The following is a 57106-nucleotide window of genomic DNA, read 5'->3' as shown; positions in this document are numbered from 1 at the left end:
AAGTGATGCTATAAATAGCACCACCGACACCGTTTCGACTTGAACAGAATCACACTATTTTGTGCAATATTATTTGTTCGTTGCAGATATCGCGGTGTTGAAGGAAAACGGGAGCTGGCTTATGTAACAATGCGGCGAAAAAAGTTAAAAAAAAAGCCCATCGTAGGAGACGGGCAAAGACTACACACAGCAATTCGTTGTTTCACTCAGGGGATTTCCATGCTTATAAATCAATGTGTTGATTTATAACCGTGTGCTAATAGTAGGCATGAGCACTTTTTGCGTCGATCAGATTCGTCTCAATAGTTTAAAAACTGTAACGGATTTGCGACAGAAATGAGATGCGGCGGGGAACAGACGGGCGAATCAAAATGGGGTGTGCGTTGAATTGATAAACGTCGCTAAAGCATCGGGCGGCAATGCCGCCCGACGGGATTATGACTGCTTGTTGGCTTCCTCGATGTCATCCAGCTCTTCAAGGATCTCCTCTGGTTCATTCGTCGGCGCCGGAACTTCATGTACCCATGCGGAGAACAAACGCCAGGTCACGGCCAGAAGCACCGGTCCAATAAACAGACCAATCATACCGAATGCAATCAGGCCGCCGATTACCCCGGAAAGGATCAGAAGCAGCGGTAAATCGGCGCCCATGCGGATGAGTACCGGGCGAATCACGTTATCCAGAGTGCCGACGACGGCGCTCCAAACCAGCAGCACGGTGCCCCAGGTGGTGTCGCCTGTCCAGTAAAGCCAGATAATGGCTGGAATCAATACCGGCAACGGCCCCAACTGAACCAGGCACGAAAGGATCATCACTACCGTCAACAGGGTAGCGTAAGGCACGCCGGAAATCGCCAGCCCGACGCCGCCAAGTACCGCCTGTACCAGCGCGGTGACCACCACGCCAAGCGCCACGGCGCGGATCGCCTGGGCAGCCAGCAGAACCGCCGCATCGCCGCGTTTAGCCGCGAGACGACAGGCAAAATGACGTATTCCCATCGCCACTTGTTCGCCGCGCCAGTAAAGCAGGGCGCTAAACAACAGCATCAGGGCGCAGTGCATCATAAAGCGTCCGATATGCGCCGCCTGACCGACAAACCAGGTCGTGGTTGTGCCGATATAAGGCCGCACTTTCGCCATAATAGCGCTACCGCCCATATCCAGCAGGCTATGCCATCCGGCATACAGTTTGGCGCCAACCAACGGAATATTATTTAACCATGCCAGATCGGGTAGCGTCATATCGCCGCCGGTCACTGCATGGATGAGCGGGCCGCTACCATCGACAATGCTGTTCACCAGCAAGGCGACGGGAATAACGAAGAGCAGCACTAACAGCAGCGTCATGACCAGTACGGCAAGCGAGCGGCGGCCCCACAATATTTTTTGTAATTTCAGCAAAACGGGCCAGGTCGCGATAACAATCGTACCTGCCCATGCAAACCCCAAAATAAAAGGCTGTACTATCCACAAACAGGCCACAATCATGATGGCTAAAAACAGCACCGATAGCAGCACTTGCGCAATATCCCTGGGCTGACGAACATTTACCATAAATACTTTTCACCTTTGTCTTTGCGCCAGAACGTTGGCGCGACGTGAACATGCAAACCACACCCTATAATGATGAGCAATTTCAGCGGTTTTTAACAGGCCGATTCTGCATGTAATTCTGTTGGGCGCACAGGAAAAAAATGTGATACAACAAATAACGCAACACGCAAACGATTAAGCATCCCTTCCTGTGCGTAGACCGCTCGCGCTCGCCGGGTTGGGCGCCACCGTTCACAACATAGACCGCAGGAAAAGGTCAATATAATGATTCCACAAATTTCTCAGGCACCCGGCGTCGTTCAGCTGGTGCTCAATTTTTTGCAGGCGCTGGAGCAGCAAGGGTTTACGGGCGATACGGCAACCAGCTATGCCGACCGTCTGACAATGTCGACCGATAACAGTATCTACCAGCTTCTTCCCGATGCTGTTGTGTTTCCCCGTTCTACGGCGGATGTCGCGCTTCTTGCCCGTCTGGCGGCGGAGCCGCGCTTTACGTCGCTGATATTTACCCCGCGAGGCGGCGGTACTGGCACGAATGGCCAGGCGCTAAACCAGGGCATTATTGTTGATATGTCCCGCTATATGAACCGCATTATTGAAATTAATCCTGAAGAGGGATGGGTGCGGGTAGAGGCGGGGGTGATAAAAGATCAGCTTAATCAGGCGTTAAAGCCGTATGGCTATTTTTTTGCGCCGGAACTTTCCACCAGTAATCGCGCCACGCTTGGCGGTATGATTAATACCGATGCCTCTGGTCAGGGTTCGCTGGTCTATGGAAAAACGTCAGATCACGTCTTAGGCATACGGGCCGTATTGTTGGGGGGCGATATCCTTGACACGCAATCGATGCCCGTAGAGCTTGCCCGGACGTTGGGTGAAAACACGACGATGCCAGGCCGCATCTATCAGACCGTCTATCAGTCCTGCCTGGAAAACCGTCAACTTATCCTCGATAGCTTTCCAAAGCTCAATCGTTTCCTGACAGGCTACGATTTACGCCACGTCTTTAACGATGACATGACCCGCTTCGATCTTACCCGCATCTTAACGGGGTCGGAAGGGACGCTGGCGTTTATTACTGAAGCCCGGCTGGATATTACCCCGATACCCAAAGTCCGCCGTCTGGTGAATGTAAAATACGACTCCTTTGATTCCGCGCTGCGTAACGCCCCTTTTATGGTTGATGCGCGCGCCTTATCCGTCGAGACGGTCGATTCCAAAGTCCTTAACCTCGCGCGGGAAGATATTGTCTGGCACTCCGTTAGCGAATTGATTACCGATGTGCCGGATAAAGAAATGCTTGGCCTGAATATCGTGGAATTTGCGGGTGACGATGAAGCGCTTATTGACGGACAGGTCGAGGCGCTGTGCCACCGGCTGGATGGCCTGATGGCACGTGCGGAAGCGGGCGTGATCGGCTGGCAACTTTGTACCGATTTGACGGGTATTGAGCGTATTTACGCGATGCGTAAAAAAGCGGTAGGGCTGCTGGGTAATGCGAAAGGCGCAGCCAAACCGATTCCTTTCGCGGAAGATACCTGCGTGCCGCCTGAACATCTGGCCGATTACATCGCCGAATTTCGCGCCCTGCTGGATGGTCATGGCTTAAGTTACGGCATGTTCGGCCACGTGGATGCCGGGGTGCTGCATGTGCGTCCGGCGCTGGATATGTGCGATCCGCAGCAGGAACTGTTGATGAAACAGATCTCCGATGAGGTCGTCGCGCTGACCGCCAGATACGGCGGGCTGTTGTGGGGCGAGCATGGAAAAGGTTTTCGTGCGGAATACAGCCCGGCCTTTTTCGGCGAAGTCCTGTATGGCGAGCTGCGCAAAATAAAAGCGGCTTTTGATCCGCATAATCGACTTAACCCGGGTAAAATCTGTCCGCCGCAAGGGATAGAGGCGCCGATGATGAAGGTGGATGCGGTAAAACGCGGCACCTGGGATCGGCAAATCCCGCTGGCGGTACGGCAGACCTGGCGCGGCGCTATGGAGTGTAATGGTAACGGCCTGTGCTTTAATTTCGATGCGAAAAGCCCGATGTGCCCATCGATGAAAATTAGCCTTAACCGGATCCACTCGCCGAAAGGGCGGGCGACGCTGGTGCGGGAATGGCTCCGTCTATTGGCCGATCGCGGCGTCGATCCGTTGAAGCTGGAAAAGGAGCTGCCAGAAAAACGCGCCAGCTTACGCACGCTGATTGCCCGCACCCGGAATAGTTGGCACAAACGCAAAGGCGAGTATGACTTTTCCCATGAAGTTAAAGAGGCCATGTCCGGCTGTCTGGCGTGTAAAGCCTGTACGACCCAGTGTCCGATTAAAATCGATGTTCCGGAGTTTCGTTCACGTTTCTTACAGCTTTACCATACGCGTTATCTGCGTCCGGTACGCGATCATCTGGTGGCGACGGTCGAGACCTACGCGCCGCTGATGGCGCGTGCGCCAAAGACCTTTAACTTTTTTATTAACCAACCGGTAGTTCGTAATCTGGCGAAAAAACATATCGGTATGGTGGATTTACCTCTGCTTTCTGCCCCTTCATTGCAACAGCAACTGGTGGGCCATCCGTCCGCTAATATGACGCTTGAGCAACTGGAGCGCATGAGCGCCGAGCAAAAAGCGAAAACGGTACTGGTGGTTCAGGATCCGTTTACCAGCTACTACGACGCCCGGGTCGTGGCGGACTTTATCCGCCTGGCGGAAAAACTGGGCAGGAGGCCGGTATTGTTACCGTTCTCGCCGAATGGTAAGGCGCAGCATATTAAAGGTTTTCTTAATCGCTTTGCGAAAACGGCGAAAAAAACCTCTGAGTTCCTTAATCGGATCGCTGCGTTGGGGATGCCGATGGTGGGCGTCGATCCGGCGCTGGTTCTGTGTTATCGCGACGAATACAAACTGGCGCTGGGCGAACAGCGCGGCGATTTTCATGTGTTGCTGGTGAATGAATGGTTGGCGCAGGAAATAAATGCAAGACTGTCCGTCGAGGTGAGCGGCGAACCGTGGTACTTTTTTGGTCATTGTACGGAAGTCACGGCTTTACCCGGCGCGCCTGCGCAGTGGGCCGCCATCTTTGCCCATTTTGGCGCGAAGCTGGAAAATGTCAGCGTAGGCTGCTGTGGTATGGCGGGCACTTATGGACATGAACTCACCAATCATAAAAATTCGCTGGGAATTTATGAGCTATCCTGGCATCAGGCGATGCAAGGTCTACCGCGAAACCGTTGCCTGGCAACCGGCTATTCCTGCCGAAGCCAGGTTAAACGCATTGAAGGTACGGGCGTGCGTCACCCGTTGCAGGCATTACTGGAGATTATAGGTTGATCTGGAAACGTGAAGTGACCCTCGATGCGCTTAATGCGATGGGGGAAGGGAATATGGTTGGCCTGCTTGATATCCGCTTTGAGCGTATTGGGGACGATACGCTGGAAGCGACAATGCCCGTCGATCATCGCACCAAACAGCCGTTCGGCTTGCTGCATGGCGGAGCGTCTGTGGTGCTGGCGGAAAGTATCGGCTCGGTCGCAGGCTATCTGTGTACGCAGGGGGAGCAAAAGGTGGTGGGGCTGGAGGTGAATGCCAACCATGTACGGTCGGCGCGTCAGGGGCGTGTACGGGGCGTCTGTAAAGCGTTGCATACCGGGGCTCGCCATCAGGTCTGGCAGATAGAGATCTTTGATGAACAGGGACGTCTGTGCTGTTCTTCGCGCCTTACTACGGCGATTGTGTGACGTTGTCACCATAAAAGTGTGATGCATATTGCTTTTGGTCAAAATGTGCGCAGAAAAAGGTGATATACTGTGCACGTTTACACATAAGCGAGGATGATATGTCTACTGATTTAGACCCAACCCAACTGGCGATTGAATTTTTACGCCGTGATAAAACCGAACTTTCTCCCGCGCAGTATTTGAAGCGTTTAAAACAGCTGGAGTTAGAGTTTGCCGATCTCCTCACCCTCTCTGCAACCGAACTGAAAGAAGAGATCTATTTCGCCTGGCGGTTGGGCGTGCATTAATAAAGTCTGTGTAGGCCGGATAAGGCGTTAGCCGCCATCCGGCTATGTTACCAGGCAATCTCACCAGACACTGTCCCCAGATAATAGATAACCCCCTTGATTTTGTTTAAAAAAAATACAGATCGCCATTTGTGCTAAAAAGGCGCGCGTTCTTTATGAGATTATTCTTATGCCCCTTCAAGAGCTAAGCCATTAAGAGTGCCGGAGATAAGCGCCGGATGGGGCCGGAACCCTTAAGCCTGTATTGAACAGACTTAAGGGTTTTTCTTTTCCGGGCGCGTAAAAAACTAAGGTCTGTCAATAACCGCCGGCATGTCGTCAGCCGTATGATTATTCAAAATACGGTTAGCCAGCACACCTGACATCATCGATCCGTTAACGTTCAGTGCCGTGCGGGCCATATCAACGATAGGTTCGATGGCAATAAAAATACCGACCAGCGCAACGGGAAAATTCAACGTCGACAGGACAATCAGCGCCGCGAACGTACCACCGCCGCCGACGCCGGCTACGCCAATAGACCCTAGCGCAATGGCAGGCAACATCGCGGCCAGAAAATGCAGCGAGAGCGGATCGATGCCGATGGTGGGTGCAATCATCGCTACCATAATAGCCGGATAAATCCCGGCGCAGCCATTTTGCCCCATACTGGAGCCAAACGAGGCGGAAATATTGGCAATGGTGCTTTGTACGCCAAATTTTTCCTGGGCGGAAATGGCCAGCGGAATAGAGGCTGCGCTGCTGCGGGAAACAAACGCAAAGGTTAAGACGGGCCACACCATTCTGAAATAACGCGCTGGATTATTACCGCTGAGGATCAGCAAGATGGCGTGCACGATAAACATCATGAAAATCGCGATGTAACAGGCGCCGATAAAACCAAGTAAGCTGGCGAATTGTTCAAGGCGGTATGATGAAAATACGGTGGTCATTAATGCCATGACGCCATAGGGCGTTAATGCAATAACGATACGTACCATCTTCATGACCCAGATCTGAATAGCGTTAATGCCTGCGCTTAATTTCTGACCTTCTTCCGGCGCCTCTTTTTTGACCTTTAACAGGGCGATCCCCGCTATTAGCGTGAAGATAACGATGCCGATAACGGAAACACTTCTGGCTCCCGTAAGATCAAGAAAAATATTAGTCGGGATCAGAGATGTCACTAACTGGGGAATCGACACCGCGGCAGTCTTATTGACTTCTTCTGTAGTTAACATTGACGGCATGTGCACAAAAGCGCTGGCGTCAAGCCCCAGCACATGAGCGGTCAGTAATCCGATAAAACCGGCAACCATCACCAGGCATAACATGCATCCGACGATCGTCAGCGACATTTTTCCGATGCCGGCACTATTTTCCAGTTTATTGATGGCGGAAAGAATAGAAATAAAAATTAGCGGTATAGCGACCAGTTTTAGCAGGTGGACGTAACCATTGCCGACGATGCTGTACCATTCGATAATAGTTTTAGTGTGATTTGCTGAAATAAAATGTAGGGATAAACCAATAACAGCCCCTAAAAAGATAGCGATAAAAACGCTTTTCGACAGGGAATCGCTTTTTTGATTAATTCTCAAGATGACCCACGAGAAAACCAAAAAAAGTACGATATACGCGAGCGTAACAACCATATTTTAAGCCTCTTGCCTCATTCAGCACCTGAAATGCCGGAAAGAGTTTACATAAACCTATAGCTCAAACTGAGTTATAGAACCGCAGCGGATTATAAAGAGCGCAACGCCAGGTATCCATACAAAAAATGGGGTTCTGACCTCGCCGCCCGGCAATGTCGACAGCCTATTAATTAAATAGTCATTTTCTATACATCTTTTCGTTTTTGACCTGTCAGAACGGTTAATATCTTATAAACCATTACTTATCAAAAAGTTAAGTTGTTTTTTGTCTGTCGTATGACCTGGCGGACAGGGTCTATGCTTAATAAAAGGCGCTCAATATGACCATTTGTTGGAAAGCCCCTGCGGTTAAGGGGTTGAAGTGATAATCATTATCACTAACATGCTGTTATATCCTGGTGATTTAGAACGCGAGGTAACTCTATGGAATTGCATTCAGACACGTTTAACCCGGAGGACTTCCCCTGGCAAGGGCTGACGCTAACGCCAGCGGCGGCAGCGCACATACGTGAGCTGGCAGAAAAGCAGCCGGGCATGTTGGGCGTGCGGTTAAGCGTAAAACAGACGGGATGTGCCGGATTTGGCTATGTTCTGGATACCGTTCGGGAGCCGGATAAAGACGATCTGGTTTTTGAAGCCGAAGGCGCAAAGCTTTTCGCACCGTTACAGGCGATGCCTTTTATTGACGGAACAGAAGTGGATTACGTACAGGAAGGGCTGAACCAGTTATTTAAATTTCATAACCCCAAAGCCCAGAATGAATGCGGCTGCGGCGAAAGTTTTGGGGTATAGGCGGTACTATGTCTCGTAACACTGAAGCAACGGAAGAGGTCGGCATCTGGACAGGCGGACGCCTTAATTACAAAGAAGGATTTTTCACGCAACTACCCACTGATGAACTGGCAAAAGGCATTAGCGAAGAGGTGGTGCGTGCGATTTCCGCAAAGCGTAACGAACCTGAGTGGATGCTGGAATTTCGTCTCAATGCCTATAGAGCCTGGCTGGACATGGATGAACCGCACTGGCTGAAAGCGCACTACGATAAACTGAACTATCAGGACTACAGCTATTACTCTGCGCCATCATGCGGAAACTGCGACGATAACTGCGTTTCCCAGCCGGGAGCCGTACAGCAAACGGGCGCGAATACCTTTTTGAGTAAAGAGGTTGAAGACGCCTTCGAGCAACTTGGCGTTCCAGTTCGCGAAGGGAAAAAGGTCGCCGTCGATGCGATTTTTGACTCGGTCTCCGTAGCGACCACATACCGTGAAAAACTGGCGGAACAGGGCATTATTTTCTGTTCTTTTGGCGAGGCGATACACGATCACCCTGACCTGGTCAGGAAATATCTTGGCACCGTCGTGCCGGGGAACGATAACTTTTTTGCCGCGCTGAATGCGGCAGTCGCTTCCGATGGGACATTTATCTATGTTCCCAAAGGCGTGCGTTGCCCAATGGAGTTATCCACCTATTTTCGCATTAACGCCGAAAAAACCGGTCAGTTTGAGCGCACGATTCTGGTGGCGGATGAAGGCAGCTATGTGAGTTATATCGAAGGCTGCTCCGCGCCCGTACGCGACAGTTATCAGCTCCACGCCGCGGTAGTGGAAGTCATCATCCATAAAGATGCTGAAGTAAAATATTCCACCGTACAAAACTGGTTCCCGGGCGACAACAACACGGGCGGCATTCTGAACTTTGTGACCAAGCGGGCGTTGTGCGAAGGGGAAAACAGCAAGATGTCGTGGACCCAGTCGGAAACCGGTTCGGCGATTACCTGGAAATACCCGAGCTGTATCCTGCGCGGTGATAATTCTATCGGCGAGTTCTATTCCGTTGCGCTGACCAGTGGACATCAGCAGGCTGACACCGGCACCAAAATGATCCATATCGGTAAAAACACGCGCTCAACCATTATCTCAAAAGGCATTTCTGCCGGCCACAGCCAGAACAGCTACCGTGGGCTGGTAAAAATTATGCCGACGGCAACCAACGCCCGAAATTTCACCCAATGCGACTCCATGTTGATTGGCGCGGACTGCGGCGCGCATACGTTCCCGTATGTTGAATGCCGCAATAACAGCGCGCAGCTGGAGCACGAGGCGACAACATCACGCATCGGTGAAGATCAGCTTTTCTATTGTCTGCAACGCGGCATCAGCGAAGAAGACGCTATTTCGATGATCGTCAACGGTTTCTGCAAAGACGTTTTCTCGGAACTACCGCTGGAGTTCGCCGTTGAAGCGCAAAAACTGCTGGCGATTAGCCTTGAGCACAGCGTTGGTTAATGATGAAGGAAAAACCATGTTAAGCATTAAAGATTTACAGGTCAGTGTGGAAGAAAAAGCGATTTTGCGTGGCCTGAATCTGGAGATTCGCCCCGGCGAAGTTCATGCCATTATGGGGCCGAACGGTTCCGGGAAAAGCACGCTCTCCGCCACTCTGGCGGGACGTGAAGATTATGAGGTCACCGGCGGCTCGGTTACGTTCAAAGGTAAAGATCTGCTTGAACTGTCGCCGGAGGAACGGGCGGGCGAAGGGATTTTTATGGCCTTCCAGTACCCGGTAGAAATCCCCGGCGTCAGTAACCAGTTTTTCCTGCAAACCGCGCTGAATGCCGTGCGCGCCTACCGCGGGCAGGCGTCGTTGGATCGCTTTGATTTTCAGGATCTGATGGAAGAGAAGATCGCATTGCTGAAAATGCCGGAAGATTTGCTGACCCGTTCGGTAAACGTCGGTTTTTCCGGCGGGGAGAAAAAGCGCAATGATATTTTGCAAATGGCGGTGCTGGAGCCGGAACTGTGCATCCTTGATGAGTCGGACTCCGGACTGGATATCGATGCGTTGAAAATTGTGGCGGAAGGCGTCAACGCGTTACGCGACGATAAACGCGCTTTTATTATCGTGACCCACTATCAGCGCATACTGGACTACATCAAGCCCGATTACGTCCACGTCCTCTATCAGGGGCGAATTGTCCGTTCCGGCGATTTTACTCTGGTCAAACAACTGGAGGAGCAGGGTTATGGCTGGCTTACCGAACAGCAGTAAAGCGCTACAGCAATGGCAACATCTCTTTGAAGAAAAAGGAGAAAGTCGAACTGAGCAGGCAAGACAACATTTACAACAGATGTTACGTCTGGGATTGCCGACGCGTAAACATGAAGACTGGAAATACACGCCGCTGGAGGGCTTAACCCATAGCCAGTTTATCCAGCAGTGTGCGACTATCAGCGCCGCACAGCGTGATGCGTTGGCGCTGCAAATCGATGCCGTGCGGCTGGTGTTTGTCGATGGTCGGTTTATGCCAGAGCTCAGTGATAGCACGCAAAACAGCGGATTTGACGTAAGCGTCAGGGATGAGCGCCAGACGCTTGCCGCGCCGGTACATCCCGAGGTTTTTCTGCATCTGACGGAAAGCCTGGCACAATGTGTCACGTATATACAGGTACGGCGAAATCAGCGTCCGACCAGGCCGCTACTGTTAATGCATATCACGCAGGGCGTGGATGGCGACGAGCTGAACACCGCGCATTATCGCCACCATCTGGCGCTGGCGGAAGGCGCGGAAGCGACGGTTATTGAGCATTATGTCAGCCTTACAGCGGCAAAACATTTTACCGGCGCGCGTCTGACGATGAACGTTGCAGACAATGCGCAACTGCGTCATATCAAACTGGCGTTTGAAAATGCGTCCAGCTATCACTTTGCGCATAACGATCTTCTGCTGGCGACAGACGCCTCGGCGTTTAGCCACAGTTTTCTGCTGGGCGCCGCAGTACTACGTCACCACAGCAGCTCACAACTGAATGGTGAAAACGCGACGCTTCGACTGAATAGTCTGGCGATGCCGGTGAAAAATGAAGTCTGCGATACGCGGACATGGCTGGAACATAACAAAGGCTACTGTAACAGCCGCCAGTTGCACAAGACCATCGTCAGCGACAAAGGACGCGCGGTCTTTAATGGCCTGATTAACGTGGCGCAACACGCCATTAAAACCGACGGTCAGATGACCAATAATAACCTGTTGTTGGGGAAACTGGCCGAAGTCGATACCAAACCGCAATTAGAGATCTATGCCGATGACGTGAAGTGCAGCCACGGCGCGACGATCGGGCGTATTGACGATGAGCAGATGTTTTATCTGCAATCACGCGGCATCAGGCAGCAGGAGGCGCGGCACATGATTCTTTACGCGTTTGCCGCAGAGTTAACGGAAGCTATCCATGATAGCGCCCTTAAACAGCAGGTGCTGGCGCGAATCGGCCAGCGACTGCCCGGAGGCCTGGTATGACATTTCCTGTAGAAAAAGTACGGGCGGATTTTCCCATACTGCAGCGTGAAGTTAACGGCCTGCCGCTGGCTTACCTGGACAGCGCAGCCAGCGCTCAAAAACCTAATCAGGTGATTGATGCTGAATCTGCCTTCTACCGTCACGGCTATGCTGCGGTACATCGGGGTATCCATACGTTAAGCGCGCAGGCGACCGAAAGCATGGAGAATGTGCGTAAGCAGGCGTCGCGGTTTATTAACGCCCGCTCCGCAGAAGAACTGGTGTTCGTGCGCGGTACGACGGAGGGCATTAACCTTGTCGCCAACAGTTGGGGAACGGAAAATATTCGCGCCGGGGATAACATTATCATCAGCGAGATGGAGCATCATGCCAACATCGTTCCCTGGCAGATGCTGTGCGAGCGCAAAGGCGCTGAACTGCGCGTGATCCCATTGCATCCTGACGGTACGCTGCGGCTGGAGACCTTAGCTGCGCTGTTCGATGACCGGACCCGACTGCTGGCCATTACCCATGTTTCCAATGTGCTGGGGACGGAAAACCCACTGCCGGACATGATTGCGCTGGCGCGCCAGCATGGGGCGAAAGTGCTGGTGGATGGCGCCCAGGCCGTGATGCACCATGCTGTTGACGTCCAGGCGCTGGACTGCGATTTTTACGTTTTCTCCGGCCATAAACTTTACGGGCCGACCGGCATCGGCATTCTGTATGTTAAAGAGGCGTTGCTGCAAGAAATGCCGCCGTGGGAAGGGGGCGGGTCGATGATCTCGACCGTCAGCCTGACGCAGGGAACGACATGGGCGAAAGCGCCCTGGCGTTTTGAGGCGGGAACGCCGAATACTGGCGGCATCATCGGTCTCGGCGCGGCGATTGATTATGTGACGTCGCTGGGACTGGATAAGATTGGCGATTATGAGCAGATGCTGATGCGCTATGCGCTGGAGCAACTGGCGCAGGTGCCTGATATCACGCTATATGGCCTGGCGCAGCGGTTGGGCGTCATCGCGTTTAATCTGGGTAAACACCACGCTTACGACGTCGGCAGCTTTCTTGATAATTACGGTATCGCGGTACGAACGGGGCATCACTGCGCAATGCCGCTCATGGCCTGGTATGGCGTGCCGGCAATGTGCCGGGCTTCGCTGGCGATGTATAATACCCATGAAGAAGTGGACCGACTGGTGGCAGGATTAACGCGTATCCACCGCTTATTGGGATAACAGTGAGGTTTTATGGCTGCGCTACCGGATAAAGAAAAATTGCTGCGTAACTTTACGCGTTGCACTAATTGGGAAGAGAAATATTTATATATTATTGAGTTGGGGCAGCGCCTGGCGGAGTTAAATCCGCAGGATCGCAATCCGCAAAATACGATTCATGGCTGTCAGAGCCAGGTGTGGATCGTGATGCGGCGAAACGCCAACGGCATTATCGAATTGCAGGGCGACAGCGACGCGGCGATCGTTAAAGGCCTTATGGCGGTGGTATTTATTTTGTACCACCAGATGACGGCGCAGGATATTGTGCATTTTGATGTCCGGCCATGGTTCGAAAAAATGGCGCTTACGCAGCACCTCACGCCTTCTCGTTCTCAGGGGCTGGAAGCAATGATTCGCGCAATTCGCGCTAAGGCCGCCACTCTTAGCTAAACTGTACAGACAGCGTTCTACCTGATGTCAAATCCTTTGTCGGACGGCGACGTCGCTTTATCCAGAGTGGACAGAGCGTATATTTTGTTGTTCTGATAAGCGAAGCGCTACCAGTCGTCGCAGAGGGCATCACCAGGAATACAGGAGGTTTGGTATGAAACGTGCGTCTTTCATTACGCTAACTATTATCGGCGCGTATAGCGCGTTACAGGCAGCCTGGGCGGTTGATTATCCATTACCGCCCGAAGGCAGCCGTCTTATTGGTCAGAATCAAACCTATACCGTACAGGAAGGTGATAAAAACCTGCAGGCTATCGCCCGGCGTTTTGATACGGCGGCGATGCTCATCCTTGAAGCGAACAATACGATTGCGCCGGTGCCTAAGCCCGGTACGCTAATTACCATTCCCTCGCAGATGCTATTGCCGGATGCGCCCAGGGAAGGCGTTATCGTCAACCTCGCGGAGCTACGGTTGTATTATTACCCGCCGGGAGAAAACCGCGTTCAGGTGTATCCCATCGGCATCGGTTTGCAGGGACTGGAAACTCCCGTCATGGACACCCGGATAGGGCAAAAGATCCCCAACCCGACGTGGACGCCGACGGCGGGCATACGCCAACGTTCGCTTGAGCGAGGGATCACGCTGCCGCCGGTGATCCCTGCCGGGCCAAATAACCCGCTGGGACGCTATGCGCTGCGTCTGGCGCACGGTAATGGGGAATATCTCATTCATGGCACCAGCGCGCCGGATAGCGTGGGTCTGCGCGTGAGTTCCGGTTGCATTCGCATGAACGCGCCGGACATCAAAGCGTTATTTGCGCAGGTCAGAACGGGGACGCCGGTAAAAGTGATTAACCAGCCGGTGAAATTCTCTGTCGAGCCGAATGGCATTCGTTATGTAGAGGTACACAGGCCGCTATCGCCGGAAGAAGAGCAAAACGTGCAGACGATGTCCTACGTGTTGCCTGCGGAATTTACCGCGTTCAGAAACGCGCAAGGGGTGGATAGTCGCCTGGTCGATAAGGCGCTATACCGGCGAGCCGGGTATCCTGTCAGCGTGAGCGCCGGGCAGACGCCGGCGGTAAATACGACCGCAGTCGAATCCGCTCAGAACGGTTTTGTCGGGGAAGAGGGGCAAACGCGCGCGACGCAGTAGCCTTCGCAGCAAACGACGGACAAAAAAATGGCGCACGATGTGCGCCATTTTATATTGTGCGTCAAATTATTTACAGATGCGGAATACTTTGTTGTCCAGACGTTGGTTCGCGCGAGCAGCATCGTCTTTAGCAGCCTGAACGTCGGAACGCATTGCATTTACGTCATTACTCAGTTGCTCAACTTTAGCGCTCAGCGTCTGTACATCGGAAGACAACTGATCGATTCCAGCGTTGCTGGAACAACCTGTCAGTAACGTGGAACCCAGAACTGCTGCACCTAAGATCAGCTTGTTAGTACGGGTCATAATAATATCCTTATATTATGAATGGTTATTCGGGTAAAGAAATGGCGCACGATGTGCGCCATTTTATATCGTGCGTCAAATTACTTACGGACGTGGGATACTACTTTGTTGTCCAGACGCTGGTTCGCGCGAGCTGCGTCGTCTTTAGCAGCCTGAACGTCGGAACGCATTGCATTTACGTCATTACTCAGTTGCTCAACTTTAGCGCTCAGCGTCTGTACATCGGAAGACAACTGATCGATTTTAGCGTTGCTTGAACAACCTGCCAGTAACGTGGAACCCAGAACTACTGCACCTAAGATCAGCTGGTTAGTACGGTTCATAACAATAACATTATACTTTGTGTGGTTATGTGGGTAAAAAAAATGGCGCACGATGTGCGCCATTTTTATTACGCAGGTACTATTACTTACGGTATTTAGTAGCCTGGTTGTCCAGACGCTGGTTAGCGCGAGCTGCGTCGTCTTTAGCAGCCTGAACGTCGGAACGCATTGCGTTCACGTCGTTGCTCAGCTGGTCAACTTTAGCGTTCAGAGTCTGAACGTCAGAAGACAGCTGATCGATTTTAGCGTTGCTGGAGCAACCAGCCAGCAGAGTAGAACCCAGGATTACCGCGCCCAGTACCAGTTTAGTACGATTCATTATTAATACCCTCTAGATTGAGTTAATCTCCATGTAGCGTTACAAGTATTACACAAACTTTTTTATGTTGAGAATATTTTTTTGATGGGAATGCACTTATTTTTGATCGTTCGCTCAAAGAAGCATCGAAATGCATGAAAGTCCCTAAAAAACCGAAAGAAAACAGGGGGCTTCCATCGGATTCTTCTTAGATAATCCGCAATTAGATAGTAAAATCCGATTTGATTTTTTTATTAATAGTGGCTATCGATTAAATAAAAAAAGCGCCGGAAGGGCGCTTTTTTAAACAAATTAATTCACACAACAATTATTACAGTACGTGAACAGAGGCGGTGTTAGTGGTGCCGCTTGGAACCAGCGCGCCGGAGACCATCACTACGACGTCGCCTTTCTGGGCGAGGCCGCTTTGCAGGGCGACATCTTTGCCCAGACGGTAGAAATCATCAGTAGAATTGATTTCTTTCACCAGCTGCGATACCACGCCTTTGCTCAGTACTAACTGACGGGCGGTCACTTCATTGGTGGTCAATGCCAGGATGGTGGCGTCCGGGAAGTATTTACGCACGGCGCGAGCGGATTTACCGCCCTGGGTCGCTACCACGATCAGCGGCGCTTCCAGTTTTTCGGCGGTTTCTACCGCACCGCGGCATACCGCTTCCGTAATGCGCAGTTTACGGCTGTCGTTGTTGTAGTCCAGACGGCTGTTCATGACACGGTCGGTACGTTCGCAGATGGTCGCCATGATAGAAACGGCTTCCAGCGGGTATTTCCCTTTTGCGGATTCGCCGGACAGCATAACCGCATCCGTACCGTCGAGGATGGCGTTCGCAACGTCGCCTGCTTCTGCGCGGGTCGGACGCGGGTTTTTGATCATAGAATCCAGCATCTGAGTCGCGGTGATCACGACTTTACGTGCGCGGATACATTTTTCGATCATCATTTTCTGCGCAAAAATCACTTCTTCAACCGGGATTTCTACGCCCAGGTCGCCACGCGCAACCATGATGCCGTCGGAAGCTTCGAGAATTTCATCGAAGTTGTTCAGGCCTTCCTGGTTTTCGATCTTAGAGATAATCTGGATGTTTTCGCCGCCGTGGGCTTTCAGATGCTCGCGAATTTCGACAACGTCAGAACGTTTACGGATAAAGGACGCCGCAACAAAGTCAACGCCCTGTTCGCAACCGAAGATCAGGTCCTGTTTGTCTTTTTCAGCCAGCGCCGGCAGAGCAATAGAAACGCCCGGCAGGTTAACGCCTTTGTTCTCGCCCAGATCGCCGTTGTTCAGCACCTTACAAATGACTTTATTGCCTTCGATGGCGGTCACTTCCATACCGATCAGACCATCGTCAACCAGGACGGTGTTGCCAACGCTCAGGTCGCTGGTGAAGCCTTCATAGGTGACGGCAACGATTTCATTATTACCGACCACGGATTTGTCGGTGGTAAAAGTAAAGGTTTGGCCCGCTTTCAGCGAAACGTCGTTACCGCCTTCCAGTTTAATGGTGCGGATTTCTGGTCCTTTAGTATCAAGCAGAATAGCGGCTTTTTTACCAGTTTTGCTCATCACGTTGCGCAAGTTCTGGATACGCTGACCGTGTTCTGCATAATCGCCATGAGAGAAGTTCAGACGCATCACGTTCATGCCCGCGTCCAGCATTTTGCTTAACATCTCTTCGGATTCGGTTTTCGGACCGATAGTACAAACAATTTTCGTCTTTTTCATGACAGTCTTAGTCTTTAAGTTGAGGAGGATATGGAAATCTGGCTTCGGGCGCGCACGGCCCGGAAGCTAAGCCTGTGTTGCTAAAGTGATGATGCCTCGCTCTAAGGATAGGTGACATCGAAAGAGCGTGCAGAGGAATGTGTGCTCGCGTTTCAGCCCAACGGGAAGGGGATAATTTTAGTCGTTGAGTTTTACAGTCCAATGCGCTGAAACCATTCAAGAGACAATTGGCGCGCATTATACGCTGAAATTTACAAAAAAGGAAAATGAAAACCCTGTTTCAAAAGACATCTGTGCAGATCCACAACGGTTTGTTATTACGCTGTTTACGATGTCGCTGGCGATGACGCCGCCCGAATAGGGGCGGCGTTGCGCAACAGCTGGTGTTGTTGCGCATAATGTCAATCGAGCAACTTTTTGCCTTCCAGGTCGATGGCGATGTTTTGGTTGTGTGCTTTTCGGTAGCACAGTATCGCTATCCCGATCGCCGCCCAGCTAATTCCGAGTATCAGAGCGTGAATGTTCATGTTTAAACAGACGTAGCCGATGACGATCATCCCCATGATCGGCGAAATGACATGGGCGAAAATGCGCCGCTGGGCTTTCATCCGGAAATTGAACAGGATAAACACACACAGGTTCACGACAAAAAAAGCGAAAAGCGCGCCAAAGTTCACCAGCGTGGAGATAGATTCAATCTTGCCGGAAAACAGGTAGCTGAGCAGCAGGGTGACGCCGCCGGTAAACAGAATGGCATAATCCGGCGTTTTACGCGTGGTATGGACGTGAGCGAGGAAGGCGGGCAACATTCGGTCGCGCCCCATTGAAAATAACACTCTGGACACCGCCGTTTGCGCGGTAATAATGTTGCCGACGGCGCACACAAACGCCACAATGATGGAAAACGCCACTTTGAGCCAGATACCGCCAACGTTGCCGGCAATGGTGAAAAATGCTTCATTCGTCGCATTACCTTCCGCGAAGCGGTCGACGTTACCGGTGGCGAACGCCGCAAACGCCACAACGATAATAAACAGTACCGTCGCCAAAACTAACGCCAACAGTGTTGCTTTACTGACGGCGCGTCCCCCGCCTTCGCTTTCTTCACTTAATGTACTGATAGCGTCAAAGCCGAGAAAATTCAGCGCAGCCACCGAAATCGCCGTCGCGATGAGCCCAGGAGTGAACCACTGTGAATCGAAAAAAGGCCGGAAGGAAAGCGTTATCTGACTACTGTCCTGCATCATTAGACGGACAATGAGTAGCACGAAAATCGCCAGAATACCGAGTTGAATAAAGACCAGTAACTTATCAAATTTCGCCGTTTGCTGTATCCCGAGATAGTTGACTCCGGTGCCAATAGCCACATAAATCAACGGCCAGACCCAGACCGGGATTTGCGGTAAAATAGCGTGGACCGCGACGCCGCCCAGCACCGCTACGAGCGTAGGGAACAAAAGATAATCCAGCAGTAATATCCATCCGGTCAGAAACCCTACGGCGGGATTAATGCATACGCCAGCATACGCATAGGCCGAACCCGACGAGGAGATATGCTGCGATAAGGTAGAGTAGCTGTACGCGGTAAAAAACATCGCGATCGCGCCAATAATATAAACCAGCGCAACCATACCGTGCGAAAGATTATAAACGACGCCATAAAGAGAGACTGGCGCGATAGGCACCATAAACACCAGACCATAAAGCACTAAATCGGTAAGAGACAATTTTTTGACTTTTTTCATGATAAATACCTTAATGGCTTTTTATGCCAGATCGCGTAAAAACGCGCTTACCGCTGCGAGGCAGGGCGCGATATTTTCTTCATGCGGGTTATGGCTGCTGCCGGGAATAGTGACCGCGCGGCAGTCTGAAATGTGAGAGAGCAGCGGAGAGACGACGCGCTCGGTTGCCTGATCGTTTTCGCCGCGCAGTACCAGAACAGGACAGCGTATCTGGCACAAATGGGGCGTAATATCCCAGTCGGCAAGTTTGCCATTTGCCGCCAGTTCATTGGTTCCCCATAAAATGTGATAACCCGTAGGGTCGGCGGCGAACTGCGCATTAGATCGCTGAACATGAACGGCTTCTTCCGCGAGGGTATAAACGTGCCTGGCATAATAAGCGACCAGCTGTTCCGGTGGGTTTTGATAAATGACGGCGGGCATAATGACGTTTTTGATATCGTCATCGGACATTGGCGTCAGAGCGTTAAAGAGCCGTATGGCTTCCTGTTGCCACAGGGCGATACTGGCCGGCGAACTGGCCAGTATCGTCCCGCGAAGCCCGGCAGGCTGTAAGCAGGCGTGCTCTGCGGCAAGCATTCCGCCCCAGGAATGTCCCAGTATCGAATACCCGTGTCCAATACCCAGGTGATGAATTAATTGGGTTAATTGACGGAGATAACGCGCAATAGTCCAGAAAGACGCGTCAGCATGAGGAAAATGCGTTGAACGACCGCAGCCATATTGATCGTAAAATATTACCATGCGCCCGTCATCAGCCAGACGGCGATAATTTAATAAATAATCAAAGCCGCCAGAAGGGCCGCCGTGAAGGATAATGAGCGGCGTGAGTAATGATTTTCTGTCTCCATAAATCCGATAGCTTGTCAATATGTTTTCAGAAAACATTTCGCCATAGAGATAAGTATCATTCATATTCTTAATGACTCAGTGTGTGGCAGGGCAGGCGAAATTTATATTCGCCTGGGTAATATTATTTTTTTATTGTGTGTAAAACATTACACCAGAAGGTGGCGTAATGTTCCCATTGCAGAAACTGCGGGCTTCCCCAGTGCGGCGAACAATCACTGGCAAAGCAACATACTTTCCCTTTATGGTAAGTACCCATAACTAACAGTGGATCGCCATTAATTTCAGCAAGGACCTGACTATTTTCTTTGGCGATAAGCTTGTTATAGCCCAACAGCGGCGGCCATTCGCTAAATGGCTGGGTAATAATATGCTCTACCGCAGTATTTACTGCTTTACATCCTTGCGGTAGTTCTACGCGGTCATCTACATCCAGCATATCAACCGGCAATACTTCCGCCAGAACCGTATTTTTATAATTGGCTTTTGCTTCTATTCCCGTAAAGGATAAATACCCGCCGATCATTAACAGACCGCCGCCCTCAGCAACATAATCGGCGATAAGTTGTAATGCATCAGGAATAATGTCCATATTATAAAACGTTCTGTTTTGTAGCAGGAACGTATTGCTACCGATATCACTGATGACGATCGCATCATAGCAGGCTAATGCTTCGGCGGTTTGTGGAAAACGAGTTTGCACAATATGGGCAGGCATGTAGTCCACATCGATATTACCCTGGCGTAAGCAGGATAATAAATAGTCTGCGCCTTCTTCATATTTGCTCGATGTAAAGCTATCAAAACCTTTAGAGTGAATCATATGAATGTGCCATGATTCGCCAATAAATAAAATTTTCATTATGTCACCTGTTAATTAATGTTAATGACTTTATTAGATTGGGTACGCATTCGATGTAAAACCTGCAAGTGCTGAGGCATACTCGACGCACCGACTTGTTCCACCGCCAGAGAAGCGAAAGCGGAGGCATATTGAATGGCTGCGACCATATCTGCTTGTCGCGCCAGCGCGGCGGCTAAGGCGCCATTAAAAGCGTCACCGGCCCCGGCGGCATCTTTTACCACGGCGCTCCATGCAGGAATATACAACGTGCGGGCGTGCTCACAGAGCAGAGAACCACGGGCGCCAAGGGTAATGATGACTTTTTTCACCCCGGATTGCAGAATAATATTTCCGGCTTTTTTCGCATCATTAATATCAGTAATGGTTACGCCGGATAAAAAAGAGGCTTCAGTTTCATTCGGCGTGATGATGTCAATATCAGATAATAAATGCGTCACCTGTTTCGTATAGGGGGCAGGATTCAGCATGATCATTTTATTTTCTTGTTTGCCCAGACGAATAAATTCAGTCAACGCTTCAATGTTCGTTTCGAGCTGCATTAACATAACGTCAGACTCGGCGATATAACGGTGTTGCTCGTTAATCTCTTGCGTGGTGAGCATCATATTGGCGCCAGGGTAGATGGCGATAATATTATCGCCATCCACGGCGGAGACATAGATCAATGCGCTACCGGTGGGCGCTTTATCTGTTTGATACGCGCTGTATGAGGTGATGCCTGATTGAATAATATGATTCATAGCAAATGCGCTGAACTGATCTTTGCCCACTTTAAAAATAAAATGTGCCGCAGCGCCGGCATTGTTTGCCGCTAAAGCCTGGTTGGCTCCTTTACCTCCAGGATAGAATCCAAATTGACTGGCCAGAATGGATTCTCCGCTTTGTGGAAACCACGGCACGGTTGCTGAAACATCAATATTGAATGAGCCTAAAACACACACCTTGCCTGCTTTTTTTGGGTTTTCCCGGCGCAGTTTTGCATCCTGATGGATTGGCGTGGCGATAGTGCTGGAGATATCAATCTTATTTTCAGTGATAAGCTTACTCAGCGCGTCACGGTTTAAAATCCCTCCGCCATAGCAACGCTGAAGCATACCTGATTTCTGGAAATAGCGTAGATCGGAACGAATAGTCTCCTGGCTAACCTTATAAAGGTCTGAAAGTTTACTGACGCTAACACTATTATCCTTTATCAGTAAATTAATGATGGCATGACGTCTTTCTTCTTTAAACATATTGCCTCCGGGTAGTGAGTTGAATTGTATTTATGGCAATGTTGTCATGCGGTGAATTCAATCACAGATTATGCGGTCAACCGGAAGTAACCCCAAATGAATGTCAATAATCAGAAGCGCAGCCAATGTGTTAAATATTAATTGCTTACAGAAGGGGGAAATAGTTTTGTGAGTGTTGTCATATATTTTCTATGTAATATGACGGGGTGAACGTAAAATAGTTGGGCTTGCACGATTCAGTGAGTATATGCAGCCGGACAGCGTTCGCTTATCAGTCGCTACCCTCGACGAAATAAGACGATATCGCTCTCCGGCCCGGGGGTTATATACGCTCGATTTTTGCCGGCAGCCCCTGACGTACTGCCGCGCCAGAAACCCAGTCGAGCCAGGTGTTGGTAATGGTTCTTGTCGGATCGGCAAAGCCCAGATCGTTAAGATTTATGCCTGCCCTGATTTGTGGATCATACGGCATAGGCACGCCATCCAGAGAGTGCTGCGTTGCGCCCATCTCGCGGTGGCCATATCCGTGTTCGATGGCGATGACGCCTGGCATCACGCCATTTAACAAACTGATTTGCGCCACGACCTGACCGCCCGGCGTAATGATCCGTACCCGATCGCCATGTTGCAGTCCATAACGCTCGCCGTCTTGCGGATTCAGCGCCACCAGGTTTGCTGGCTTCACATGGTGTAAGCGCGGGATGACGGCTGTTGAGCTGGACATGGTATTTGATTTAAATGAAATCAGTTTCAGCGGCCATTGCCCAATGGGAAACTGGTCGTCAATCGCACGACCATCTGACAAACGCGCCGGATACCAGACCGGGCAACCGCTGAAACGCTCCCCGGTGATGGCGTGACGGTGGGCGGCGACATCTGCATTCCAGATCTGTAAGGGTTTTTTCCACGCGTTACCTAACCGTTGCTCCGTATAGCCGCTATCCTCGGGCGCAAACCGGCCGCCACGCGAGTAGATAAACGCCACGCGACCGACCTCATCAGCTTTAAGCGTGTGCTGAATTGCTGGCAGAATGCGGCTGACGCCGGTAAGCGAAATATCTTCCTGATTTGCCGGCGCGACCGGCGTCTTGCCCATAAAGGCGATATTAGCGGCTACGCGCAGATAGAAATCTTCCGCCCGGTTCAGTGGAAAAGCATTGCCCTGCGGATCGGTTATCGCCCGGTCGCCGAAGCCGGGCAGACGGAGCCGTTTTGCTACCGCAATACAAAATGCTTCCATTGAGACAGGTTGCCCGTCCGCCGTTCGGTGAGTGGCGGGGGCGACAACCGGCCAGCGGGCGGTAGTGGCTTTACTGGCTACGCCGCCCCAGGGTGCCGTAAAGCCCCAGCTCTCAAAATTGTGCGTATCCGGCACAATGTAATCCGCCAGCGCCGTCGTTTCATTCATAAAGGCGTCAATCGCGATAAAGAGCGGCAGTCGGCGGGGGTCTTTTAGCTTTTCTTCCGCCACGGCGCGTAGACCGGGAACACCGTAAAACGGGTTGCTCATATTGGAAATCCAGGCTTTAAGCGGATAAGGATAGCCTTCGAGCGCGGAGGTCAACAGTTCGGTAAGCTGGCCTGCCACAAAGGGATACCACGGCGCTTTGGCTGGATAAGGGGATTGCCCGCCGGCAATTTTGTCGCGGTATTCTTCCGATGCTTCATAAGCGGTTTTGCTACGGGCAATACTTAACCCGGACGGTTTCACTTTTCCGGCAAAACTGTTCATGTTGTAGCGGGGGCCGTCGCTAACGCCGTTGAATTTGCCGCCGCCGACAAAGACGCCGCCGGACAAGCTGAGGTTGCCGATCAGCGCGTTAAGCATCATGACCGACCAGGCGTTATAAAACCCATTGCCGGCCATCATGCCGCCGTGACTGATGACCGCAGCTTTACGTCCGTGACTGGTAAAGGTTTCCGCCAGCGCGATAATTTGCGCTTCCGGCACGCCGCACTGTTCGCTGTATTGCGCCAACGAGAGCTTTTCTGCCGCCTCTTTCAAGCGTTGCAACCCGCTCTTCACCGTGACCCGCTGGCCGTCGGCGAGCGTAACGTACTGCGTCACGAAAAGCCGTGCCTGTCGGCAAGCGGATGCATCGACCAACTCGCCGTCGGTATTCAGTACGACAGGGGTCTCTTCGCCATCGGGCGTAAGATGGCGCAGCGTCAGGTGTTGTCCGGCAAGCGTCGGCAGTTCATCCGCAATGACCAGGTGCGTGGCGTTGGTCCAACTTTGCTCGCCGGCCTGCTGCATCGCCTGTACGCCGGGAATCGCCAGATAATCAGCATTATAACGTTGATTATCCATGATCCAGCGGATCATCCCCATTGCCAGCGCCGAATCGCTGCCGGGCATGACCGGTTGCCAGCGACCGCGAGGATCGGCGAGCACCGTTGATAAGGGGAGGGCGGGGGCGACCACGACGTATTGAAAATTCTCACGCAGCCGGGCGCTCGCCAACTGACGCGCCTGGCGTTTAAAGGGATTACCGGACTGTGCCGGGGAGGTGCCCATAAAGAGCGCAAACTCCACGTTTTCCCAGTCGGGTTTGACATGCGGGTTTTTATCCAGATCGCCCATCAGCGCCCCGGAGCCGGCCCGGTAAGCTAGTCCACAGTAGGCGCCATGCGCGCCGAAATTCTTGCTGCCGAAGCTATTTAGCGCAAAACGACGCAGAAACGCATCGCGGCCTTCGTCGCTGGTATTCGTGACCAATAACTGATTGGTTTTGGGCCCGAAACTGGGATGCTTTGCGTCAATTGGCGTATCCGGCGCATGAATAGCGCGCAGTCCGTCCACATGACCTTCGCCAAACAGATCGCCGCCTTCCACGACTTCTTCAATAAGCTGCTCAAAGCTGATGCGCTGCCATTTCCCTTCGCCGCGTTTACCCACGCGTTTCATTGGTTCAAGCAGTCGCAGCGGACTGTACAGGCTTTCCAGCAGCGTGGCGCCGCGCGCGCAGGCGGTTGAGCGGGCGTCAAGACCGCTTTCTCCCGCCAGTTGCTCCATGGCTTCGCTAAAAGGGACGGACGAGTCAATCGGGTGTTCCTGCGACAAGGGGTGATAGGGATTGCCGGCGATGCGTATCACTTTGCCATCGGCATTAACCCGGGCGCGGATACCGCACTGTGTCCAACAGCCGAAGCATTGCGTCATGGCGATGGTTTGTTGTGGATTTTGCTGCCAGTGCGTTTGCGCCTGCGCCTCCGGAATTAACGCATTGCCAAAGATGCGGTCGCGCGTTACCTTGCCGGACGTCCCGTTTAACAGGCCATCAATTGCGCGTTTCGCCACATCACGGTAGCTCAGACCAAAAGTGACCATCCCACCGACGGCGAGACCGACTTTTAGCCACTGACGACGGGTTAAATTAGCCATGTTGTAATCTCCTGGTGAGTCCGTTCAGCGTTTCACGAATAATAATCAGTAGCGCTATCCACAGGCCGAAGGTGCCGAGAATAGCCAGCCAGCCATCCGTTCCGCCTGGTAACGAGTAAGGGTTAAATTGCGCGTTGAACTTGGGTACGGTTTGTACCTGAATCAACAATGTCCAGCGCATCAGCCAACATAGCGCCAGCGCGCTCAGAACCAGCAGGACGCGTCTTAGCTGCGATAACGGATGACGTAGCGCCAGGCTACAGAACAGCAGCGTGAATACCCACAGAGCTAGCCAGCCGACAGCGTAATATTTGGCTGACAGGGCGACGGTAATCCACTGACGGATTGCCGTGCCGGAAAGCGTATCGCCGCTGACCCACATGGCCACCACCAGCCCCAGCGCCGCCAGCGTCCAGATTTGTCCCCACAATATTTTTGGCAGCCTTACCGAGTCGCGTCGGGCGGCGACAATCATCAGCGCGAAGAACGCCTGTAAGGCGCTAAGAAACATCGCCACGGGGAAGGCGTAGCTAAACCAGATTGGGCGCGCCAGCACAACGGAGACTTCGCGGCCGGTATAAATCAACAGGCCCACCGCGCAAAGCGCGCTGGCTAACGCCAACCATTTTGTGACGTTGTAACTTTTATTGAATAATCGTTTTATTTGCTGCGCCAGGAACCACAGAGCGAGAAATCCGGTAAACAGCGGCAGGAATAACGCTCCCCAGGGCATCCACGACCAGGGCGTCGGCCAGGCATAGAAATGCCAGACGCGGGCGGTCTGGTGCAGATCCGCCGTCAGCGCCAGCGGTGCGGTAATCGCACAGGTAATGGCAATCAGTAATGCCCGATTTTCTTCTGTTGCGGCGTCTTTTTTCCGCCAGTGAAGATAACAGGCAAACAGTGCGGCGCAGGCGGCAATGCCAATAAAAAAGAAATATTGTACCGCCCACGGCAGCCAGCTAATGTCCTGCGGGTGAGCCAGCACTTCTTCAATGATGAGTGAATGCGTCATTCAGACCTCCTGCCAAAGCGCGGGCTGCGCACGGCCCATTAATGGGGTGACAAAGGCGTCGTCCAGACCCAGGTAGAAAACATGGGGCGACGTGCCGTTTTCCGGCTTTAATACCTTGATAGCGTCGCGATGCTGATGAAGCATGGTGGCGATGCGGCTATGGGGATCTTTGATATCGCCAATAATACGCGCGCCGCCGACGCAGGACTCTACGCAAGCGGGTAACAGTCCGGCTTCCAGACGATGGACGCAAAACGTGCATTTATCGGCAGTTTGCGTTTCATGATTGATAAATCGGGCGTCGTAAGGACACGCCTGGACACAATAGGCGCAGCCGACGCAGCGTTTGTTATCCACCACCACAATGCCATCTTCCCGCTGAAAGGTGGCTTGTACCGGGCAGACCGGCACACAGGGGGGGTTATCGCAATGGTTGCACAGACGCGGCAACAGCACATTCGTGACTTCCTGACTACCTTCACGCTGGACCTGGTATTGGTTCACCGTCGTACGAAACGCGCCTTGCGGCGTTTGGTTTTCAATAGTGCAACTTACGGTACAGGACTGACAGCCGATACAACGCCGCAGGTCGATAAGCATGGCGTAACGGTGTCGGGGAGAGCCTTCATGCCGCTCCGGCGAAAAAGGAAATTTCGCTTCAGCCAGCGGAACCAGCGAGGCGCCAGCGGTCAGGACGCCGAGCTGCTGGAGAAATTGCCGTTTACTGCTGTCCATATTGACTCCCGTCCACATTGCCAACAATGAAACATTTGTCACGATGTTGGTTCATGTGTAATGAATAAAAAATGTTGATGATTTACAGTGTAAAAATCGAGACGGGGTGTGCTCTATTGTGGTTAACCACATACCCGGCTTGTTGTTGATCTAAAACAACATAATTGACAGGGATATTGGGGTGAGAGGTAAAACCGTAAGGCGCCTGGCGGTGTTGGCGGCAGTAGGGCTACTTTGTCATGGCGCGTGGGCAGGGACGTGGAATATCGGTATTTTGGCCATGCGCGGCGAGGCGTCTACGCGTAGCCACTGGCAACCGTTGGCAAAGACATTAAGCCAACAGCTTCCAGGCGAAACCTTTCATATCCAGCCGCTGGATCTGCATCAAATGCAGGAAGCCGTTAACCAGGGAACCGTGCAGTTTGTGATAACCAACCCGGCGCAATTTGTCCAACTGAACAGCCATGCGCCGCTGCGCTGGTTAGCTTCCCTGCGTTCCACGCGCGATGGGAAAGCGGTGAGTAATGTTATTGGCAGCGTGATTTTGACCCGGCGCGATAGCGGCATCACCACGGCGCATGATCTCATCGGTAAGACAGTCGGCGCGATTGATGCTCAGGCGTTTGGCGGCTATTTATTAGGCTATAAAGCGCTCAGCGACGCGGGCTTACGCCCGGAGCGCGATTTTCATCTTCGTTTTACCGGATTTCCTGGCGATGCCTTAGTCTATATGCTGCGCGAAAAAGCGGTGCAGGCGGCAATTGTGCCAGTGTGCCTGTTAGAAAATATGGATCAGGAAGGATTGATTAATAAAAAGGACTTTATCGCGCTGCTTTCCCGACCGACGCCACTGCCTTGCTTAACCAGTACGCCGTTATATCCTGACTGGTCGTTCGCGGCGCTACCTGCGGTAAGCGATGCGCTGGCGGATCGCGTAACGCGAGCGCTATTCAACGCGCCCGCCGCCGCGTCATTTCACTGGGGCGCGCCAGCGTCGACCAGTCAGGTGGAAGCTTTGCTGCGTGATGTTCGTCAGCACCCTCAGCAGCGTCGACTGTGGCTGGATGTCAAAAGTTGGTTAATCCAGCACCAGCTAATGGTTGGCGGCGTGATTCTGGCGTTCCTGTTGCTCACGCTCAATTATATTTGGGTCATGCTGCTGGTGCGTCGACGTGGAAAGCAACTGGAACGTAATAGCGTAGTTCTTCATCAGCATGAGCGGGCGCTGGAAACCGCCCGGCAAATGAGCGTGTTGGGTGAAATGACCTCCGGGTTTGCCCATGAGCTTAATCAGCCGCTTTCCGCGATTCGACATTATGCCCAGGGGTGCCTGATTCGACTGCGCGCTGCAGATGAACAGCATCCCTTGCTGCCGGCGCTGGAGCAGATTGACCAGCAGGCGCAACGCGGTGCGGATACTCTGCGTAACCTGCGTCACTGGGTCAGCCAGGCGCAGGGCAACCCGGTGCTAACCGAAGCGTGGAAGGCCATAGCCATTCGCGAGGCGATTGATCATGTCTGGCAATTGTTGCGTATGGCGCAACAGTTTCCGACAGTGACTCTGCATACCGAGGTTAGCGCTGCGCTGCGCGTAACGCTGCCGTCAGTGCTGCTGGAACAGGTGCTGGCGAATATCATTCTTAATGCGGCTCAGGCGGGCGCCACCCATTTATGGGTCGTTGCTGAACGCACTGAACACGGCATCAGTATCGCTTTACAGGATAACGCCGGGGGAATCGATGAGGCGCTATTACGTCAGGCGTTTCAGCCGTTTATGACCACCCGCAAAGAGGGGATGGGCTTAGGGCTGGCGATTTGCCAGCGGCTGGTGCGGTATGGGCGGGGCGATATCAGCATCAGGAACCAGACCGCGCCGGACGGTCTGTCGGGAACGGTGGTCACGATACATTTCTTACATGAAAATGGGGGCAGGGATGGCGACAATTCATCTACTGGATGATGATACGGCGGTCACTAACGCGTGCGCGTTTTTACTGGAAAGTCTGGGATATGACGTAAAATGCTGGACGCAGGGGGCGGATTTTTTGGCGCAGGCCAGTCTGTATCAGGCCGGGGTCGTATTACTGGATATGCGAATGCCGGTACTGGATGGGCAGGGCGTTCATGATGCGTTGCGCCAGTGCGGAAGTACCCTGGCGGTTGTTTTTCTTACCGGGCATGGCGATGTACCGATGGCCGTGGAGCAGATGAAACGCGGCGCCGTCGATTTTCTGCAAAAACCGGTATCGGTAAAACCGCTACAGGCGGCGCTGGAGCGTGCGCTGACGGTTTCATCGGCAGCGGTGGCGCGTCGTGAGATTATACTGTGTTACCAGCAGTTGACGCCGAAAGAGCGTGAGCTGGCCAGCCTGGTGGCAAAAGGATTTATGAACCGTGAAATTGCGGAAGCGATGAATATCGCGGTGCGTACCGTAGAGGTGCACCGCGCCAGAGTCATGGAAAAAATGCAGGCCGGTAGCCTGGCGGAACTGATTAGGCGTTTCGAAAAAATGGCCTCGCCAGAGACCAGAATACGAACAACGTATGAGCCATGAATAATAAACTGCGTTATTTCTTTGATTTGCATCAAATTTTGTTTAATTGAGAAGACTGTTATATTCTGTTGGTTTGAGCTGGCGACGAGTAAAACGTATGACAAAACCGACAAAAGATGACGAACTGTACCGCGAGATGTGCCGGGTGGTGGGCAAGGTCGTGCTGGAAATGCGCGATCTGGGGCAGGAGCCTAAATATATTGTTATTGCGGGCGTGTTAAGAACCGCGCTGGCGAATCAACGCATCCAACGTAGCGCGTTAGAAAAACAGGCGATGGAAACCGTGATTAACGCTCTGGCGCGGTCATAGCCGCTATCAGGGGGGCAATAACGAAATCGCCTTTGAATCGTCGCGATTGTCACCATGGCGGGCGGGTTGCCCGCCGTTAGCGATGCGCAGGGTTATCAGGTGATGGCTAAGCGCAGCCCTAATGTATCAGGGTACGGCTCAAAATAATTCTGGCTGCGTAGATAGTCATCCGGATGTTCCGCCAGATAGTGCTTCAGCAGCGTTAACGGTGCCAGGATAGGTAGTCGGCCCGCCCGGTAGCCGAGAATCACCTCGCGTAATTCCGCGCGTTGCCTGCTGTTCAACGCGCGGTGAAAATAGCCCTGGATATGCATCAGCACATTGGTGTGATTTTTACGTGAAGCGGGGTGGCGCAGGATAGCCATCAGTTTTTCTCTGTATCGGACAAAGAAGGCATCCAGATCGTCCCACTCATGCAGACGCGCGACGAAAGGGCCAATTTCGCGGTAGCCGGCCTGGTGGTGGGCGAGAAGCTGAAGTTTGTATCGGCTATGAAACGCGAGCAAACTGTGACGACTCAAGCCCTGCGCGCGTAGCGCATTTAATTCATGTAGCGCGAAGATACGTGCGATGAAATTCTCGCGTAGTACCGGATCGTGCAGGCGACCATCTTCCTCTATCGGCAGCCAGGGATATTTGTCCATCATCGCGGCGGTAAACAGCCCCGTGCCAGCTTTGCGGCCCCTGTTACCCTTTTCATCATACAGGCGAACGCGCTCCATTCCGCAACTGGGCGATTTTGCACACGCAATAAACCCCGCCAGTTCGCCTATTGTTGGCAGAAACCGATCAGCAAAGGCATTCATTCGCTCGGTGACGTCATCGTGCGGGGCATGGCTATAGCGCATCCGAATGTCGCCACAGGTCGTCTGGATAAGACGCAGCGCAGGGCGGGGCACGGGCAGGCCGATCGCCACCTCCGGGCAGATCGGTTTGTAGGCCACCCACGGCGCCAGAGAGTTCATGACAAAATCCATACGCTTATGTCCGCCATCAAAGCGTACCGTGGCGCCAGTCAGACATCCGCTAATGCCGACTACGGGTTTGTTATTCATGATTCCCCCTTATTGAAAGTACGACGACTGACGCCAATGGCGCAAAATGTTATCTCACGCTGATTTAAAACTTACACAACTTTGTTTTTTTGTCTAAGTTTTCGCGGAGATTTTTTTTGACGTAATTAAATATCAATAAGATAGAATGAGGGGAATAAATCTATTTCAGCGCCTATAGTGTGATAACCTCCAGCGAAGCGACCACGTTGCGCCACTGGGCAAGCTGTTTTTTCTGCCCGGCAGTGAGCTTTCCGGTGGTCACCAGGAACCATTTTCTCTGGGCGAACAGCTCGGGCGCCAGCACGACTGGGGGAGAGGGAAGCACATTGAGCCGCAGCTCTTGTCCGGTACGAGTCAACGCTTCCAGCCAGATTTCACAGTGATCCGAGAGATGCCATCCGCTAATAAAGGCATTGTTGCCAGGCGCTTTTCTGTCGCCTTCAAGGCAAAAAGAGGTGTAGGCAATAATGATGCCATCCAGTATTTCGCGCAGCGTCATCACGGCGGGAAGGTGCGCGGACACTTTGCTGCGCAACGGACGCAATAAATGGGTCACCAGTTCTGCGCGAGGATATTCCCGGCCACAGTCATAAATCAACTGCCGCAGCGCGTCAATTCGCCCTTCGTGGAGATGTTGGAGCATCGTCTCCTGGATCGTTATCCAGTTATCGCCCAGGCGAATGACCGGACGCGACAGTAAGGGTTTGACCTGGCTTATCGGTACGCCTTTTCTCACCCAGTCGAGGATGCTAAGCGCTTGTCGAATATCGTCATCGCTGTATAAGCGATGCCCGCCATCAGTACGCTGCGGTTTCAATAAACCATAGCGTCGCTGCCATGCCCTTAGCGTGGCGGCATTGATACCGCATAGTCTGGCAAATTCGCCTATAGAATACGACATGGTAAAGCCCGTTAAATAAGGGGATTCTACTATATCATGATCAAATGAAGACTAAGGTAGTGATAAATGGTGCGGCATACCAGGGCATCCGTATGGATTTTGTCGATGATGAGCAATACTGCGTGGCGTAAGGCTCATCAAAATATGACCAATGCTTAATATCATCGGACGCCCCTGGTTAATACTCTATTAACCTCATTCTTCGGGCACAGTTAAGTAACTCTGTCACTTTATGAACCTGTAGCTTTCTCATCATATTCATCCGGTGTGTTTCGACGGTTTTTATACTGATATGTAGCTTTTCGCTGATCCCATGATTGGTATACCCCTCGTCAATAAGTTTAAGAACCTGACGCTCGCGCAAAGTAAGCAGTTGATGATTGGTCGTGTCAGCGTTTAATTCAGCCAGGATAGCTTCCCGATTCAACGTTGGGTCAATGTAACGCTTGTTTACTGCTACTGTTTGCAATGCCGCTAACAGAACTTGCTGACTACTGCTTTTTAAAACATAGCCATTAGCACCTGCGGCTAAAGTTTTAATGGTCATATACTCTTGTTGGTATGCTGTGTAAACCAGAATATTCATTGCTGGCCAACGCTGATGTAATTGAGGAATGATATCCAGGCCATTGATGCCAGGTAAGCTAAGATCAAGGATAAGTATGTCAGGCTCGTATGCGCAACAGGCATTATAAACCTCAAGACCATTTTTAACATGCTCTACAATTTTAAAATGAGGCCAGGGTAATAAGGCATTCATAATGCCGTTAATGATGATTTCATGATCGTCTACTAATAAGATCTTATATTCTTTCATTTTGCTGCCCTCGCGAAAATTAAGATAATATTAAGTAATGGTGTAGTTTTTGAAGATCATACGTATTTTCTGGCGTAAGTCGGTTAGTTCCTCCAGCGCGATGATTTTCCCCATTTTTACGCGATTCTCAATGTCTATGACATAGCATACCAATTCAGTCTGCCCTATTTGACCTAAACAGCCTTTTAATGTGTGAATTAACTGATCGATTTTTTGTCCAGCCGATACGGCATTTTCAATATCAGCCAGCAAGAGGTCCAGTGATTGGAAAATCTTGCTATTAATGACCATATCATCTGTCGCCAGTAGCGCTGAGCAGCGACTTGGATCCTGCTCCTGTAGCTCTATATTTCGTAAAAGTTGGTATTCTGCGGCAATACTGATATAGCGAGCTAAGGTAGCCAATGTCACTGGTTTGGTAATGTAATGATGAATCCCATTTTTTTTACAACGATGAATATCTTCTGTCGCTACGCTAGCGGATAGCGCCACAAACATGCAGTCAGGATCTAAATTATTCGGCTCATCATGCCATAATTGTACACATTCAATACCATCTATTTCTGGCATTCTAATGTCAATCAGTACTAAATCGAATCGCTGCTGTTGTGATAAAGTCAGAGCCTCGTTACTACTGGCGGCAATAGTGACGTGTTGGCCCAGGCTGACAAGCATTTTGCCGATGATATCCCGATTAATATCGGCATCATCAACCAAAAGAATCTGCAACTGCCAGGGTGGTAACAAATTATTTATTACTGGCATATTTGGTGTACACAATATTAACTGTTGCGCCAGGTCGTAGAGTTTTCCGGGGAAATACAAAAGCTCTGCGTTGAGAAGCGCATTTTGCTGGTGGGGTGGTTCACCGCGTATTCCCCAGCAAGCCAGTTGCCGATGCAGGCAGAACGGCGCTGATAGTGTCCCTTTAATTGGTTGAGGCGGCTGGTATTCTTGTAAGGGTAATACTAGCGAGACACAGGTTCCAACCCCGGGGACACTTTTTAGTGTCAGATTACCTCCCATCATTTTAGCCAGGCTTGACGCAATAGTCAGTCCAATTCCTGTACCTTGCGAATTTGTGTCTGCTTGATAAAAAGCAGTAAAGATTTGAGACTGCTGCTGTATTTCAATCCCTTTACCGCTATCGCTAACCAGAAATATTAATTGTTCCTCATGACGCTTGACCGTCAGACGTATCCCTCCGGTTTCGGTAAATTTTACCGCGTTCCCGAGTAAATTAACCAAAATTTGCCGTAAACGGATACTGTCGGTATGAAAATAGAGGGGGACATGTTGACCGACAAAAGTACGTAATGACAGTTTTTTGCTTTGCGCCGGCCCCTGGATGGTTTGCATTGCCTGGTCCAGTAACGGCAGTAACGCTGTTTCTTCCATATGTAATGTGAAATGACCAGACTCGATGCGTGAAAAATCCAGCAGATTATTAATAATAGCTAACAAAGACAGTGTACAATTTCTGGCGGTATCAGCTAATCCTTGCTGCTCTATGTTTAAAGGGGTGGTTTGTAATAATTCAATCGCACCGAGTACGCCATTCATCGGAGTACGTAACTCATGACTTATTACCGTAAGATGAATGCTTTTACGTTTGTTAGCTCGCTCAGCGCGTTTTTTTGCTTCATTTAGCGCCTGGGTGCGCTCTGCGACTTTGTTTTCCAGATTGTCGTATTGGACTTGTAGAGTATCAAGCAGTTGGTTAAAAGCACCGGCAATACTATCTAATTCATCCAGTCGTTGTGCTGGTAAACGTGTGCTCAGCGGTGCAGTTGCGGTTTTATTAATGACATCGACAAAACGCCATAACGGTTTGGCCAGTGAGCGATGTAGTAACCAGCAAAAAGCCGACGTCATCAACACCAATGCTGTTAATGTAAAGGGGATTTGTTGAAGGATAATTTTTAAGATGCGATTATGTAGATTACCGTATGGGTACAGCGTAACCAGACTCCATCCGGGGCCATGCAAGGTTGTGCGTAATATCAGAAATCCGGGAATTTGCTGCCATCCATCATGCAGCGTTACATTTTCTAACTGTGTACGTATTTTTTGCGGGATGTATGAAAACGGCAATAAGTGGTTGTTTTGATCCAGCCATACTCGAATACTATCATCTAATGGCAGGTGGCTCTTAGTAATGAGATCGGGAAGTTTAACCGTCACCCCAAAAAATACGCCTTGCTGATCGGCAACCGCAACGGAAGCGTGCCATCCTTTGCCGTTTATGTATTCTGGTTCACTCCAGTAAAACCCGGCATGGGTTGGGTATAAAGGAAAGCTTTTTCGCGTTAAAGGCTGTAGAGTTGAATAATCTGAAGGGTTATCAGTAGATAATAACGAAATCTCATTTTTATGATTAAGAATAAAACTATCGCGACGAAAGCTATTTTCATCGATATCAGAGGACTGCAGAAAGAGACGGTGCTTCTCTCCGTTTAGCGTCGGCGTGCAATTTGAAGGTCCGACAGATAGATGCCGGCTCACCTCAGGGAAAATATCGTTATGATGAATCTCAGTCGCTAATGAGCATTGATACATTAAATTTTTAGCGTCACGTTCAGCCTCTTCAAACCGTTGATTGCTTAGTACAATATTCATCTCGGATAGAACGGATAAATCCTCTATTATATGCTGCCGTTTCTGAACCATTGATATATAAGCTGCGGTAAGCACAGATAGCAGCCAAATAATTATTGTTGTTAATAAAAATAAAAAAGTTAGCCTGATTACTAAAGATGTTTGCAGCGTATTCTTGAGATTGAGCAAATTCATAATGCTTCCCTCCAGTTGCCTGTTGCAAAATCTTTGGCACTTGATCACTATCGCAGTACATATAGTTTCATCAGAAGATTAATCGATGGTGTTATCATTAGGAAGATAAATTTCTTCATATATAACCCAGTCGATGACTACAATTACTTTTTAATAAGATGGCGATGTAAAAACATCGTAACAGTTTATTTAATAAATAATTTTTCAAATTGTAATTTTTTATGTCAATGCTGAAAGTGTAATTGTGAATTTATCGGAAAATCCGAATGATAGAATCGCCTGTGACAAGGTATATGTAGACAGCATCCTGATATTGTACAAGAAGAGTATAGTCGAAATAAATGTGAATCAGGCTTTTTACGGATGTGGTTGTGAGCGAATTTGATAGAAACTCCCATTTATGTCTGAGGAGGGATTCATGCTGGCAGTTTTAAAAGGCATTCCATTAATTCAGGATATCAGGGCCGAAGGTAATAGCCGATCCTGGATAATGACTATTGATGGGCATCCTGCCAGAGGAGAAATCTTCTCAGAAGCATTTTCTATTTCTTTGTTCTTAAATGACCTGGAAAGCTTACCTAAGCCTTGTCTTGCCTATGTGACACTACTGCTTGCAGCACACCCGGACGTCCATGATTATGCTATACAGCTCACAGCGGATGGGGGATGGTTAAACGGTTATTATACCACAAGTAGTAGCTCTGAGCTTATTGCTATTGAGATAGAAAAACACCTGGCTTTAGCTTGCATTTTAAAAAATGTAATACGCAATCACCATAAACTTTATTCGGGTGGGGTATAAAATGGTAGTAAATAAACGTTTAATCTTAATTTTACTATTTATACTCAATACAGTAAAGAGTGATGAGTTATCATGGAAAGGTAATGACTTCACCCTTTATGCCAGACAAATGCCATTAGCAGAGGTTTTACATCTGCTCTCAGAGAACTATGATACGGCTATTACTATTAGCCCATTGATAACAGCTACATTTAGTGGAAAAATTCCGCCTGGACCACCAGTCGATATTTTGAATAACCTGGCAGCACAATATGATTTGCTTACCTGGTTTGATGGCAGCATGTTATATGTATATCCTGCATCGTTATTAAAACATCAGGTTATCACTTTCAATATTTTATCTACTGGACGGTTCATTCATTACTTACGCAGCCAGAATATCCTTTCATCACCGGGATGCGAGGTTAAAGAAATTACCGGTACCAGAGCTGTGGAGGTGAGCGGTGTTCCCAGCTGTCTGACTCGTATTAGTCAATTAGCTTCCGTGCTGGATAATGCGTTAATCAAACGAAAAGACAGTGCGGTGAGTGTAAGTATATACACGCTTAAGTATGCCACTGCGATGGATACCCAATACCAATATCGCGATCAGTCCGTCGTGGTTCCAGGGGTCGTGAGTGTATTGCGTGAGATGAGTAAAACCAGCGTACCGGCGTCATCGACGACCAATGGTTCACCCGCTACACAGGCATTGCCCATGTTTGCTGCCGACCCACGCCAGAATGCAGTGATCGTTCGTGATTATGCGGCCAATATGGCCGGGTATCGGAAACTCATCACAGAATTAGATCAACGCCAGCAGATGATAGAGATTTCGGTGAAAATTATCGATGTTAATGCTGGAGATATTAACCAGTTAGGCATCGACTGGGGAACGGCAGTGTCGCTGGGTGGCAAGAAAATTGCGTTCAATACAGGTTTGAATGACGGTGGTGCTAGTGGTTTTTCAACGGTAATCAGCGATACCTCAAACTTTATGGTGCGTTTGAATGCCCTGGAAAAAAGCTCTCAGGCTTATGTACTTTCCCAGCCATCTGTGGTGACTTTAAATAATATCCAGGCTGTGCTAGATAAAAATATTACTTTCTATACCAAACTGCAGGGAGAAAAAGTGGCTAAACTTGAATCCATCACTACGGGTTCTTTGTTACGCGTTACACCTCGCTTGTTAAATGACAATGGCACGCAAAAAATAATGCTTAATCTTAATATTCAGGATGGACAACAAAGTGATACGCAAAGCGAAACAGACCCGCTGCCCGAAGTGCAAAATTCTGAAATTGCTTCGCAGGCCACATTATTGGCCGGACAAAGTCTATTGCTGGGAGGGTTTAAACAAGGTAAACAAATCCACTCGCAAAACAAAATCCCTTTATTGGGCGATATTCCTGTTGTAGGTCATTTGTTTCGCAATGATACGACTCAAGTACATAGTGTAATCAGGCTTTTTTTGATTAAAGCCTCAGTAGTAAATAATGGCATATCTCATGGTTAATCCAAAGAGTTCCTGGAAAATACGTTTTTTAGGTCACGTTTTACAAGGCCGGGAAGTATGGCTGAATGAAGGTAACCTGTCACTGGGGGAGAAGGGATGCGATATTTGTATTCCGCTGGCTATAAATGAAAAAATTATTCTGAGAGAACAGGCAGATAGTTTATTTGTTGATGCCGGGAAAGCCAGAGTTAGAGTTAATGGTCGCAGATTTAATCCAAATAAGCCGCTACCATCCAGTGGGGTTTTGCAGGTTGCGGGAGTGGCTATCGCGTTTGGTAAACAGGATTGTGAACTTGCTGATTATCAAATACCCGTTTCCAGATCAGGGTACTGGTGGTTGGCTGGCGTATTCTTGATTTTCATCGGTGGAATGGGTGTCCTGTTAAGTATTAGTGGTCAGCCTGAAACGGTAAATGACTTACCTTTGCGGGTTAAGTTTTTATTAGACAAAAGCAATATTCATTATGTGCGGGCGCAATGGAAAGAAGATGGAAGCCTGCAGTTGTCCGGTTATTGCTCGTCAAGCGAACAGATGCAAAAGGTGAGAGCGACTCTCGAATCATGGGGGGTCATGTATCGGGATGGTGTAATCTGTGATGACTTATTGATACGAGAGGTGCAGGATGTTTTGATAAAAATGGGTTACCCGCATGCTGAAGTATCCAGCGAAGGGCCGGGGAGCGTGTTAATTCATGATGATATACAAATGGATCAGCAATGGCGTAAGGTTCAACCATTACTTGCAGATATTCCCGGGTTATTGCACTGGCAGATTAGTCACTCTCATCAGTCTCAGGGGGATGATATTATTTCTGCGATAATAGAGAACGGTTTAGTGGGGCTTGTCAATGTTACGCCAATGCGGCGCTCTTTTGTTATCAGTGGTGTACTGGATGAATCTCATCAACGCATTTTGCAAGAAACGTTAGCAGCATTAAAGAAAAAGGACCCCGCTCTTTCTTTAATTTATCAGGATATTGCGCCTTCTCATGATGAAAGCAAGTATCTGCCCGCGCCAGTGGCTGGCTTTGTACAGAGTCGCCATGGTAATTACTTATTACTGACGAATAAAGAGCGTTTACGTGTAGGGGCATTGTTACCCAATGGAGGAGAAATTGTCCATCTGAGTGCCGATGTGGTAACGATTAAACATCATGATACTTTGATTAACTATCCATTAGATTTTAAGTGAGTGGAAAATGACAACTCTGACCCGGTTAGAAGATTTGCTGCTTCATTCGCGTGAAGAGGCCAAAGGCATAATTTTACAATTAAGGGCTGCCCGGAAACAGTTAGAAGAGAACAACGGTAAGTTAAAGGATCCGCAGCAATATCAGCAAAACACCTTATTGCTTGAAGCGATCGAGCAGGCCGAAAATATCATCAACATTATTTATTATCGTTACCATAACAGCGCACTTGTAGTGAGTGAGCAAGAGTAAAGTAAAAATATCTTAGAGCCTATCCCACCAGGCGTTAATTGGCGCAGCCAGCCTGGACACGGACAGCGTGCAAAAACCGCAGCGTACACGTAGCACGTGAGGTTTGACTCGCTACGCTCGCCCTTCGGGCCGCCGCTAGCGGCGTTCAAAACGCTAACGCGTTTTGGCGAGCACTGCCCAGGACCAAAATGGCAAGTAAAATAGCCCTAATGGGATAGGCTCTTAGTTAGCACGTTAATTATCTATCGTGTATATGGAGGGGAATGATGATAAAGAAAAAGGCTGCGTTTAGTGAATATCGTGATTTAGAGCAAAGTTACATGCAGCTAAATCACTGTCTTAAAAAATTTCACCAAATCCGGGCTAAGGTGAGTCAACAGCTTGCTGAAAGGGCAGAGAGCCCCAAAAAGAGCAGAGAGACAGAGAGTATTCTTCATAACCTATTTCCACAAGGCGTTGCCGGGGTTAACCAGGAGGCCGAGAAGGATTTAAAGAAAATAGTAAGTTTGTTTAAACAACTTGAAGTACGACTGAAACAACTTAATGCTCAAGCCCCGGTGGAGATACCGTCAGGAAAAACAAAAAGGTAAAGCATAATGTCTTCAGGAAACATCTTATGGGGAAGTCAAAACCCTATTGTGTTTAAAAATAGCTTCGGCGTCAGTAACACTGATACAGGAAGTCAGGATGACTTATCTCAGCAAAATCCGTTTGCCGAAGGGTATGGTGTTTTGCTTATTCTCCTTATGGTTATTCAGGCTATCGCAAACGATAAATTTATTGAAGTCCAGAAGAACGCTGAACGTGCCAGAAATACCCAGGAAAAGTCAAATGAGATGGATGAGGTGATTGCTAAAGCAGCCAAAGGGGATGCTAAAACCAAAGAGGAGGTGCCTGAGGACGTAATTAAATACATGCGCGATAATGGTATTCTCATCGATGGTATGACCATTGATGAATATATGGCTAAATATGGCGATCATGGGAAGCTGGATAAAGGTGGTCTACAGGCGGTCAAAGCGGCTTTGGATAATGACGCCAACCGGAATACCGATCTTATGAGTCAGGGGCAGATAACAATTCAAAAAATGTCTCAGGAGCTTAACGCTGTCCTTACCCAACTGACAGGGCTTATCAGTAAGTGGGGGGAAATTTCCAGTATGATAGCGCAGAAAACGTACTCATGAAAAAAGACCCGACCCTACAACAGGCACATGACACGATGCGGTTTTTCCGGCGTGGCGGCTCGCTGCGTATGTTGTTGGATGACGATGTTACACAGCCGCTTAATACTCTGTATCGCTATGCCATGCAGCTTATGGAGGTAAAAGAGTTCGCCGGCGCAGCGCGACTTTTTCAATTGTTGACGATATATGATGCCTGGTCATTTGACTACTGGTTTAGGTTAGGGGAATGCTGCCAGGCTCAAAAACATTGGGGGGAAGCGATATACGCTTATGGACGCGCGGCACAAATTAAGATTGATGCGCCGCAGGCGCCATGGGCCGCAGCGGAATGCTATCTCGCGTGTGATAACGTCTATTATGCAATCAAAGCGTTAAAGGCCGTGGTGCGTATTTGCGGCGAGGTCAGTGAACATCAAATTCTCCGACAGCGTGCAGAAAAGATGTTACAGCAACTTTCTGACAGGAGCTAAAAATGAATCGAATTCACAGTAATAGCGATAGCGCCGCAGGAGTAACCGCCTTAACACATCATCACTTAAGCAATGTCAGTTGCGTTTCCTCGGGTTCGCTGGGAAAGCGCCAGCATCGTGTGAATTCTACTTTTGGCGATGGCAACGCCGCGTGTCTGCTATCCGGGAAAATTAGTCTTCAGGAGGCAAGCAATGCGTTGAAGCAACTGCTTGATGCCGTACCCGGAAATCATAAGCGTCCATCATTGCCTGACTTTTTGCAGACCAATCCCGCGGTTTTATCAATGTTGATGACGACATTAATACTCAGCGTTTTTGGTAATAACGCTCAATCGTTATGCCAACAGCTTGAGCGGGCAACTGAGGTGCAAAATGCATTACGTGATAAGCAGGTAAAGGAGTATCAGGAGCAGATCCAGAAAGCGATAGAGCAGGAGGATAAAGCGCGTAAAGCGGGCATTTTTGGCGCTATTTTTGACTGGATTACCGGCATATTTGAAACCGTGATTGGCGCCTTAAAAGTTGTGGAAGGTTTTCTGTCCGGTAATCCCGCAGAAATGGCTAGCGGCGTAGCTTATATGGCCGCAGGTTGTGCAGGAATGGTTAAAGCCGGAGCCGAAACGGCAATGATGTGCGGTGCTGACCACGATACCTGTCAGGCGATTATTGACGTGACAAGTAAGATTCAATTTGGTTGTGAAGCCGTCGCGCTGGCACTGGATGTTTTCCAGATTGGCCGTGCTTTTATGGCGACGAGAGGTTTATCTGGCGCAGCTGCAAAAGTGCTTGACTCCGGTTTTGGCGAGGAAATGGTTGAGCGTATGGTAGGTGCAGGGGAAGCAGAAATAGAGGCGTTGGCTGAAAAGTTTGGCGAAGAAGTGAGCGAAAGTTTTTCCAAACAATTTGAGCCGCTTGAACGTGAAATGGCTATGGCGAATGAGATGGCAGAGGAGGCTGCCGAGTTTTCTCGTAACGTAGAAAATAATATGACGCGAAGCGCGGGAAAAAGCTTTACGAAAGAGGGGGTGAAAGCCATGGCAAAAGAAGCGGCAAAAGAAGCCCTGGAAAAATGTGTGCAAGAAGGGGAAAAGTTTCTGTTAAAAAATTTTCGTAATAAAGTTCTCTTCAATATGTTCAAAAAAATCCTGTATGCCTTACTGAGGGATTGTTCATTTAAAGGCTTACAGGCTATCAGATGTGCAACCGAGGGTGCCAATCAGATGAATACTGGCATGGTTAACACAGAAAAAGCGAAGCTTGAAAAGAAAATAGAGCAATTAATAACTCAGCAACGGTTTCTGGATTTCATAATGCAACAAACGGATGACCAAAAAAAGATAGAACAAAAACGCTTAGAGGAGCTTTATAAGGGTAGCGGTGCCGCGCTTAGAGATGTATTAGATACCATTGATCACTATAGTAGCGTTCAGGCGAGAATAGCTGGCTGGCGCGCTTAATCTGAGGATAAAAATATGGAAGCGAGTAACGTAGCACTGGTATTACCAGCGCCTTCCTTGTTAACGCCTTCTTCCACTCCATCTCCCTCCGGGGAGGGAATGGGTACTGAATCAATGCTTCTGTTATTTGATGATATCTGGATGAAGCTAATGGAGCTTGCCAAAAAGCTGCGCGATATCATGCGCAGCTATAACGTAGAAAAACAACGACTGTCCTGGGAACTGCAAGTCAATGTTTTGCAGACGCAAATGAAAACAATTGATCAAGCGTTTAAAGCATCAATGATTACTGCGGGTGGCGCCATGTTGTCGGGAGTGCTGACGATAGGATTAGGGGCTGTAGGCGGGGAAACCGGTCTTATAGCGGGTCAAGCCGTAGGACACACCGCTGGGGGAGTCATGGGCCTGGGGGCCGGTGTAGCGCAACGTCAAAGTGATCAAGATAAAGCGATTGCCGACCTGCAACAAAATGGGGCCCAATCTTATAATAAATCCCTGACGGACATTATGGAGAAAGCAACTGAAATTATGCAGCAAATCATCGGCGTGGGGTCGTCACTGGTCACGGTTCTTGCTGAAATACTCCGGGCATTAACGAGGTAAATATGGTGCAAGAAATAGAGCAATGGTTGCGTCGGCATCAGGTGTTTACTGAGCCTGCATATTTAGGGGAGACCGCCATATTACTTGGGCAGCAGTTTATATTATCGCCTTACCTGGTGATCTATCGTATTGAGGCAAAAGAAATGATTATTTGTGAGTTTAGACGCCTGACGCCCGGGCAACCTCGACCACAGCAATTGTTTCACTTACTGGGACTTTTACGCGGGATATTTGTGCATCACCCGCAGTTAACATGTTTAAAGATGTTGATAATCACCGACGTTCTGGATGAAAAAAAAGCCATGCTACGCAGGAAATTATTGCGCATCCTGACAGTAATGGGAGCGACCTTTACACAGCTTGATGGCGATAACTGGACAGTTTTATCCGCCGAGCATCTTATCCAGCGACGTTTTTAAATGACCTTCCTGACGTAAATCATTATCACGTGAAAATAACAATCAATAGGTATGATGATGAAAGAAGATCAGAAAAATAAAATACCCGAAGACATTCTGAAACAGCTATTATCCGTTGATCCGGAAACCGTTTATGCCAGTGGTTACGCCTCATGGCAGGAGGGGGATTATTCGCGCGCCGTAATCGATTTTAGTTGGCTGGTGATGGCCCAGCCATGGAGTTGGCGTGCCCATATTGCATTGGCTGGCACCTGGATGATGCTTAAAGAATACACGACGGCCATTAATTTCTATGGACATGCCTTGATGCTGGATGCCAGCCATCCAGAACCGGTTTACCAAACGGGCGTCTGTCTCAAAATGATGGGGGAACCCGGGTTGGCGAGAGAGGCTTTTCAAACCGCAATCAAGATGAGTTATGCGGATGCCTCATGGAGTGAGATTCGCCAGAATGCGCAAATAATGGTTGATACTCTTATTGCTTAAATAACAGAACGAAATATGAAAATTCATATTCCGTCAGCGGCAAGTAATATAGTCGATGGTAATAGTCCTCCTTCCGATATACAAGCGAAGGAGGTATCGTTTCCTCCCCCTGAAATTCCAGCGCCTGGCACCCCCGCAGCCCCTGTGCTGCTTACGCCTGAACAAATAAGGCAGCAGAGGGATTATGCTATACATTTTATGCAATACACTATTCGTGCGCTGGGTGCGACAGTCGTGTTTGGGTTATCGGTTGCTGCAGCGGTAATTTCTGGCGGGGCAGGATTACCCATTGCTATTCTTGCGGGGGCGGCGCTCGTGATTGCTATTGGGGATGCTTGCTGTGCGTATCATAATTATCAATTGATATGTCAGCAAAAGGAGCCGTTACAAACCGCCAGTGATAGCGTTGCTCTTGTGGTCAGTGCGCTGGCCTTAAAATGTGGGGCAAGTCTTAACTGCGCTAACACCCTTGCTAATTGTCTTTCTTTATTAATACGTTCAGGAATCGCTATTTCTATGTTGGTTTTACCCCTACAGTTTCCACTGCCCGCCGCTGAAAATATAGCGGCCTCTTTGGATATGGGGAGTGTAATTACCTCCGTTAGCCTGACGGCGATAGGTGCGGTACTGGATTATTGCTTTGCCCGCCCCTCTGGCGACGATCAGGAAAATTCTGTTGATGAACTTCATGCCGATCCCAGTGCGTTATTGGCGGAACAAATGGCAGCGCTCTGTCAATCTGCTACTGCACCTGCATTAATGGACAGTTCTGGTCATACATCTCGGGGAGAACCATGAAACCTGTTAGCCCAAATGCTCAGGTAGCAGGGCAACGTCCTGTTAACGCGCCTGAGGAATCACCTCCATGTCCCTCATTGCCACATCCGGAAACCAATATGGAGAGTGGTAGAATAGGTCCTCAACAAGGAAAAGAGCGGTTATTGGCCGGACTTGCGAAACGAGTGATAGAGTGTTTTCCAAAAGAAATTTTTAGTTGGCAAACGGTTATTTTGGGCGGACAGATTTTATGCTGTTCCGCTGGAATAGCATTAACAGTGCTAAGTGGTGGAGGCGCGCCGCTCGTAGCCCTGGCAGGGATTGGCCTTGCTATTGCCATCGCGGATGTCGCCTGTCTTATCTACCATCATAAACATCATTTGCCTATGGCTCACGACAGTATAGGCAATGCCGTTTTTTATATTGCTAATTGTTTCGCCAATGAACGCAAAAGTATGGCGATTGCTAAAGCCGTCTCCCTGGGCGGTAGATTAGCCTTAACCGCGACGGTAATGACGCATTCATACTGGAGTGGTAGTTTGGGACTACAGCCTCATTTATTAGAGCGTCTTAATGATATTACCTATGGACTAATGAGTTTTACTCGCTTCGGTATGGATGGGATGGCAATGACCGGTATGCAGGTCAGCAGCCCATTATATCGTTTGCTGGCTCAGGTAACGCCAGAACAACGTGCGCCGGAGTAATCGTTTTCAGGTATATACCGGATGTTCATTGCTTTCTAAATTTTGCTATGTTGCCAGTATCCTTACGATGTATTTATTTTAAGGAAAAGCATTATGGATATTGCACAATTAGTGGATATGCTCTCCCACATGGCGCACCAGGCAGGCCAGGCCATTAATGACAAAATGAATGGTAATGATTTGCTCAACCCAGAATCGATGATTAAAGCGCAATTTGCCTTACAGCAGTATTCTACATTTATTAATTACGAAAGTTCACTGATCAAAATGATCAAGGATATGCTTAGTGGAATCATTGCTAAAATCTGAAGTTATTAGCGACGATGTTCGACGGTTACTGCTGGAAATCATGTTTGCGGGCGTTAACCATAGCCTGATTTCCCAGGTACATGCGATGTTACCAGCGCTAACGGTTATTGTTCCGGATAAAAAATTACAGTTGGTATGTCTGGCATTATTGTTGGCGGGTTTAAATGAGCCGCTAAAAGCCGCGAAAATTTTATCGGATATAGATTTGCCAGAGGCTATGGCGCTGCGTCTGTTATTTCCTGCACCAAATGAGGGGTTTGAAAATTGAATATTTCTGATATGAGCGTAGTGCCTGTAAGCACTCAATCTTATGTAAAGTCCTCTGCAGAACCGAGCCAGGAGCAAATTAATTTTTTTGAACAATTGCTGAAAGATGAAGCATCCACCAGTAACTCCAGTGCTTTATTACCGCAGGTTATGTTGACCAGACAAATGGATTATATGCAGTTAACGGTAGGCGTCGATTATCTTGCCAGAATATCAGGCGCAGCATCGCAAGCGCTTAATAAGCTGGATAACATGGCATGAAGGTTCATCGTATAGTATTTCTTACTGTCCTTACGTTCTTTCTTACGGCATGTGATGTGGATCTTTATCGCTCATTGCCAGAGGATGAGGCGAATCAAATGCTGGCATTACTTATGCAGCATCATATTGATGCGGAAAAAAAACAGGAAGAGGACGGTGTTACCTTACGTGTCGAGCAGTCGCAGTTTATTAATGCGGTTGAGCTACTTAGACTTAACGGTTATCCGCATCGTCAGTTTACAACGGCGGATAAGATGTTTCCGGCTAATCAGTTAGTGGTATCACCCCAGGAAGAACAGCAGAAGATTAATTTTTTAAAAGAACAAAGAATTGAAGGAATGCTGAGTCAGATGGAGGGCGTGATTAATGCAAAAGTGACCATTGCGCTACCGACTTATGATGAGGGAAGTAACGCTTCTCCGAGCTCAGTTGCCGTATTTATAAAATATTCACCTCAGGTCAATATGGAGGCCTTTCGGGTAAAAATTAAAGATTTAATAGAGATGTCAATCCCTGGGTTGCAATACAGTAAGATTAGTATCTTGATGCAGCCTGCTGAATTCAGAATGGTACCTGATGTACCCGCGAGACAAACATTCTGGATTATGGACGTGATCAACGCCAATAAAGGGAAGGTGGAGAAGTGGTTGATGAAATACCCTTATCAGTTGATGTTATCGTTGACAGGACTGTTATTAGGAGTGGGCATCCTGATCGGCTATTTTTGCCTGAGACGCCGTTTTTGAGCCGACCTGATCCCGAGGTGTTGCAACTTTATCGTTATTTCTGGCAACCTGCTCGTTACGCTGTACCGGAATGGCTGGATAAGCTGGGTTTTCATCCTTCAAACTGCTGGCGTTATGGCGATCGGCCCGAGTTGGATCGTCTTCTTGACAGAGCGTTAAATAGACTAAGAGGAAGCTCTGTTATTCCAGCCTGTTTAAATGACAGGCAAAAACGGCAGGTTCGTCTTGCGCCGCGTATATCGGCATTTGCCTTTGGGCTGGGATTATTCAAACTCAGGTGTAGTGACTATTTTATGCTACCAGAGTATCGGCAATTGCTTCTACAGTGGTTTAGCGAGGATGAGATCTGGCAGCTATATGGTTGGTTGGGGCAAAGAGATGGCAAATTACTTCCTCCGCAAGTGATGCAACAAACTGCATTGCAGATCGGTACCGCCATTCTTAATCGGGAAGCGCATGACGATGCGGTTTTACATGCGCTATTAGTATTATTACCCCCTCCGCAGCGTATACTTTGGCCGAAGACTTCTCTTACCGAGATTATCTTCATGGAGCATTTGCTATGAGTTTTACTTCACTTCCTCTGACGGAAATTAACCATAAGCTACCCGCTCGAAATATTATTGAGTCACAGTGGATAACATTACAATTAACTTTATTTGCGCAAGAGCAACAAGCTAAGAGCGTTTCACATGCTATTGTGAGCTCCGCTTACCGTAAGGCTGAAAAAATCATCCGAGACGCCTATCGTTATCAGCGTGAACAGAAAGTTGAGCAGCAACAAGAACTAGCGTGCTTGCGTAAAAATACGCTGGAAAAAATGGAAGTGGAATGGCTGGAACAGCATGTAAAACATTTACAAGACGATGAAAATCAATTTCGTTCATTGGTCGATCACGCAGCGCATCATATTAAAAATAGTATAGAACAGGTTCTGTTGGCCTGGTTCGACCAACAGTCGGTAGACAGTGTTATGTGCCATCGTCTGGCACGCCAGGCCACGGCTATGGCGGAAGAGGGAGCGCTTTATTTGCGTATTCATCCTGAAAAAGAGGCATTGATGCGTGAAACTTTTGGCAAGCGGTTTACGTTGATTATCGAGCCTGGTTTCTCTCCCGATCAGGCTGAACTTTCCTCAACACGATATGCCGTTGAGTTTTCACTTTCTCGTCATTTCAACGCGTTACTGAAATGGTTACGTAATGGTGAAGATAAAAGAGGTCGCGATGAATATTAAAATTAATGAGATAAAAATGACGCCCCCTACAGCATTTACCCCTGGCCAGGTTATAGAGGAACAAGAGGTTATTTCGCCTTCAATGTTAGCTCTCCAGGAGTTACAGGAAACGACGGGGGCAGCGCTCTATGAGACGATGGAAGAAATAGGAATGGCGCTGAGTGGTAAACTGCGCGAAAATTATAAATTCACTGATGCTGAGAAACTGGAGCGCAGACAGCAGGCTTTGCTGCGTTTGATAAAACAAATACAGGAGGATAATGGGGCAACGTTGCGTCCGCTTACCGAAGAGAATAGTGATCCTGATTTACAGAATGCGTATCAAATTATCGCTCTTGCAATGGCGCTTACTGCCGGCGGGTTGTCAAAAAAGAAAAAACGCGATTTGCAATCGCAACTGGATACGCTTACAGCGGAGGAGGGATGGGAACTTGCCGTTTTTAGTTTACTGGAACTTGGCGAAGTGGATACCGCTACGCTGTCCTCTCTGAAACGTTTTATGCAACAGGCGATAGACAACGATGAAATGCCCTTATCGCAGTGGTTCAGACGCGTGGCAGACTGGCCGGATCGCTGTGAACGGGTCCGTATTTTGCTAAGAGCCATAGCCTTTGAACTTAGCATATGCATCGAACCTTCGGAGCAAAGTCGTTTGGCCGCAGCATTAGTACGTTTGCGTCGTTTGCTGTTATTCCTTGGCCTTGAAAAAGAGTGCCAGCGTGAGGAGTGGATTTGCCAGTTGCCGCCTAATACATTACTGCCGCTACTACTCGATATCATTTGTGAGCGCTGGCTTTTCAGTGATTGGTTGCTTGATAGACTTACCGCTATAGTTTCTTCATCGAAGATGTTCAATCGGTTACTCCAACAACTTGATGCGCAGTTTATGCTGATACCCGATAACTGTTTTAACGACGAAGATCAACGTGAACAAATTCTCGAAACGCTTCGTGAAGTAAAGATAAATCAGGTTTTATTCTGATACCTGGCTTTCAATATTTAGGTAAATTGGCTTTCTGGCTCATCATGAGGCGTCAGGATGGATTGGGATCTCATTACTGAACGTAATATTCAGCTTTTTATTCAATTAGCAGGATTAGCTGAACGGCCTTTAGCAACCAATATGTTCTGGCGGCAAGGACAATATGAAACCTATCTAAACTATCATAACGGTCGTATTCACTTATGTCAGATACTCAAGCAAACCTTCTTAGACGAAGAACTGCTTTTTAAAGCGTTGGCTAACTGGAAACCCGCAGCGTTCCAGGGTATTCCTCAACGATTATTTTTGTTGCGCGATGGGCTTGCAATGAGTTGTTCTCCACCTCTTTCCAGCTCCGCCGAGCTCTGGTTACGATTACATCATCGACAAATAAAATTTCTGGAGTCGCAATGCGTTCATGGTTAGGTGAGGGAGTCAGGGCGCAACAGTGGCTCAGTGTATGCGCGGGTCGGCAGGATATGGTTCTGGCGACGGTGTTATTAATCGCTATTGTGATGATGCTGTTACCTTTGCCGACCTGGATGGTTGATATCCTGATTACTATCAACCTTATGTTTTCAGTGATCCTGCTCTTAATTGCTATTTATCTTAGTGACCCTCTCGATTTATCGGTATTTCCGTCTTTATTACTTATTACTACATTATATCGTTTGTCACTCACAATCAGCACATCACGGCTGGTACTGTTACAACATAATGCCGGTAATATTGTGGATGCTTTCGGTAAGTTTGTCGTAGGAGGAAATCTCACCGTTGGGTTGGTCGTATTTACCATCATTACTATCGTGCAATTTATTGTCATTACAAAAGGTATCGAGAGGGTGGCGGAAGTTAGCGCACGTTTCTCGCTTGATGGGATGCCAGGCAAACAAATGAGTATCGATGGCGATTTGCGTGCCGGAGTTATCGATGCAGACCATGCCCGTACATTAAGACAGCATGTCCAGCAGGAAAGCCGCTTTCTCGGTGCGATGGACGGTGCGATGAAATTTGTTAAAGGCGATACGATTGCCGGTATTATTGTTGTTCTGGTGAACATTATCGGCGGTATCATTATCGCTATCGTACAATATGATATGTCGATGAGTGAGGCTGTTCACACTTATAGCGTACTGTCAATCGGAGATGGTTTATGTGGGCAAATTCCATCGCTGCTGATTTCCCTTAGCGCGGGAATTATTGTCACCCGTGTCCCGGGTGAGAAACGCCAGAACCTGGCGACAGAGTTGAGTTCTCAAATTGCCAGACAACCTCAGTCGCTCATATTAACCGCTGTGGTTTTAATGCTCCTCGCTTTAATTCCTGGCTTTCCTTTTATCACTCTCGCTTTCTTTTCAGCGTTGTTAGCATTGCCAATTATCCTCATTCGCCGCAAAAAGTCTGTGGTTTCCGCAAATGGCGTCGAAGCACCGGAAAAAGATAGTATGGTTCCCGGCGCATGTCCTCTAATCTTACGTCTTAGCCCGACGTTACATTCTGCCGACCTGATTCGTGATATTGACGCCATGAGATGGTTTTTATTTGAGGATACCGGCGTCCCTCTCCCTGAGGTGAATATTGAGGTTTTGCCTGAACCCACCGAAAAATTGACGGTACTGCTATATCAGGAACCCGTATTTAGTTTATCTATTCCCGCTCAGGCGGATTATTTATTGATAGGCGCGGACGCTAGTGTGGTGGGTGACAGCCAGACGTTACCGAACGGGATGGGGCAGATCTGTTGGCTTACAAAAGACATGGCCCATAAGGCGCAAGGTTTTGGACTGGACGTTTTCGCGGGCAGCCAACGTATCTCTGCCTTATTAAAATGTGTCCTGCTTCGGCATATGGGAGAGTTTATTGGTGTTCAGGAAACGCGTTATCTAATGAATGCGATGGAAAAAAACTACTCTGAGCTGGTGAAAGAGCTTCAGCGCCAGTTACCCATTAATAAAATCGCTGAAACTTTGCAACGGCTTGTATCAGAGCGGGTTTCTATTAGAGATTTACGTCTTATTTTCGGCACCTTAATTGACTGGGCGCCACGTGAAAAAGATGTCCTGATGTTGACAGAATATGTCCGTATCGCGCTTCGTCGTCATATTCTGCGTCGTCTTAATCCGGAAGGAAAACCGCTGCCGATTTTGCGGATCGGCGAAGGTATTGAAAACCTCGTGCGTGAATCCATTCGCCAGACGGCAATGGGGACCTATACTGCGCTGTCGTCTCGTCATAAGACGCAGATCCTGCAACTTATCGAGCAGGCGCTGAAGCAGTCAGCCAAATTATTCATTGTCACTTCTGTCGACACCCGACGTTTCTTGCGAAAAATTACAGAAGCCACCTTGTTCGACGTACCGATTTTGTCATGGCAGGAATTAGGAGAGGAGAGCCTTATACAAGTGGTAGAAAGTATTGACCTTAGCGAAGAGGAGTTGGCGGACAATGAAGAATGAATTGATGCAACGTCTGAGGCTGAAATATCCGCCCCCCGATGGTTATTGTCGATGGGGCCGAATTCAGGATGTCAGCGCAACGTTGTTAAATGCGTGGTTGCCTGGGGTATTTATGGGTGAGTTGTGCTGTATAAAGCCTGGAGAAGAACTTGCTGAAGTCGTGGGGATTAATGGCAGCAAAGCTTTGCTATCTCCTTTTACGAGTACAATCGGACTTCACTGCGGGCAGCAAGTGATGGCCTTAAGGCGACGCCATCAGGTTCCCGTGGGCGAAGCGTTATTAGGGCGAGTCATTGATGGTTTTGGTCGTCCCCTTGATGGCCGCGAACTGCCAGAAGTCTGCTGGAAAGACTATGATGCAATGCCTCCTCCCGCAATGGTTCGACAGCCTATCACTCAACCATTAATGACGGGGATTCGCGCTATTGATAGCGTTGCGACCTGTGGCGAAGGGCAACGAGTGGGTATTTTTTCTGCTCCTGGCGTGGGGAAAAGCACGCTTCTGGCGATGCTGTGTAATGCTCCAGACGCAGACTGCAATGTTCTGGTGTTAATTGGTGAACGTGGACGAGAAGTCCGCGAGTTCATCGATTTTACACTGTCTGAAGAGACCCGAAAACGTTGTGTCATTGTTGTCGCAACCTCTGACAGACCCGCCTTAGAGCGCGTGAGGGCGCTGTTTGTGGCCACCACGATAGCAGAATTTTTTCGCGATAATGGAAAGCGAGTCGTCTTGCTTGCCGACTCACTGACGCGTTATGCCAGGGCCGCACGGGAAATCGCTCTGGCCGCCGGAGAGACCGCGGTTTCTGGAGAATATCCGCCAGGCGTATTTAGTGCATTGCCACGACTTTTAGAACGTACAGGAATGGGGGAAAAAGGCAGTATTACCGCATTTTATACGGTACTGGTGGAAGGCGATGATATGAATGAGCCGTTGGCGGATGAAGTCCGTTCACTGCTTGACGGACATATTGTGCTATCCCGACGGCTTGCAGAGAGGGGGCATTATCCTGCCATTGACGTGTTGGCAACGCTCAGCCGCGTTTTTCCAGTCGTTACCAGCCATGAGCATCGTCAACTGGCGGCGATATTGCGACGGTGCCTGGCGCTTTACCAGGAGGTTGAACTATTAATACGCATTGGGGAATACCAGCGAGGAGTTGATACAGATACTGACAAAGCCATTGATACCTATCCGGATATTTGCACATTTTTGCGACAAAGTAAGGATGAAGTATGCGGACCCGAGCTACTCATAGAAAAATTACACCAAATACTCACCGAGTGATCATGGAAACTTTGCTGGAGATAATCGCGCGGCGTGAAAAGCAATTACGCGGCAAACTTACCGTACTTGATCAGCAGCAACAGGCGATTATTACGGAACAGCAGATTTGCCAGACGCGCGCTTTAGCAGTGTCTACCAGACTGAAAGAATTAATGGGCTGGCAAGGTACGTTATCTTGTCATTTATTGTTGGATAAGAAACAACAAATGGCCGGGTTATTCACTCAGGCGCAGAGCTTTTTGACGCAACGGCAGCAGTTAGAGAATCAGTATCAGCAGCTTGTCTCCCGGCGAAGCGAATTACAGAAGAATTTTAATGCGCTTATGAAAAAGAAAGAAAAAATTACTATGGTATTAAGCGATGCGTATTACCAAAGTTGAGGGAAGTCTTGGGTTGCCATGCCAGTCTTATCAGGATGATAACGAGGCGGAGGCGGAACGTATGGACTTTGAACAACTCATGCATCAGGCATTACCCATTGGTGAGAATAATCCTCCTGCAGCATTGAATAAGAACGTGGTTTTCACGCAACGTTATCGTGTTAGTGGCGGTTATCTTGACGGTGTAGAGTGTGAAGTCTGTGAATCAGGGGGGCTAATCCAGTTAAGAATCAATGTCCCTCATCATGAAATTTACCGTTCGATGAAAGCGCTAAAGCAGTGGCTGGAGTCTCAGTTGCTGCATATGGGGTATATAATTTCCCTGGAGATATTCTATGTTAAGAATAGCGAATGAAGAGCGTCCGTGGGTGGAGATACTTCCAACGCAAGGCGCTACCATTGGTGAGCTGACATTGAGTATGCAACAATATCCAGTACAGCAAGGGACATTATTTACCATAAATTATCATAATGAGCTGGGTAGGGTGTGGATTGCAGAACAATGCTGGCAGCGCTGGTGTGAAGGGCTAATTGGCACCGCTAATCGATCGGCTATCGATCCTGAATTGCTATATGGAATAGCTGAATGGGGGCTGGCGCCGTTATTGCAAGCCAGTGATGCAACCCTCTGTCAGAACGAACCGCCAACATCCTGCAGTAATCTACCACATCAGCTAGCGTTGCATATTAAATGGACAGTTGAAGAACATGAGTTCCATAGCATTATTTTTACATGGCCAACGGGTTTTTTGCGCAATATAGTCGGAGAGCTTTCTGCTGAGCGACAACAGATTTATCCTGCCCCTCCTGTAGTAGTCCCTGTATATTTAGGCTGGTGCCAGCTTACGTTAATTGAACTTGAGTCTATCGAAATCGGCATGGGCGTTCGGATTCATTGCTTTGGCGACATCAGACTCGGTTTTTTTGCTATTCAACTACCTGGGGGGATCTACGCGAGGGTGTTGCTGACAGAGGATAACACGATGAAATTTGATGAATTAGTCCAGGATATCGAAACGCTACTTGCGTCAGGGAGTCCAATGTCAAAGAGTGACGGAACATCTTCAGTAGAACTTGAGCAGATACCACAACAGGTGCTCTTTGAGATCGGACGTGCGAGTCTGGAAATTGGACAATTACGACAGCTTAAAACGGGGGACGTTTTGCCTGTAGGTGGATGTTTTGCGCCAGAGGTGACGATAAGAGTAAATGACCGTATTATTGGGCAAGGTGAGTTGATTGCCTGTGGCAATGAATTTATGGTGCGTATTACACGTTGGTATCTTTGCAAAAATACAGCGTAAACCTGATAAGAAAAATAATATGCGAACAATATAATAGCGTTCCAGGTCGTGTCATGAGAGATACAGTATGTCTTTACCCGATTCGCCTTTGCAACTGATTGGTATATTGTTTCTGCTTTCAATACTGCCTCTCATTATCGTCATGGGAACCTCTTTCCTTAAACTGGCGGTGGTATTTTCGATTTTACGAAATGCTCTGGGTATTCAACAAGTTCCCCCAAATATCGCACTGTATGGTCTCGCGCTTGTACTTTCCTTATTTATTATGGGGCCGACGCTATTAGCTGTAAAAGAGCGCTGGCATCCGGTTCAGGTCGCTGGCGCTCCTTTCTGGACGTCTGAGTGGGACAGTAAAGCATTAGCGCCTTATCGACAGTTTTTGCAAAAAAACTCTGAAGAGAAGGAAGCCAATTATTTTCGGAATTTGATAAAACGAACCTGGCCTGAAGACATAAAAAGAAAGATAAAACCTGATTCTTTGCTCATATTAATTCCGGCATTTACGGTGAGTCAGTTGACGCAGGCATTTCGGATTGGATTACTTATTTATCTTCCCTTTCTGGCTATTGACCTGCTTATTTCAAATATACTGCTGGCTATGGGGATGATGATGGTATCGCCGATGACCATTTCATTACCGTTTAAGCTGCTAATATTTTTACTGGCAGGCGGTTGGGATCTGACACTGGCGCAATTGGTACAGAGCTTTTCATGAATGATTCTGAATTGACGCAATTTGTAACGCAACTTTTATGGATCGTCCTTTTTACGTCTATGCCGGTGGTGTTGGTGGCATCGGTAGTTGGGGTCATCGTAAGCCTTGTTCAGGCCTTGACTCAAATACAGGACCAAACGCTACAGTTCATGATTAAATTATTGGCAATTGCAATAACCTTAATGGTCAGCTACCCATGGCTTAGCGGTATCCTGTTGAATTATACCCGGCAGATAATGTTACGAATTGGAGAGCATGGTTGAATGGCACAACAGGTAAATGAGTGGCTTATTGCATTGGCTGTGGCTTTTATTCGACCATTGAGCCTCTCTTTATTACTTCCCCTATTAAAAAGTGGCAGTTTAGGGTCCGCGATTTTACGTAATGGCGTGCTTATGTCACTTACCTTTCCCATATTACCAATCATTTACCAGCAGAAGATTATGATGCATATTGGTAAAGATTACAGCTGGTTAGGGTTAGTCACCGGAGAGGTGATTATTGGTTTTTTAATTGGGTTTTGTGCGGCGGTTCCCTTTTGGGCCGTTGATATGGCGGGGTTTCTGCTTGATACTTTACGTGGCGCGACAATGGGTACGATATTCAATTCTACAATAGAAGCTGAAACCTCACTTTTTGGCTTGCTTTTCAGCCAGTTCTTGTGTGTTATTTTCTTTATAAGCGGCGGCATGGAGTTTATATTAAACATTCTGTATGAGTCATATCAATATTTACCACCAGGGCGTACTTTATTATTTGACCAGCAATTTTTAAAATATATCCAGGCAGAGTGGAGAACGCTTTATCAATTATGCATCAGCTTCTCTCTTCCTGCCATAATATGTATGGTATTAGCCGATCTGGCTTTAGGTCTTTTAAATCGGTCGGCACAACAATTGAATGTGTTTTTCTTCTCAATGCCGCTCAAAAGTATATTGGTTCTACTGACGCTCCTGATCTCATTCCCTTATGCTCTTCATCACTATTTGGTTGAAAGTGATAAGTTTTATATTTATCTGAAAGACTGGTTCCCATCTGTATGAGCGAGAAAACAGAACAGCCTACAGAAAAGAAATTACGTGATGGCCGTAAGGAAGGGCAGGTTGTCAAAAGTATTGAAATAACATCATTATTTCAGCTGATTGCGCTTTATTTGTATTTTCATTTCTTTACTGAAAAGATGATTTTGATACTGATTGAGTCAATAACTTTCACATTACAATTAGTAAATAAACCATTTTCTTATGCATTAACGCAATTGAGTCATGTTTTAATAGAGTCATTGGCTTCTGTACTGCTGTTTCTGGGCGCTGGGGTAATAGTTGCTACTGTGGGTAGCGTGTTTCTTCAGGTGGGGGTGGTTATTGCCAGCAAGGCCATTGGTTTTAAAAGCGAGCATATAAATCCGGTAAGTAATTTTAAGCAGATATTCTCTTTACATAGCGTAGTAGAATTATGTAAATCCAGCCTAAAAGTTATCATGCTATCTCTTATCTTTGCCTTTTTCTTTTATTATTATGCCAGTACTTTTCGGGCGCTACCGTACTGTGGGTTAGCCTGTGGCGTGCTTGTGGTTTCTTCTTTAATAAAATGGTTATGGGTAGGGGTGATGGTTTTTTATATCGTCGTTGGCATACTGGACTATTCTTTTCAATATTATAAGATTAGAAAAGATCTAAAAATGAGTAAAGATGACGTAAAACAGGAGCATAAAGATCTGGAGGGCGACCCTCAAATGAAGACGCGGCGTCGGGAAATGCAGAGTGAAATACAAAGTGGGAGTTTAGCTCAATCTGTTAAACAATCTGTTGCGGTAGTGCGTAATCCAACGCATATTGCGGTTTGTCTTGGCTATCATCCCACCGATATGCCAATACCACGCGTCCTGGAAAAAGGCAGTGATGCTCAAGCTAACTATATTGTTAACATCGCTGAACGCAACTGCATCCCCGTTGTTGAAAATGTTGAGCTGGCCCGCTCATTATTTTTTGAAGTGGAACGCGGAGATAAAATTCCTGAAACGTTATTTGAACCCGTTGCAGCCTTGTTACGTATGGTGATGAAGATAGATTATGCG

The 57106-nt window shown here is 48.7% G+C and carries 60 protein-coding genes and 1 other RNA gene (1 of these 61 running past the window's edge); 43 read left to right on the top strand and 18 right to left on the bottom strand.

Going from position 1 to position 57106, the window contains the following annotated elements; genetic code table 11:
• Nucleotides 1–145 precede the first annotated feature (145 nt).
• Together rprA and ydiK are read right to left on the bottom strand one after the other, a co-directional pair.
• Nucleotides 146–253: antisense sRNA RprA (gene rprA, locus ACH0VJ_RS02910), an RNA gene on the bottom strand.
• Between the two features lie 182 nt (nt 254–435).
• Nucleotides 436–1554 carry an AI-2E family transporter YdiK gene (gene ydiK / locus ACH0VJ_RS02905; RefSeq protein WP_000248615.1) on the bottom strand — a complete coding sequence of 373 codons (1119 nt, stop codon included), beginning with the start codon at nt 1552–1554 and terminating at the stop codon, nt 436–438.
• Nucleotides 1555–1818: 264 nt separating this feature from the next.
• Between ydiK and ACH0VJ_RS02900 the strand changes: the two genes are divergently transcribed.
• The 3 genes from ACH0VJ_RS02900 to ACH0VJ_RS02890 all read left to right on the top strand — a co-directional run bounded on the left by ACH0VJ_RS02900 (nt 1819) and on the right by ACH0VJ_RS02890 (nt 5569).
• Complete coding sequence (locus tag ACH0VJ_RS02900; RefSeq protein WP_000612909.1) at nt 1819–4875, top strand: FAD-binding and (Fe-S)-binding domain-containing protein; 3057 nt, start codon at nt 1819–1821, stop codon at nt 4873–4875.
• Nucleotides 4872–5282, top strand: coding sequence for a 1,4-dihydroxy-2-naphthoyl-CoA hydrolase (gene menI / locus ACH0VJ_RS02895; protein WP_000637930.1), 411 nt, complete (start codon nt 4872–4874; stop codon nt 5280–5282). Before ACH0VJ_RS02900 ends, menI begins: the two co-directional genes overlap by 4 nt.
• A gap of 98 nt (nt 5283–5380) precedes the next feature.
• Nucleotides 5381–5569 (top strand): YdiH family protein, encoded by a 189-nt coding sequence (locus ACH0VJ_RS02890; protein ID WP_001537749.1) that lies wholly within the window; start codon nt 5381–5383, stop codon nt 5567–5569.
• Between the two features lie 287 nt (nt 5570–5856).
• On the opposite strand, the gene ACH0VJ_RS02885 is transcribed toward ACH0VJ_RS02890, so the two are convergent.
• Nucleotides 5857–7203, bottom strand: coding sequence for an L-cystine transporter (locus ACH0VJ_RS02885; protein WP_031622116.1), 1347 nt, complete (start codon nt 7201–7203; stop codon nt 5857–5859).
• A gap of 426 nt (nt 7204–7629) precedes the next feature.
• On the opposite strand from ACH0VJ_RS02885, the gene sufA reads away from it, so the two are divergent.
• The 7 genes from sufA to ACH0VJ_RS02850 all read left to right on the top strand — a co-directional run bounded on the left by sufA (nt 7630) and on the right by ACH0VJ_RS02850 (nt 14305).
• Nucleotides 7630–7998 (top strand): Fe-S cluster assembly scaffold SufA, encoded by a 369-nt coding sequence (gene sufA, locus ACH0VJ_RS02880; RefSeq protein ID WP_000418970.1) that lies wholly within the window; start codon nt 7630–7632, stop codon nt 7996–7998.
• Nucleotides 7999–8006: 8 nt separating this feature from the next.
• A complete protein-coding gene (gene sufB / locus ACH0VJ_RS02875) occupies nt 8007–9494 on the top strand; it encodes a Fe-S cluster assembly protein SufB (RefSeq protein WP_000089376.1) in 1488 nt (495 codons plus the stop codon).
• Nucleotides 9495–9510: 16 nt separating this feature from the next.
• A complete protein-coding gene (gene sufC, locus ACH0VJ_RS02870; RefSeq protein WP_000948902.1) occupies nt 9511–10257 on the top strand; it encodes a Fe-S cluster assembly ATPase SufC in 747 nt (248 codons plus the stop codon).
• Nucleotides 10232–11503: a Fe-S cluster assembly protein SufD gene (gene sufD, locus ACH0VJ_RS02865; RefSeq protein ID WP_000907929.1), complete on the top strand. Its 1272-nt coding sequence runs from the start codon at nt 10232–10234 to the stop codon at nt 11501–11503. Before sufC ends, sufD begins: the two co-directional genes overlap by 26 nt.
• On the top strand, nt 11500–12720 hold the full coding sequence (gene sufS, locus ACH0VJ_RS02860; RefSeq protein ID WP_000143855.1) for a cysteine desulfurase SufS: 1221 nt from the start codon (nt 11500–11502) through the stop codon (nt 12718–12720). Before sufD ends, sufS begins: the two co-directional genes overlap by 4 nt.
• A 12-nt stretch (nt 12721–12732) precedes the next feature.
• A complete protein-coding gene (sufE, locus tag ACH0VJ_RS02855) occupies nt 12733–13149 on the top strand; it encodes a cysteine desulfuration protein SufE (protein WP_079833516.1) in 417 nt (138 codons plus the stop codon).
• Between the two features lie 154 nt (nt 13150–13303).
• A complete protein-coding gene (locus ACH0VJ_RS02850) occupies nt 13304–14305 on the top strand; it encodes a L,D-transpeptidase family protein (RefSeq protein WP_000817062.1) in 1002 nt (333 codons plus the stop codon).
• A 66-nt stretch (nt 14306–14371) separates the two neighbouring features.
• Here ACH0VJ_RS02850 and ACH0VJ_RS02845 read toward each other — a convergent pair whose 3' ends face one another.
• The 11 genes from ACH0VJ_RS02845 to ttrB all read right to left on the bottom strand — a co-directional run bounded on the left by ACH0VJ_RS02845 (nt 14372) and on the right by ttrB (nt 26805).
• Complete coding sequence (locus ACH0VJ_RS02845) at nt 14372–14611, bottom strand: major outer membrane lipoprotein (protein ID WP_000198780.1); 240 nt, start codon at nt 14609–14611, stop codon at nt 14372–14374.
• A gap of 80 nt (nt 14612–14691) precedes the next feature.
• Nucleotides 14692–14934, bottom strand: a complete 243-nt coding sequence (locus tag ACH0VJ_RS02840; RefSeq protein ID WP_001521603.1) for a major outer membrane lipoprotein — start codon at nt 14932–14934, stop codon at nt 14692–14694.
• Nucleotides 14935–15016: 82 nt separating this feature from the next.
• Nucleotides 15017–15253: a murein lipoprotein Lpp gene (lpp, locus tag ACH0VJ_RS02835; RefSeq protein WP_001082307.1), complete on the bottom strand. Its 237-nt coding sequence runs from the start codon at nt 15251–15253 to the stop codon at nt 15017–15019.
• A gap of 310 nt (nt 15254–15563) precedes the next feature.
• Nucleotides 15564–16976 (bottom strand): pyruvate kinase PykF, encoded by a 1413-nt coding sequence (gene pykF, locus ACH0VJ_RS02830; protein WP_000751447.1) that lies wholly within the window; start codon nt 16974–16976, stop codon nt 15564–15566.
• A 401-nt stretch (nt 16977–17377) separates the two neighbouring features.
• Nucleotides 17378–18721: an APC family permease gene (locus ACH0VJ_RS02825; protein WP_000756097.1), complete on the bottom strand. Its 1344-nt coding sequence runs from the start codon at nt 18719–18721 to the stop codon at nt 17378–17380.
• 21 nt (nt 18722–18742) lie between these two features.
• The gene (locus ACH0VJ_RS02820) at nt 18743–19636 is read right to left on the bottom strand and encodes a proline iminopeptidase-family hydrolase (RefSeq protein WP_001000508.1); all 894 of its coding nucleotides are present in this window, start codon (nt 19634–19636) and stop codon (nt 18743–18745) included.
• A gap of 58 nt (nt 19637–19694) precedes the next feature.
• Nucleotides 19695–20432 carry a glutamine amidotransferase gene (locus ACH0VJ_RS02815; protein WP_000697185.1) on the bottom strand — a complete coding sequence of 246 codons (738 nt, stop codon included), beginning with the start codon at nt 20430–20432 and terminating at the stop codon, nt 19695–19697.
• An 11-nt stretch (nt 20433–20443) separates the two neighbouring features.
• A complete protein-coding gene (locus ACH0VJ_RS02810; RefSeq protein ID WP_000471809.1) occupies nt 20444–21670 on the bottom strand; it encodes a PfkB family carbohydrate kinase in 1227 nt (408 codons plus the stop codon).
• Between the two features lie 322 nt (nt 21671–21992).
• On the bottom strand, nt 21993–25055 hold the full coding sequence (ttrA, locus tag ACH0VJ_RS02805) for a tetrathionate reductase subunit TtrA (RefSeq protein WP_000002357.1): 3063 nt from the start codon (nt 25053–25055) through the stop codon (nt 21993–21995).
• Entirely contained in the window at nt 25048–26070 is a 1023-nt protein-coding gene (gene ttrC / locus ACH0VJ_RS02800) for a tetrathionate reductase subunit TtrC (protein WP_000149757.1), read from the bottom strand. Before ttrC ends, ttrA begins: the two co-directional genes overlap by 8 nt.
• Nucleotides 26071–26805, bottom strand: a complete 735-nt coding sequence (gene ttrB, locus ACH0VJ_RS02795; protein ID WP_001523928.1) for a tetrathionate reductase subunit TtrB — start codon at nt 26803–26805, stop codon at nt 26071–26073. It abuts the gene before it with no gap.
• A gap of 181 nt (nt 26806–26986) precedes the next feature.
• Between ttrB and ttrS the strand changes: the two genes are divergently transcribed.
• From ttrS to fumD, 3 genes are all read left to right on the top strand, one after another.
• The gene (gene ttrS, locus ACH0VJ_RS02790) at nt 26987–28765 is read left to right on the top strand and encodes a tetrathionate respiration histidine kinase TtrS (protein ID WP_001214414.1); all 1779 of its coding nucleotides are present in this window, start codon (nt 26987–26989) and stop codon (nt 28763–28765) included.
• A complete protein-coding gene (gene ttrR / locus ACH0VJ_RS02785) occupies nt 28740–29360 on the top strand; it encodes a tetrathionate respiration response regulator TtrR (RefSeq protein WP_000190927.1) in 621 nt (206 codons plus the stop codon). Before ttrS ends, ttrR begins: the two co-directional genes overlap by 26 nt.
• Nucleotides 29361–29457: 97 nt before the next feature.
• Nucleotides 29458–29670, top strand: coding sequence for a fumarate hydratase FumD (fumD, locus tag ACH0VJ_RS02780; protein WP_000165779.1), 213 nt, complete (start codon nt 29458–29460; stop codon nt 29668–29670).
• A 95-nt stretch (nt 29671–29765) separates the two neighbouring features.
• On the opposite strand, the gene mlrB is transcribed toward fumD, so the two are convergent.
• The 4 genes from mlrB to ACH0VJ_RS02760 form a co-directional block, all read right to left on the bottom strand.
• Nucleotides 29766–30725 carry a transcriptional regulator MlrB gene (gene mlrB / locus ACH0VJ_RS02775; protein WP_079833515.1) on the bottom strand — a complete coding sequence of 320 codons (960 nt, stop codon included), beginning with the start codon at nt 30723–30725 and terminating at the stop codon, nt 29766–29768.
• Between the two features lie 172 nt (nt 30726–30897).
• Nucleotides 30898–31626 (bottom strand): MerR family transcriptional regulator, encoded by a 729-nt coding sequence (locus ACH0VJ_RS02770; protein WP_000122321.1) that lies wholly within the window; start codon nt 31624–31626, stop codon nt 30898–30900.
• 178 nt (nt 31627–31804) lie between these two features.
• Nucleotides 31805–32443: a two component system response regulator gene (locus ACH0VJ_RS02765; RefSeq protein ID WP_000666335.1), complete on the bottom strand. Its 639-nt coding sequence runs from the start codon at nt 32441–32443 to the stop codon at nt 31805–31807.
• A 30-nt stretch (nt 32444–32473) separates the two neighbouring features.
• The gene (locus ACH0VJ_RS02760; RefSeq protein WP_001050776.1) at nt 32474–35236 is read right to left on the bottom strand and encodes a two component system sensor kinase; all 2763 of its coding nucleotides are present in this window, start codon (nt 35234–35236) and stop codon (nt 32474–32476) included.
• 400 nt (nt 35237–35636) lie between these two features.
• On the opposite strand from ACH0VJ_RS02760, the gene spiC reads away from it, so the two are divergent.
• The 30 genes from spiC to ssaU form a co-directional block, all read left to right on the top strand.
• The gene (gene spiC / locus ACH0VJ_RS02755; RefSeq protein WP_001539910.1) at nt 35637–36038 is read left to right on the top strand and encodes an SPI-2 type III secretion system protein SpiC; all 402 of its coding nucleotides are present in this window, start codon (nt 35637–35639) and stop codon (nt 36036–36038) included.
• Nucleotide 36039: 1 nt separating this feature from the next.
• Nucleotides 36040–37533 (top strand): SPI-2 type III secretion system protein SpiA, encoded by a 1494-nt coding sequence (gene spiA / locus ACH0VJ_RS02750; protein ID WP_000261292.1) that lies wholly within the window; start codon nt 36040–36042, stop codon nt 37531–37533.
• A complete protein-coding gene (gene ssaD, locus ACH0VJ_RS02745) occupies nt 37514–38725 on the top strand; it encodes a SctD family type III secretion system inner membrane ring subunit SsaD (protein WP_000323783.1) in 1212 nt (403 codons plus the stop codon). Before spiA ends, ssaD begins: the two co-directional genes overlap by 20 nt.
• A gap of 7 nt (nt 38726–38732) precedes the next feature.
• Nucleotides 38733–38975, top strand: a complete 243-nt coding sequence (gene ssaE / locus ACH0VJ_RS02740) for a YscE family type III secretion system co-chaperone SsaE (RefSeq protein WP_000210201.1) — start codon at nt 38733–38735, stop codon at nt 38973–38975.
• A gap of 263 nt (nt 38976–39238) precedes the next feature.
• Entirely contained in the window at nt 39239–39565 is a 327-nt protein-coding gene (sseA, locus tag ACH0VJ_RS02735; RefSeq protein WP_000972855.1) for an SPI-2 type III secretion system chaperone SseA, read from the top strand.
• 6 nt (nt 39566–39571) lie between these two features.
• Nucleotides 39572–40162, top strand: a complete 591-nt coding sequence (sseB, locus tag ACH0VJ_RS02730; protein ID WP_000094435.1) for an SPI-2 type III secretion system translocon protein SseB — start codon at nt 39572–39574, stop codon at nt 40160–40162.
• A complete protein-coding gene (sscA, locus tag ACH0VJ_RS02725) occupies nt 40159–40632 on the top strand; it encodes a SycD/LcrH family type III secretion system chaperone SscA (RefSeq protein ID WP_000711026.1) in 474 nt (157 codons plus the stop codon). Before sseB ends, sscA begins: the two co-directional genes overlap by 4 nt.
• A gap of 2 nt (nt 40633–40634) precedes the next feature.
• Complete coding sequence (sseC, locus tag ACH0VJ_RS02720; protein ID WP_001079751.1) at nt 40635–42089, top strand: SPI-2 type III secretion system translocon protein SseC; 1455 nt, start codon at nt 40635–40637, stop codon at nt 42087–42089.
• 15 nt (nt 42090–42104) lie between these two features.
• On the top strand, nt 42105–42692 hold the full coding sequence (gene sseD, locus ACH0VJ_RS02715) for an SPI-2 type III secretion system translocon protein SseD (protein ID WP_000388329.1): 588 nt from the start codon (nt 42105–42107) through the stop codon (nt 42690–42692).
• Nucleotides 42693–42694: 2 nt separating this feature from the next.
• The gene (sseE, locus tag ACH0VJ_RS02710) at nt 42695–43111 is read left to right on the top strand and encodes an LcrR family type III secretion system chaperone SseE (protein WP_000249606.1); all 417 of its coding nucleotides are present in this window, start codon (nt 42695–42697) and stop codon (nt 43109–43111) included.
• Between the two features lie 51 nt (nt 43112–43162).
• On the top strand, nt 43163–43597 hold the full coding sequence (gene sscB, locus ACH0VJ_RS02705) for a SycD/LcrH family type III secretion system chaperone SscB (protein ID WP_000979963.1): 435 nt from the start codon (nt 43163–43165) through the stop codon (nt 43595–43597).
• A 15-nt stretch (nt 43598–43612) separates the two neighbouring features.
• A complete protein-coding gene (sseF, locus tag ACH0VJ_RS02700; RefSeq protein ID WP_000690710.1) occupies nt 43613–44395 on the top strand; it encodes a type III secretion systems effector SseF in 783 nt (260 codons plus the stop codon).
• Nucleotides 44392–45081 carry a pathogenicity island 2 effector protein SseG gene (gene sseG, locus ACH0VJ_RS02695; protein ID WP_000805834.1) on the top strand — a complete coding sequence of 230 codons (690 nt, stop codon included), beginning with the start codon at nt 44392–44394 and terminating at the stop codon, nt 45079–45081. The genes sseF and sseG overlap by 4 nt, the downstream gene beginning before the upstream one ends.
• A gap of 93 nt (nt 45082–45174) precedes the next feature.
• A complete protein-coding gene (gene ssaG, locus ACH0VJ_RS02690) occupies nt 45175–45390 on the top strand; it encodes a type III secretion system needle filament protein SsaG (protein WP_000350226.1) in 216 nt (71 codons plus the stop codon).
• Nucleotides 45368–45658 (top strand): EscG/YscG/SsaH family type III secretion system needle protein co-chaperone, encoded by a 291-nt coding sequence (locus ACH0VJ_RS02685; protein ID WP_000444713.1) that lies wholly within the window; start codon nt 45368–45370, stop codon nt 45656–45658. Before ssaG ends, ACH0VJ_RS02685 begins: the two co-directional genes overlap by 23 nt.
• 11 nt (nt 45659–45669) lie before the next feature.
• A complete protein-coding gene (gene ssaI / locus ACH0VJ_RS02680; protein WP_001682378.1) occupies nt 45670–45918 on the top strand; it encodes a SctI family type III secretion system inner rod subunit SsaI in 249 nt (82 codons plus the stop codon).
• The gene (gene ssaJ, locus ACH0VJ_RS02675; protein ID WP_000862878.1) at nt 45915–46664 is read left to right on the top strand and encodes an SPI-2 type III secretion system apparatus lipoprotein SsaJ; all 750 of its coding nucleotides are present in this window, start codon (nt 45915–45917) and stop codon (nt 46662–46664) included. Before ssaI ends, ssaJ begins: the two co-directional genes overlap by 4 nt.
• Before the next feature lie 17 nt (nt 46665–46681).
• Nucleotides 46682–47230, top strand: a complete 549-nt coding sequence (locus tag ACH0VJ_RS02670; protein WP_001531605.1) for a type III secretion system domain-containing protein — start codon at nt 46682–46684, stop codon at nt 47228–47230.
• The gene (ssaK, locus tag ACH0VJ_RS02665) at nt 47227–47901 is read left to right on the top strand and encodes an SPI-2 type III secretion system apparatus protein SsaK (RefSeq protein ID WP_000011212.1); all 675 of its coding nucleotides are present in this window, start codon (nt 47227–47229) and stop codon (nt 47899–47901) included. Before ACH0VJ_RS02670 ends, ssaK begins: the two co-directional genes overlap by 4 nt.
• Nucleotides 47867–48883, top strand: a complete 1017-nt coding sequence (gene ssaL / locus ACH0VJ_RS02660) for an SPI-2 type III secretion system apparatus protein SsaL (RefSeq protein ID WP_000238876.1) — start codon at nt 47867–47869, stop codon at nt 48881–48883. The genes ssaK and ssaL overlap by 35 nt, the downstream gene beginning before the upstream one ends.
• A 57-nt stretch (nt 48884–48940) precedes the next feature.
• Nucleotides 48941–49309: an SPI-2 type III secretion system apparatus protein SsaM gene (gene ssaM / locus ACH0VJ_RS02655; protein WP_000383702.1), complete on the top strand. Its 369-nt coding sequence runs from the start codon at nt 48941–48943 to the stop codon at nt 49307–49309.
• A complete protein-coding gene (ssaV, locus tag ACH0VJ_RS02650) occupies nt 49294–51339 on the top strand; it encodes an SPI-2 type III secretion system apparatus protein SsaV (protein ID WP_001258231.1) in 2046 nt (681 codons plus the stop codon). The genes ssaM and ssaV overlap by 16 nt, the downstream gene beginning before the upstream one ends.
• Nucleotides 51329–52630 carry a SctN family type III secretion system ATPase SsaN gene (ssaN, locus tag ACH0VJ_RS02645; protein ID WP_000787219.1) on the top strand — a complete coding sequence of 434 codons (1302 nt, stop codon included), beginning with the start codon at nt 51329–51331 and terminating at the stop codon, nt 52628–52630. Before ssaV ends, ssaN begins: the two co-directional genes overlap by 11 nt.
• Nucleotides 52631–52632: 2 nt before the next feature.
• On the top strand, nt 52633–53010 hold the full coding sequence (ssaO, locus tag ACH0VJ_RS02640) for an SPI-2 type III secretion system apparatus protein SsaO (RefSeq protein ID WP_000449089.1): 378 nt from the start codon (nt 52633–52635) through the stop codon (nt 53008–53010).
• A complete protein-coding gene (gene ssaP / locus ACH0VJ_RS02635; protein ID WP_001223304.1) occupies nt 52991–53365 on the top strand; it encodes an SPI-2 type III secretion system apparatus protein SsaP in 375 nt (124 codons plus the stop codon). Before ssaO ends, ssaP begins: the two co-directional genes overlap by 20 nt.
• Nucleotides 53346–54314: an SPI-2 type III secretion system cytoplasmic ring protein SsaQ gene (gene ssaQ, locus ACH0VJ_RS02630; protein ID WP_000944190.1), complete on the top strand. Its 969-nt coding sequence runs from the start codon at nt 53346–53348 to the stop codon at nt 54312–54314. The genes ssaP and ssaQ overlap by 20 nt, the downstream gene beginning before the upstream one ends.
• A gap of 67 nt (nt 54315–54381) precedes the next feature.
• Nucleotides 54382–55029 (top strand): SPI-2 type III secretion system export apparatus protein SsaR, encoded by a 648-nt coding sequence (gene ssaR / locus ACH0VJ_RS02625; protein ID WP_000056367.1) that lies wholly within the window; start codon nt 54382–54384, stop codon nt 55027–55029.
• Nucleotides 55026–55292, top strand: coding sequence for an SPI-2 type III secretion system apparatus protein SsaS (gene ssas / locus ACH0VJ_RS02620; protein WP_000999982.1), 267 nt, complete (start codon nt 55026–55028; stop codon nt 55290–55292). Before ssaR ends, ssas begins: the two co-directional genes overlap by 4 nt.
• A complete protein-coding gene (gene ssaT / locus ACH0VJ_RS02615) occupies nt 55293–56072 on the top strand; it encodes an SPI-2 type III secretion system apparatus protein SsaT (RefSeq protein ID WP_000068766.1) in 780 nt (259 codons plus the stop codon).
• On the top strand, nt 56069–57106 hold the 5' portion of the coding sequence (gene ssaU, locus ACH0VJ_RS02610) for an SPI-2 type III secretion system apparatus protein SsaU (protein WP_001291722.1). The gene runs 21 nt beyond the window's last position; 1038 of the gene's 1059 nt are visible here — the first part of the coding sequence; the start codon lies at nt 56069–56071; its stop codon lies off the right edge, out of view. Before ssaT ends, ssaU begins: the two co-directional genes overlap by 4 nt.

Origin of the sequence: Salmonella sp. 2020_1459 (assembly GCF_043847915.1) — a bacterium.
Lineage (GTDB): Bacteria > Pseudomonadota > Gammaproteobacteria > Enterobacterales > Enterobacteriaceae > Salmonella > Salmonella enterica.
The sequence above is the reverse complement of the archived record's forward strand: the minus strand, read 5'-3'. Positions and strand labels throughout refer to the sequence as shown.

Coding starts and splice junctions, on each gene's coding strand:
- ssaJ (WP_000862878.1), top strand. CDS start 45,915: ATGAAGGTTCATCGTATAGTATTTCTTACTGTCCTTACGTTCTTTCTT.
- ssaM (WP_000383702.1), top strand. CDS start 48,941: ATGGATTGGGATCTCATTACTGAACGTAATATTCAGCTTTTTATTCAA.
- ttrR (WP_000190927.1), top strand. CDS start 28,740: ATGGCGACAATTCATCTACTGGATGATGATACGGCGGTCACTAACGCG.
- ACH0VJ_RS02810 (WP_000471809.1), bottom strand. CDS start 21,670: ATGTTTAAAGAAGAAAGACGTCATGCCATCATTAATTTACTGATAAAG.
- sseE (WP_000249606.1), top strand. CDS start 42,695: ATGGTGCAAGAAATAGAGCAATGGTTGCGTCGGCATCAGGTGTTTACT.
- sufA (WP_000418970.1), top strand. CDS start 7,630: ATGGAATTGCATTCAGACACGTTTAACCCGGAGGACTTCCCCTGGCAA.
- ssaD (WP_000323783.1), top strand. CDS start 37,514: ATGGCATATCTCATGGTTAATCCAAAGAGTTCCTGGAAAATACGTTTT.
- ssaG (WP_000350226.1), top strand. CDS start 45,175: ATGGATATTGCACAATTAGTGGATATGCTCTCCCACATGGCGCACCAG.
- ttrC (WP_000149757.1), bottom strand. CDS start 26,070: ATGACGCATTCACTCATCATTGAAGAAGTGCTGGCTCACCCGCAGGAC.
- ACH0VJ_RS02815 (WP_000697185.1), bottom strand. CDS start 20,432: ATGAAAATTTTATTTATTGGCGAATCATGGCACATTCATATGATTCAC.
- sseD (WP_000388329.1), top strand. CDS start 42,105: ATGGAAGCGAGTAACGTAGCACTGGTATTACCAGCGCCTTCCTTGTTA.
- spiA (WP_000261292.1), top strand. CDS start 36,040: ATGGTAGTAAATAAACGTTTAATCTTAATTTTACTATTTATACTCAAT.
- ttrB (WP_001523928.1), bottom strand. CDS start 26,805: ATGGACAGCAGTAAACGGCAATTTCTCCAGCAGCTCGGCGTCCTGACC.
- sseF (WP_000690710.1), top strand. CDS start 43,613: ATGAAAATTCATATTCCGTCAGCGGCAAGTAATATAGTCGATGGTAAT.
- ssaL (WP_000238876.1), top strand. CDS start 47,867: ATGGTGAAGATAAAAGAGGTCGCGATGAATATTAAAATTAATGAGATA.
- ssaK (WP_000011212.1), top strand. CDS start 47,227: ATGAGTTTTACTTCACTTCCTCTGACGGAAATTAACCATAAGCTACCC.
- ssaP (WP_001223304.1), top strand. CDS start 52,991: ATGCGTATTACCAAAGTTGAGGGAAGTCTTGGGTTGCCATGCCAGTCT.
- ACH0VJ_RS02825 (WP_000756097.1), bottom strand. CDS start 18,721: ATGAAAAAAGTCAAAAAATTGTCTCTTACCGATTTAGTGCTTTATGGT.
- sseA (WP_000972855.1), top strand. CDS start 39,239: ATGATGATAAAGAAAAAGGCTGCGTTTAGTGAATATCGTGATTTAGAG.
- ssaN (WP_000787219.1), top strand. CDS start 51,329: ATGAAGAATGAATTGATGCAACGTCTGAGGCTGAAATATCCGCCCCCC.
- sufE (WP_079833516.1), top strand. CDS start 12,733: ATGGCTGCGCTACCGGATAAAGAAAAATTGCTGCGTAACTTTACGCGT.
- ACH0VJ_RS02770 (WP_000122321.1), bottom strand. CDS start 31,626: ATGTCGTATTCTATAGGCGAATTTGCCAGACTATGCGGTATCAATGCC.
- fumD (WP_000165779.1), top strand. CDS start 29,458: ATGACAAAACCGACAAAAGATGACGAACTGTACCGCGAGATGTGCCGG.
- ssaT (WP_000068766.1), top strand. CDS start 55,293: ATGGCACAACAGGTAAATGAGTGGCTTATTGCATTGGCTGTGGCTTTT.
- ssaO (WP_000449089.1), top strand. CDS start 52,633: ATGGAAACTTTGCTGGAGATAATCGCGCGGCGTGAAAAGCAATTACGC.
- sseB (WP_000094435.1), top strand. CDS start 39,572: ATGTCTTCAGGAAACATCTTATGGGGAAGTCAAAACCCTATTGTGTTT.
- ACH0VJ_RS02890 (WP_001537749.1), top strand. CDS start 5,381: ATGTCTACTGATTTAGACCCAACCCAACTGGCGATTGAATTTTTACGC.
- ACH0VJ_RS02760 (WP_001050776.1), bottom strand. CDS start 35,236: ATGAATTTGCTCAATCTCAAGAATACGCTGCAAACATCTTTAGTAATC.
- sscB (WP_000979963.1), top strand. CDS start 43,163: ATGATGATGAAAGAAGATCAGAAAAATAAAATACCCGAAGACATTCTG.
- ydiK (WP_000248615.1), bottom strand. CDS start 1,554: ATGGTAAATGTTCGTCAGCCCAGGGATATTGCGCAAGTGCTGCTATCG.
- ACH0VJ_RS02820 (WP_001000508.1), bottom strand. CDS start 19,636: ATGAATGATACTTATCTCTATGGCGAAATGTTTTCTGAAAACATATTG.
- pykF (WP_000751447.1), bottom strand. CDS start 16,976: ATGAAAAAGACGAAAATTGTTTGTACTATCGGTCCGAAAACCGAATCC.
- ACH0VJ_RS02845 (WP_000198780.1), bottom strand. CDS start 14,611: ATGACCCGTACTAACAAGCTGATCTTAGGTGCAGCAGTTCTGGGTTCC.
- ACH0VJ_RS02850 (WP_000817062.1), top strand. CDS start 13,304: ATGAAACGTGCGTCTTTCATTACGCTAACTATTATCGGCGCGTATAGC.
- spiC (WP_001539910.1), top strand. CDS start 35,637: ATGTCTGAGGAGGGATTCATGCTGGCAGTTTTAAAAGGCATTCCATTA.
- ssaI (WP_001682378.1), top strand. CDS start 45,670: ATGAGCGTAGTGCCTGTAAGCACTCAATCTTATGTAAAGTCCTCTGCA.
- ssaV (WP_001258231.1), top strand. CDS start 49,294: ATGCGTTCATGGTTAGGTGAGGGAGTCAGGGCGCAACAGTGGCTCAGT.
- sufS (WP_000143855.1), top strand. CDS start 11,500: ATGACATTTCCTGTAGAAAAAGTACGGGCGGATTTTCCCATACTGCAG.
- sufC (WP_000948902.1), top strand. CDS start 9,511: ATGTTAAGCATTAAAGATTTACAGGTCAGTGTGGAAGAAAAAGCGATT.
- ssas (WP_000999982.1), top strand. CDS start 55,026: ATGAATGATTCTGAATTGACGCAATTTGTAACGCAACTTTTATGGATC.
- sufB (WP_000089376.1), top strand. CDS start 8,007: ATGTCTCGTAACACTGAAGCAACGGAAGAGGTCGGCATCTGGACAGGC.
- mlrB (WP_079833515.1), bottom strand. CDS start 30,725: ATGAATAACAAACCCGTAGTCGGCATTAGCGGATGTCTGACTGGCGCC.
- ACH0VJ_RS02900 (WP_000612909.1), top strand. CDS start 1,819: ATGATTCCACAAATTTCTCAGGCACCCGGCGTCGTTCAGCTGGTGCTC.
- ssaQ (WP_000944190.1), top strand. CDS start 53,346: ATGTTAAGAATAGCGAATGAAGAGCGTCCGTGGGTGGAGATACTTCCA.
- sufD (WP_000907929.1), top strand. CDS start 10,232: ATGGCTGGCTTACCGAACAGCAGTAAAGCGCTACAGCAATGGCAACAT.
- ttrA (WP_000002357.1), bottom strand. CDS start 25,055: ATGGCTAATTTAACCCGTCGTCAGTGGCTAAAAGTCGGTCTCGCCGTC.
- sscA (WP_000711026.1), top strand. CDS start 40,159: ATGAAAAAAGACCCGACCCTACAACAGGCACATGACACGATGCGGTTT.
- ssaR (WP_000056367.1), top strand. CDS start 54,382: ATGTCTTTACCCGATTCGCCTTTGCAACTGATTGGTATATTGTTTCTG.
- ACH0VJ_RS02885 (WP_031622116.1), bottom strand. CDS start 7,203: ATGGTTGTTACGCTCGCGTATATCGTACTTTTTTTGGTTTTCTCGTGG.
- ACH0VJ_RS02765 (WP_000666335.1), bottom strand. CDS start 32,443: ATGAAAGAATATAAGATCTTATTAGTAGACGATCATGAAATCATCATT.
- lpp (WP_001082307.1), bottom strand. CDS start 15,253: ATGAATCGTACTAAACTGGTACTGGGCGCGGTAATCCTGGGTTCTACT.
- ACH0VJ_RS02840 (WP_001521603.1), bottom strand. CDS start 14,934: ATGAACCGTACTAACCAGCTGATCTTAGGTGCAGTAGTTCTGGGTTCC.
- sseC (WP_001079751.1), top strand. CDS start 40,635: ATGAATCGAATTCACAGTAATAGCGATAGCGCCGCAGGAGTAACCGCC.
- sseG (WP_000805834.1), top strand. CDS start 44,392: ATGAAACCTGTTAGCCCAAATGCTCAGGTAGCAGGGCAACGTCCTGTT.
- ssaE (WP_000210201.1), top strand. CDS start 38,733: ATGACAACTCTGACCCGGTTAGAAGATTTGCTGCTTCATTCGCGTGAA.